A 57,158-nucleotide genomic window follows, 5' to 3' on the forward strand; every position below is an offset into this window, starting at 1 on the left:
CCGACGAGCCCGCTCTGCCGACGGCAGCGGGCGCCGGATGCGCCTCAGCGGCTCGGGCGGGGAGGACGCGCGCGCCCCCGTCACGAACCTGCCCGGCGCGCGCGAGGCGGAGAGCCTCGCGCGCGCGGAGGCTGAGGCGCAAGACCTCGCCGAGGGTGACGCAGATTCCGAGTATGCGGCGCAGGAGCGTCGGGCCGAGAACATCACGATGCACGCGCTCACCCGTCGCGGGCAGTCGCGCGCCGAGATCGGCGACCTCCTGTTGCGGCGCGAGATCGACGTGTGCGTGGCCGAGTCCGAGCTCGACCGGCTCGAACGTGTCGGCCTCATCGACGACCGCGCACTCGCGGCCGACCTCGTCGAGCGTCTCCGTACCCGCAAGAAGCTGGGGCCCTCGGCGCTGCGCCAAGAGCTCATGCGTCGCAAGATCGATCGCGACGCGATCGAGGAGGCGCTGAGTGAGGCCGAGGAGGAGGACGGCGACGACCTCGTCCTCGAGCTCGCACGTGATCGCGCTCGGCGCCTGGGCGGCCTCGACCGCACGACCGCCGAGCGCCGCCTCGTCGACTTCCTGGCCCGCAAGGGTCACGGCGGCAGCCCCGCGCGCGAGGCCGCGCGTCAGGCGCTCGACGAGCGCGACAGCGGCTACGGCGGCGACACTGCTCACCGCGTCCAGTTCCGCTAGGGGTTTCGCGGGTCGATCTACCGCCACGGCATTCAGCGATCAGCGCGGCGGTGGATTGACACCACGACCCAGTTGGCCTCAGGCTGAGCATGCATCACGTCGCGCGGTTCGTCGGGTGCTCGTCGCGCGCACAGCGCGATCAGGGTTTCCCGAGATGAGGTTCCTGTGATGTCTCTGCCGTCGATGCTGTTGCGTACTGGCGCCGTGCTTGCTGCTGCGTCGATCTGCCTGACAGGGTGCATCGCTCTGCCTGCTGCGGAGCCGGTATTTGACGAGCGGGCGCTCGAACTGCCCGAGGTCACTCCCAGGCTGAGTGCCGAGTTTGTCAGCGAGGCCACCGCGGGCGCGGGGCCCGTTCCGGCTGGCCAGGCCCTCGACGAGGAGCTCGACCTGCTGGGATCGGATATCGATCCCGAGGAGTGCGAGAACCTGCTCCTACTTCGGCCGATTCTCCTGACCGACGGTTCCAGTGACGATCCGGTGTCCGCAATCGACGTGTGGCGAAGCGACGTGGGGTCCACGCTCGAGGGCTATGGTCGGCTCTTCGACTCGCCGACGCAGGCGGCAGAGCTTCTGCGTGCTCGGGACGGTCTGGTCGAGGCCTGCGCAGCCGGCTACGTGGGTGAGGGCTTCCAAGCCACCAGCATTGAACGCATCGCGAGCGAGCGTGTTCAAGCCCCCGAATTTGCCGCTGAAGGTGCGGACGTGCGGATCGTGGCCTGGCGAGAGGTGGGGTTCTCCGGCACCGATGGCGACACGGAGGATTACACCTTCCTGGGCGTTGATCTCCGACGAGGCAACCTGGTGGTTCGAGGCAACTGTCTGCTGCTCTCCGTCGACACTGAGTTCGAGGAGAGCTGCCTCGAGTACTTTGGCTCGCTCGTGCGACGACTGGAGCTGCTCGAGCCAGGAGCCTAGACATGTCCTCCACGCGCGATGCGACCAACCGCATCGTGGCCTGCGCGACGGCCGGCATCACGGGTGCGGGGGCGAACGCGGGCCTGAACGGCAACCGCACCTCCTACACCGACAAGCACACCGTGTATGTGGAGGGTGTCCCGACGATGACGGAGACGTCGACGTCGTACTGCTACGACCAGGCTGACCGTCTGCTGGCCTCCACGGTCACCGGTGATGCGATCCCTGCGGCGAACCCGGTCGCCGACGGCCTCGCTCCGGCTGAGTTGGCGTATGACGCGCACGGCAACACGACGACTCTGGCCGATCAGTCGCTGGAGTTCGATCTGGCGAACCGTCACCTGTCGACCACGGTCACTGATGCTGGCGTGGCCACGAAGGTGTCCTACACCCGCGATGTGACCAACCGCATCGTGGCCCGCACGGTCACGGTCGATGGCATTGAGCAGTCGGCCACCCGGTACGCGCATGCGGCGGCTGCTGACGTGTCGGGCCTGGTTCTGGATGCTCAAGACCAGGTCTCCGAATACACCGTCTCCCTTCCCGGAGGTGCAGCAGTGCGCTTCGTGCTGGGGTCTGAGGCGCGTGAGCAGTGGTCGTGTCCGAACCTGCAGGGCTCGATCGTCCTGGAGGCCGACGGCGACGGAGTGCGCTCAGCTGCCGTGGTGCGGTTCGATCCGTTCGGGCAGCCCATCGACCCGCTCACCGGCCGAATCGGCACCACGGGTGCGGATGATGCGGTGATCGACAACGCCGACGGCGACGCGGACTACGCGTTCGTCGGTGCGCACCGGAAGCTCTACGAACACCAGGGGTCGGTCGCGATCGTCCAGATGGGCGCGCGCGTGTATGTGTCGGCGTTGGGCAGGTTCCTGAGCGTGGACCCGGTCGAGGGCGGCGTCGACAACAGCTACGTCTATCCGACGGATCCGATCAACAAGCTTGACCTCTCTGGGATGAAGGGTCAGGCGCTTCATGACGGCGGGGGTGGAAACTACTCCTGCGCTCACAAGCACGTTGGCTGCTATATCCAGGAGATAAACAATGCGAACAACCTCCTGAATAAGCCGAAGCCCGCCGCGCCAGCACAGCCGGGCGGTGGAGGCGGCGGCGGCGGTATCGGCGGCTCGCCCCAAGCGGCGCCGGGCAACTCCCCCGCGGGCGCCGATATCGGGCTCAAGGGTTGCTATGTGGCATGCGTGGAGGTGACTCGAGTGGGCAACGACAACGACCACCTAAACGCAATCGGGGTCTCCGCCGGGCCCGAGGTTGGCCTATACGCAAACGCCGGAGGGTCAGTGAACAAGACTTCCGGGCTCTCTGTAGGGCTACAGTGCACCGGCTCAGTTGGGCCTTTCGGTGGCTATGCCGGAGGCGGCATCGGGATCGTAGACCAAACTTGGAACTGGTCTCCGTCGCTTTACGCTGAGGGCGGGTGGGCCCCCGGAGGAGGTGCAGGATGTTCCGTGGGTTTGGCGTGGGCATGGACCGACTAGTGGCAAACTCATCAGCTGCGATTCCCGCAACCTGGGATCAGGCTCTGATCTACCTCGGCGTCTTGTTGCTAATCGCTGCTGCGATTGTCTGGGCGCGACGCCACGCGTTCGCCCCGCGAGCAAGAGACGATCTCAATCGAGTGGGAGCGAAGAAGGCGGCAGCGCGAATGGACGACGAGCTCGGTTACAAGTTGTCAGTGCGATTCGCACTCGCGTGGTGTGCTTTAGGAATCGTTTTGATTGCAGTAGGTGTGGTCCTACTACTCGTGAGACTTTGACATCGAAGGGTCTGCTGCACGACTAAGTGACATATAGTGCGCGGCTGCACGGCCGCTGTGCGAGGCGTAGCACGCACGTAAGCTGGCAGCATGTCCATCCCCGTCCTCGAGCGCACGCGCACCTACCAGGTGCGCACGTTCGGCTGCCAGATGAACGTGCACGACTCCGAGCGGCTGAGCGGCTCGCTGGAGGCCGCGGGCTACGTCCGGGCTGAGGAGGGCGATGCCGACGTCGTCGTTATCAACACGTGCGCCGTGCGCGAGAACGCCGACAACAAGCTCTACGGCAACCTCGGCATGCTCGCGAGCGTCAAGCGCGAGCGCGGCGGCGACATGCAGATCGCCGTCGGCGGCTGCCTCGCCCAGAAGGACAAAAACGTCATCCTCGAGAAGGCGCCCTACGTCGACGTCGTCTTCGGCACCCACAACATGGGGTCCCTTCCCGCCCTGCTCGAGCGCGCGCGGCACAACGGCGAGGCCCAGCTCGAGATCCTCGAATCCCTCGAGACCTTCCCCTCCACCCTGCCCACGCGCCGCGAGTCGACGCACAGCGGCTGGGTGAGCATCTCCGTCGGCTGCAACAACACGTGCACCTTCTGCATCGTCCCCGCTCTGCGCGGCAAGGAGAAGGATCGTCGGCCAGGCGACATCCTCGCCGAACTGCAGGCGCTCGTCGATGACGGCGCGATCGAGGTCACGCTTCTCGGCCAGAACGTCAACTCCTACGGGGTCGAGTTCGGCGACCGCCTCGCCTTCGGCAAGCTCCTGCGTGCCGCCGGCGAGATCGACGGCCTCGAGCGCGTGCGTTTCACGAGCCCCCACCCCGCCGCCTTCACCGACGACGTCATCGACGCCATGGCCGAGACAACGGCCGTCATGCCCCAGCTGCACATGCCCCTCCAGTCGGGCTCCGACCGCATCCTCAAAGCGATGCGGCGCTCGTACCGCAGCGAGCGCTTCCTGGGCATCCTCGAGAGGGTGCGCACGCGCATCCCGCACGCCGCGATCACGACCGACATCATCGTCGGCTTCCCCGGCGAGACCGAAGAGGACTTCGCCGAGACCCTGCGTGTCGTCGAGCAGTCCCGCTTCGCGAGCGCCTTCACCTTCCAGTACTCCATTCGTCCTGGCACACCCGCCGCCACGATGGACGACCAGGTGCACAAAGAGGTCGTGCAGGAGCGCTACGAGCGCCTCGTCGCCCTGCAGGAGCGCATCAGCCTCGAGGAGAACCAGAACCAGGTGGGCCGCGAGGTGCACGTTCTCGTCTCGAGCGCCGAAGGCCGCAAGGACGCCGAGAGCGAGCGCCTGACCGGGCGCGCCGAGGACGGCCGACTCGCGCACGTCGCCCTGCCCCACGAGGGCGAGCGCCCCCGCCCCGGCGACATCGTGACCGCGGTCATCACGCGCGCCGCGCCCTTCCACCTGCTCGCCGACGAGCCCGGCCCGCTGCGCATCCGCCGCACCCGCTCGGGCGACGCGTGGGACCGCGCCCAGGCCGAGTCGTGCGCGGTGCCCGCGCCCGGCGCACCGGCCGCGGGCGCACGGGTCTCCCTCGGGCTGCCGGGGCTGCGCGCGCGGTCGTGATCCTCGCCGTCGTCGGCGCCACGGGCACCGGCAAGAGCGACCTGGCCCTCGCGCTCGCGCGACGCTGGACCGACGCCGGCCGCCCGGTCGAGATCGTCAACGCCGACGCCATGCAGCTCTACCGCGGCATGAACATCGGCACCGCGAAACTGCCCCCGAGCGATCGCGAGGGCATCCCGCACCACCTCCTCGACGTCCTCGACGTCACCGAGGAGGCATCCGTCGCGCGCTATCAAGAGGATGCCCGGCGCACGATCGACGCGATCACCGAGCGCGGCGCCACACCGCTGCTCGTCGGCGGCTCGGGCCTCTACGTCGCCGCCGTGCTCACCGACTTCCAGTTTCCGGGCACCGACCCCGAGCGTCGCGCGCACTGGGAGGGCGTGCTCGCCGAGCGCGGGCTCGCCGCACTGCACGAGGAGCTGCAGCGGCGCGACCCCGCCGCCGCCGAGGCGATCGGGCCGCACAACGGGCGGCGGATCGTGCGCGCCCTCGAGGTCGGCGACCTCACCGGCGAGCCCTTCAGCGCCGGGCTCGCCGCGCGCGAGCGGCCCTGGCGCCCCTACCGGCAGGTGGGCCTGCGCCTCGAGCGCTCGGCGCTCGTGCCGCGCCTCGACGCCCGTGTCGAAGGAATGTGGCGTACCGGCCTGCTCGATGAGGTGCGCGGCCTTCTACCGCTCGGTCTTGAGCGCGGCGTGACGGCGAGCCGGGCCATCGGCTACGCGCAGGCGATTGGTCAGCTCGCCGGGCGGGTGAGTGAGGCGGAGGCGGTGAGCGAGACGCAGTCCCTCACGCGCCGCTACGCGCGCCGCCAGGTGAGCTGGTTTCGCCGCGACGGGACGGTCCACTGGGTCGACGCGGCCGCCGAGGATCGGCTCGAGCACGCTGCACGGATTCTCCTCCCCGACGGCGTCGATAGCATGGCCCGATGAGCTCCCTGCTGCGCTTCACGAAGGGCCACGGCACCGGCAACGACTTCGTGCTGTACTCCGATCCGGCCGGCGACCGACCGCTGACCGTCGCCGCGCGCGCGGCCCTCGCCGACCGGCACCGCGGCGTCGGCGGCGACGGCGTCATCCGCGCCGTGCGGTCGGCGAACCTGCCCGAGGGCGCCGCCGCCCTCGCGGAGGACCCGGACGCGGAGTGGTTCATGGACTACACGAACGCCGACGGCAGCGCCTCCGAGATGTGCGGCAACGGCATCCGCGTCTTCGTGCGCTACCTGCTCGAGAACGGCCTCGCGACGCTCGAGGACGGCCAGTCGCTGCCCGTCGGCACGCGCGCGGGAGTGCGCGACGTGCACCGCATCGCCGACGGCTTCGCCGTCGACCTCGGTCGCTGGTCGCTGCAGGGCGGCGAACCCACCGTGACCGCGCGCGCCCTGCCCGTGCCCCGCCCCGGCCTCGGCATCTCCGTCGGCAACCCGCACGTCGTCGTCGCGCTCGCGAGCGAGGCCGAGCTCGAGTCGGTCGACCTGAGCGAGGCGCCCGTGCTCGACCCCGTGCCCGAGGCCGGCGCGAACGTCGAGTTCGTCGTGCCCGCCGACCCGCTCGTGGTCGACGGCGTGGGGCGCATCCGCATGCGCGTGCACGAGCGCGGCAGCGGCGAGACCCTCTCCTGCGGCACGGGCGCCGTCGCGGCCGCCCTCGCGGTGCGGCATTGGGCGGGCGAGTCCGCTCCCACAGAATGGCGCGTCGAGGTACCCGGTGGCGTTCTCGGGGTGCGCATCTTCGCGGCGGAGGACGGCGAGCACGCGGCCCTCAGCGGGCCCGCCGAGCTCGTCTTCGACGGCACGCTGCTCGTCTAGAGGGCGTTCGCCTCGCCGGCGGTGCGCCGCACCCGCAGCACGCGATAGCCCTTGTCGGCAGTCGCTCGTGCGACGCTCGCCCATCCCGCGAACGACTCCTCGAGCCAGCGGTGCAGGGAATCCGAGCCGAGGTTGCGCGCGACGACGAGCCAGGCCGAGGCGTCGAGCTCGAGGCGCGGCAACCAGAGTTCGAGCATCCCGTGCAATTCATGCTTGCCGACGCGGATGGGCGGGTTCGACCAGATCGTCGAGAACCGCACGTCGTCGGGCACCTGCTCAGGCCGCACGGCCGTCACGTTCGAGAGCCCCAGCCGCGCGGCGTTGCGCCGGGTGAGGTCGAGCGAGCGCTCGTTGACGTCGACCGCCCACACGGTCGCGTCGGGGGAGCGCAGGGCGAGGCTCAGGGCGATCGGCCCCCAGCCGCAGCCGAGGTCGAGCACGTGGCCCGTCGTCGGCGGGGGAGGCGCCGAGGTCAGCAGCACGCGCGTGCCGGCGTCGAGCGCCCGCGGGCTGAAGACGCCGCCGGCCGTGACGACCTCGATCTCCCGATCGGCGAGCGTCACCGTGAGGGGAGAGAGCACGAGCTCTCCCTGCGGCTGATCGCTGAAGTAGTGATCGGCCGCCATGACACCAGAATCTACCGAAGTAACGCGAGTACAGTGAGCGACGATGACCGAGACACCCTCGCACGACCCTGCCGCCGAGGCGGGCGAGACATCCGCGCCGCGCGATGCGGGGGCGGATGCTGTGGCGCGCGTCCTGGCGAACGCCGACTCGCACGCCCGCTCGGTGACGCTGCACGGCGGCAGGGCTGCCGCACTGCAGGTCGACAACGACTACGCCCACGACCGCGACGGCGACCAGTTCGACCGCGAGGACCGTGCGGCCCTGCGTCGCGTCGGCGGTCTCTCGACCGAGCTCGACGACGTCACCGAGGTCGAGTACCGGCAGCTGCGGCTCGAGAACGTCATCCTCATCGGCATCTACGCGCAGGGCGCCCTCGATGAGGCGGAGAACTCGTTGCGCGAGCTCGCGGCCCTCGCCGAGACCGCCGGTGCCGTGGTGCTCGACGGCCTGCTGCAGCGCCGCCCGAACCCCGACCCGAGCACCTACCTGGGCAAGGGCAAGGCCGCCGAGCTCGGCCTCATCGTGGGGGAGCTCGGCGCCGACACGGTCATCGCCGACACCGAGCTCGCCCCCAGTCAGCGGCGCGCCCTGGAAGACGTCGTGAAGGTCAAGGTCATCGACCGCACGGCCGTCATCCTCGACATCTTCAGCCAGCACGCCAAGAGCCGCGAGGGCAAGGCGCAGGTCGAGCTCGCGCAGCTCGAATACCTGCTGCCGCGCCTGCGCGGCTGGGGCGAGTCGATGTCGCGCCAGGCCGGTGGCCAGGTCGGCGGCGCAGGGGCCGGCATGGGCAGCCGTGGTCCGGGTGAGACGAAGATCGAGCTCGACCGCCGCCGCATCCACACCCGCATGTCGAAGCTGCGCCGCCAGATCAAGGGCTTCGCGCCGGCTCGAGCGGCGAAGCGCGCCAACCGCGACCGCTTCGCGGTGCCAAGCGTCGCGATCGCCGGGTACACGAACGCCGGCAAGTCGAGCCTGCTCAACCGCCTCACGCGCGCGGGCGTGCTCGTCGAGAACGCCCTCTTCGCGACCCTCGACCCGACCGTGCGCAAGACGACGACCCCCGAGGGGCGCCCGTACACCCTCGCCGACACGGTCGGCTTCGTGCGCAACCTGCCGCACCAGCTCGTCGAAGCCTTCCGCTCGACACTCGAGGAGGTCGCCGACAGCGACGTCATCGTGCACGTCATCGACGGCGCCCACCCCGACCCCGCGGCGCAGCTCGCGACCGTGCGAGACGTCATCGGCGAGGTGGATGCGCGCCACCTCCCCGAGATCGTCGCCATCAACAAGAGCGACCTCCTCGACGATGATGCGCGCCTCCTGCTGCGCGGCCTCGTGCCTGGTGCGGTCTTCGTGTCGGCGAAGACGGGCGAGGGAGTCGACGAGCTGCGCGCGCGCATTGCCGAGACGCTGCCCGACCCGGAGGTCGAGGTCACCGTGGTGATCCCCTACGACCGCGGAGAGCTCGTCTCGCTCGTCCACGAGCGCGGCCGCGTGCTCGGCACGGACTACGAAGAGGCGGGAACGCGCGTTCACGCGCTCGTGAATGGCGCGATTGCGGCGCAGCTCGAACCCTTCGCGATCGAGACGGCGACGCCGGCCGCCCCGACTGCCGGAGTGCGCTAGACCTTCCGCATGACGCTGACGACCTTGCCGAGGATCGTCGCGTGGTCGCCGAGGATCGGCTCGAAGGCCGAGTTGCGCGGCAGCAGCCAGGTGTGGCCGTCGCGCTGCTTGAACACCTTGACGGTCGCCTCGTTGTCGAGCATCGCGGCGACGATCTCGCCGTTCTCGGCCGTGGCCTGCTGGCGCACAACGACCCAGTCGCCGTCGCAGATGGCCGCGTCGATCATCGAGTCGCCGACGACGGTGAGCATGAACAGCTCGCCCTTGCCGACGAGCTGGCGGGGGAGCGGCACGACCTCCTCCACCATCTGGTCGGCGGTGATCGGGATGCCCGCGGCGATGCGCCCGACGAGCGGCACCATGGCGGCGTCGCCGACGGAGGGGCTCGTCGACACTGGGGTGTCGATCGTGATGGTCGTATCGGGCTCGAGGTCGATGAGCACTTCGAGCGCGCGGGGCCGGTTGGGGTCGCGGCGCAGGTAGCCGCTCAGCTCGAGCTGCCCGAGCTGGTGGGCGACGCTCGAGAGCGAGGAGAGCCCGACGGCCTCGCCGATCTCGCGCATGCTCGGCGGGTAGCCCCGGCTCGCGACGGAGGACTGGATGAACCCGAGGATGGCGCGCTGCTTGTCGCTCAGCGTCGTGCGGCGGCGCGTGCCGGGTGCCGCGGCGCTCGGTGCCGTGCTGATGTCGACGGTCTCGTCGGCCATGGGGTTCTCCCTCGTGTCGTGTCGAGTGCCAGCCGTCAGTGCCGGTGTGACCAATGTCGGTGGTCTGCCGTTGACTGCACTCGAACCCTCGAAACTCTATCCACGAAAGGGTGGCAACTCAAACATCTGTTCGAGTGTGTCGCATGATTCGTGAGAGAAAAGGGCCGGGGGCTTGAAAGTGTGTTCGATCGAAGGTATGTTCGGAACACAGGTTCGCACCCTCATCTCCCGGCCGAGATCGGGTGCCTGCCCCGGCAGCTCCCCCGCTGCCGGGGCACCTGGTTCCCCCGACAGAAGGAGGCCCGTGATGAGCAGCATCACCTACAGCACCGGGTTCGCGCTCCCCGCCGCGCCCCGCACGCGACTGCGCCTCACCCGTCGCGGGCGCGCGGTCATCACTGCTCTCGTGTCGCTTCCCCTCGTCATCGCGCTCATCATGCTCGCGCTCAACGGCGGGGGAGCGACCGCCACCTCCGGTGCCGAGGCGCCCACGACCGTCACCGTCCAGGCCGGTCAGTCGCTGTGGTCCCTCGCCGGCACGCTCGCCCCCGAGGCGAACCCCGCCGATGTAGTGGCCGACATGCTCGCGGTCAACAGCCTCGACAGCGCGAGTGTCCAGCCCGGCCAGGTGCTCATCGTTCCCGAGCGTTACGCGGGCTGAGTCTCTCCGCGTGGGCCTACGCCCGCGCGGTCGTCGGCCCACGCGCCTCTACGATGGGCGAGTGACGAGCCTCGACGACCTCCCCATCCGTGACGATCTGCGCGGGCAGCACCCTTACGGGGCCCCGCAGAAGCCGGTGCGCATCGCGCTCAACGTCAACGAGAACACCCACCCCATTCCCGAGGTCGTCGTCGCCCACGTGACCGCCGCGGTCGAGCATGCCCTGCGCTCCGTCAACCGGTACCCCGACCGAGAGTTCACCGCCCTGCGCGAGCACCTCGCCGCCTACCTCGGTGAAGGCATCGCGCCCGAGCAGGTGTGGGCCGCCAACGGCTCCAACGAGGTCATCCAGCAGCTGCTGCAGGCCTTCGGCGGCCCGGGGCGCAGCGTTCTGGGCTTTCCGCCCACCTACTCGATGCACTCCATCATCGCCTCGAGCACGGGCACCGAGTGGGTGACCGCCGAGCGCGACGCCGAGTTCCGGCTGAGCCCCGCCACCGCCGTCGCGGCGGTCGAGCGTCTCGACCCCGACCTGGTGTTCCTGTGCACGCCCAACAACCCCACCGGCACGCCCATCGGCCTCGACACGATCGAGGCGGTCTGCGCGGTCGCGCGCGGCATCGTCATCGTCGACGAGGCCTACGCCGAGTTCCTGCCCGAAGGCGAGCCGAGCGCGCTCAGCCTGCTGCCCGGCCGCTCGCGCCTCGTCGTCTCACGCACCATGAGCAAGGCCTTCGCCTTCGCCGGCGCGCGCCTCGGCTACCTCGCGGCCGATCCCGCCGTCGTGGATGCCCTGCGCCTCGTCCGGCTGCCGTACCACCTCTCCGCCCTCACCCAGGCGGCCGCCGTCGCCGCCCTGCAGCACGCCCCGCTCATGCTCGAGACGGTCGACGCGATCCGCGCCCAGCGCGACCGCCTCGTCGTCGAGCTCGCCGCACTCGGCTACACGCCCCACGAGAGCGGGGCCAACTTCGTGCTGTTCGGGGGAGTGGACGACCCGCAGGCGACCTTCCAGTACCTGCTCGAGAACGACATCCTCATTCGCGATATCGGGCTTCCCGGGCACCTGCGGGTGACGGCGGGCACGCCCGACGAGACGACCGAGTTCCTCGAGGTGCTCGGTAGGATGAACCGGTGAGCACCCCCGAGAGCACCTCTCCCCGCGTCGCCGAGCTGCGTCGCGAGACGAGCGAGTCGAGCATCGAGCTGCGCGTCGACCTCGACGGCACCGGCCGCTCGTCCATCTCGACGACCGTGCCGTTCTTCGACCACATGCTCACCGCCTTCGCCAAGCACTCGCTCATCGATCTCGACGTGACCGCCCACGGCGATACCGACATCGACGTGCACCACACGGTGGAAGACACCGGCATCGTGCTCGGCACGGCGATCGGTCAGGCTCTCCGCGACAAGGTCGGCATCGCGCGCTTCGGCGACGCTCTGGTGCCGCTCGACGAGGCGCTCGCCCAGGCGGTCGTCGACGTGAGCGGCCGCCCCTACCTCGTGCACGCCGGCGAGCCGGCCGGCTTCGAGCACCACCTCATCGGCGGCCACTTCACCGGCTCGATGGTGCGCCACGTCTTCGAGGCGATCACGATGCACGCGGGCCTCACGGTGCACCTCACGGTGCTCGCCGGCCGCGACCCGCACCACATCGCCGAGGCCGAGTTCAAGGCCTTCGCGCGGGCTCTGCGCCAGGCGGTGCAGTTCGATGACCGCGTGAGCGGCGTGCCCTCCACCAAGGGAGCGCTCTAGTCGTGACCTCCCCTCTCGTGGTCGTGCTCGACTACGGCTCGGGCAACGTGCACTCGGCGGTCAAGGCCGTCGAGGCGGCGGGAGCGCGCGTCGAGCTCACGGCCGACCGAGCGCGCGTCATGGCCGCCGACGGCCTTCTGGTTCCCGGCGTGGGCGCCTTCCGCGCGGTCATGGATGCTCTGCGCGCGGTGCGCGGCGACGAGCTCGTCGACCGCCGCCTCGCGGGGGGCCGCGCGGTCCTGGGCATCTGCGTCGGCCAGCAGATCATGTTCGAGCGCGGCGAAGAGCACGGCGACGTGTGCGAGGGCCTCGGCGAATGGCCGGGTGCCGTGACGGCCCTGCAGGCCCCGACCGTGCCCCACATGGGCTGGAACACCGTCGACGCGCCCGCAGACTCGACGCTCTTCGACGGCCTGCACGACGAGCGCTTCTACTTCGTGCACTCCTACGCGGCCCACGACTGGAGCCTCGAGGTGACGAACCCGAAGATCCGTGCACCGCGCGTCACGTGGAGCGAGCACGGTGAGCGCTTCGTCGCCGCGGTGGAGAACGGCCCGCTCACCTCCACGCAGTTCCACCCCGAGAAGTCGGGCAGCGCGGGCCTCGCACTGCTCGGCAACTGGTTGCGCACGCTGTAGCCCGCACCGGTGTCCTCCCGGGCACGTCGTGCGGAGTACGATGTGGTGTTTGTGTCTGCGCCTTCGGGCGCCCCGTGAGCCGATTCGACCCGAGAGTGATCCATGAGCGAGTTCTCCACCGTCCCCGCCCTGACGCTGCTGCCCGCGGTGGACGTCGCCGGAGGCAAGGCGGTGCGGCTCACGCAGGGTGAGGCCGGCACCGAGACGAACTACGGTGACCCGGTCGACGCCGCCCACGAGTGGGCCGACCAGGGTGCCGAGTGGATCCACCTCGTCGACCTCGATGCGGCCTTCGGGCGCGGCAACAACCGCGCCATCATCAAGAAGGTCGTCAAGACGACCCCGAAGCGCGTCAACATCGAGCTCTCCGGCGGCATCCGCGACGATGCGAGCCTCGAGGCGGCGCTCGCGACGGGCGCGAAGCGCATCAACCTCGGCACCGCGGCTCTCGAGAACCCCGAGTGGGCGGCGCACGTCATCGCCGAGTACGGCGAGGCGATCGCGGTCGGCCTCGACGTGCGCGGCACGACGCTCGCGGCGCGCGGCTGGACGGAGGAGGGCGGCGACCTGTGGGCGGTGCTCGAGCGCCTCGAGCTCGCCGGCTGCGCCCGCTACGTCGTCACCGACGTGACCAAGGACGGCACCCTCAAGGGCCCGAACCTCGAGCTGCTGCGCTCCGTCATGGAGCACACCCACCGGCCCGTCATCGCCTCGGGCGGCGTCTCGAGCCTCGACGACATCGCGGCGCTGCGCGAGCTCGTGCCGCTCGGCCTCGAGGGCACTATCGTGGGCAAGGCGCTGTACGCGGGCGCCTTCACCCTTCCCGAGGCGCTCGACGTCGCCGGTCGCTAGCGCCGGGCATCCCGTGTCGCCCGCGCAGCACGATTCGGCCGGCCAGCCCTGGGCGGGGCGGCACTTCGAGCCGAACCCGAGCGCGCAGGACGACGGCAGCGCACCGACTGAGTTCCTCGCGATCGTCGCCGCGCTGCGCGACGGCCGCGCCAGCCTGCGCGAGGTCGTCGACGTCGTGCGCGCGTGCCGGTTCCTCATCCCGCTCGTCGCCGTCGCGGGGGAGACGGGGGTCGCCGAGAGCGGCGCTCTCGTGGACAAGTCCCAAGAGCTCTCCATCATCACGGTGAGCGGCCCCGACGGCCGGGCGATCCTGCCCGTGTTCTCCTCGGTCGCCGCGATGGCCCACTGGCGAGAGGATGCCCGGCCGGTGCCGGCCGACGCGGTGCGCGTCGCCCTCGCCGCCGCCTCCGAGAGCACCGACCGCATCGTCATCGACGCCCGCGGCGAGACCGAGCTGGTGCTGCCGCGCCCCGCCGTGTGGGCGATCGCCCAGCAGGTGCCGTGGGTGCCCGCCGTCGAGGACGACGCGGTGCTCGAGGCGATCGCCCGCCCGGCGGAGGCGCACCCGGAGGTGTGGGCGGCGAGCCTCATCGCCGGCGACCCCCTCGGCCGAGGTGCCGACCCCGAGGTCATCGTGCGTCTCGCGATCGAGCCGGGGCTCGCCCCCGAGCGGCTGCGCGACATCGTCGGGGCGCTCAGCGCGGCTTGGGCGGCGGATGCGACCGTCGCCTTGTCGCTCGACTCGCTCTCGGTGCAGCCGATCGCCGCACCCCGCTGATGAGTCGTCGCCCGCTGAGGCGACCGTGCTCTAGCTGACGGCTCCCGTGTACTTCTCGCCCGGCCCCTGCCCGGGGGCGTCGGGGAACGGCGAGGCCTCGCGGAAGGCGAGCTGCACCGAGCGCAGGCCGTCGCGCAGCACGCGAGCGTGGTGGTCCCCGAGCTCGGGGGCGGCGGCCGTGATGAGCCCCGCGAGGGCGGTGATGAGCTTGCGGGCCTCGGCGAGATCGCGCTCCGCCTCCCCGTTCTCGGAGAGACCGCACTTGACGGCGGCGGCGCTCAGCAGGTGCACGCTCACGGTGTTGATGATCTCGACGGCGGGCACGTCGGCGATGTCGCGCGACGGGTCGGCAGCCAGGGTGGGGTCGCCGGGCAGGGGTGATGAGTCGCTCATGGAACCTCTCGAAACGACCCCGCGCAGCCGGACGGTGACGAACTGGGCGGGGTGCTGGTAGTCTGATGCGGGCTCCGGGGCCTGAACCCCGGTACGAAAGTGGAGAATCTCCCACCCGCGCTTGACCGCTTCACTAGGTTACCGGGTTGCATCACCCCGCTCGACGGCAGCAGCAAGGCCGCTCGAGGGCCGCGGGTGGTAGTGGCTGTGCGCCACGGAAGCTCTCCTCTCTCGGAACGGCCGGGCTCGATGCCCGTCGTTCGCCCCCCACTGTCACGAAGAGGAGAATCGCATCAGCGAACCGAGAACGAATGACCGCATCCGCGTCCCCGAGGTCCGCCTCGTCGGGCCGGGAGGCGAGCAGGTCGGCGTCGTCAAGATGGAGGTGGCCTTGCGCTTGGCGCAGGAGGCCGACCTCGACCTCGTCGAGGTCGCGCCCAACTCCAAGCCGCCCGTCGTCAAGATCATGGACTACGGCAAGTACAAGTACGAAGCCGCCCAGAAGGCGAAGGAAGCGCGTCGCAACCAGGCGAACACCATCCTCAAGGAGGTGCGCTTCCGCCTGAAGATCGACTCGCACGACTACGAGACGAAGCGCAAGCGCGCGGAAGGCTTCCTCAAGGCCGGCGACAAGGTCAAGGCGATGATTCTGTTCCGCGGCCGCGAGCAGTCCCGCCCCGAGCAGGGCGTGCGCCTGCTGCAGCGCTTCGCCGAGGATGTCGCCGAGTACGGCGTCGTGGAGAACACGCCCACGATCGACGGTCGCAACATGGTCATGATCATCGGACCACTCAAGAACAAGTCAGACGCGAAGGCCGAGGCCAACGCCACGCGCGCGGCCCGCAAGGCCGAGGCGACGGCCGCCAAGGCCCCGGCCAAGGCCGCGGCGCAGCAGAAGTCCGCCGCCGACTCCACGACCACCACCGAAGACTGAGCGCAGCAGAGCGCTGCGCGACACGGAAGAAGAGGAAACACCATGCCCAAGCAGAAGACGCACTCCGGTGCCAAGAAGCGCTTCAAGCTGACCGGCTCCGGCAAGGTCATGAAGCAGGGCGCCGGCATGCGCCACAACCTGGAGAAGAAGTCGAGCGAGGTGACGCGTCGCCTCAACCGCGAGGTCGTCCTCGCCCCGGCCGACGCCAAGGTCATCAAGAAGCTCATCGGCAAGAAGTAACGCCGAGTACACGACGAACTGAAGGACACCGAACATGGCAAGAGTGAAGCGGGCCGTCAACGCCCACAAGAAGCGTCGCGTCATCCTCGAGCGCGCCGAGGGCTACCGCGGTCAGCGGTCGCGCCTGTACCGCAAGGCGAAGGAGCAGGTCACCCACTCCCTCGTCTACGCATACCGCGACCGTCGCGCCAAGAAGGGCGAGTTCCGCCGCCTCTGGATCCAGCGCATCAACGCCGCTGCCCGCCAGAACGGCATGACCTACAACCGCCTCATCCAGGGCCTCGGCCTGGCCGGGGTCGAGGTCGACCGCCGCATGCTCGCCGAGCTCGCGGTCAACGAGCCCACCGCGTTCGCCTCGCTCGTCGAGACCGCGCGCCAGGCTCTGCCTGCCGACACCTCGGCGCCGAAGAGCCCCGCGGCCTGAGCGTCAGGAACGTGTGCCCCGCGGCCTGAGTCAGGCCCGCACGCAGCACCGCACCGACGGCGCGCCCCCGCACGGGGGCGCGCCGTAGTCGTGTGCACGGCCTGCTTCACCGGCCGTTCACTCGCGCGTGGCTAGCATGGCGCTCATGATCGACAACCCGCGCTCTCCGCGCGTGCGCGCCGCGGCCAAGCTGGCCAAGAGGAACCAGCGCGCCGAGACCGGGCTGTTCCTGCTCGAGGGCCCGCAGGCGGTCGCCGAAGCGCTGCGCTTTCGGCCCGAGCTCGTGCGCGAGCTGTTCATGACGACCGCGGCGATCGACCGGCACACCGCGCTCGCGCGCGCGGCCGCCGCCGCCGGCGTGACCGTTGACCCGGTCAGCGAGGCCGTGCTGGGCGCGGTCGCCGACACGGTCACCCCGCAAGGGGTCGTCGCCGTCTGCCGGCAGTTCCCCCTCGCGCTCGACGAGCTGCTCGAGCGCGAGCTGCGTCTCGTGGCCGTGCTCGACGAAGTGCGCGACCCGGGCAACGCGGGAACGATCATCCGCGTCGCCGATGCCGCCGGCGCCGACGCCGTCATCCTCACCGGCACGAGCGTCGACGTCTTCAACCCGAAGGCCGTGCGCGCCACCACGGGGTCGCTCTTCCACCTCCCCGTCGTCGTGGGCGTGCCGCTCGAGACGACCCTCGGGCGGCTGCGCGAGCGGGGCGTGCGCGTGCTCGCCGCCGACGTCTCCGGCGACGACCTGCTCGCCGCGCGCTCCGACGGCGACCTCAGCGGCCCCACGGCGTGGCTGTTCGGCAACGAGGCGCGCGGTCTCACCCCCGAGCAGCTCGACCTCGCCGACCGGGCGGTGATCGTGCCCATCTACGGGCACGCCGAATCACTCAACCTCGCGACCGCGGCCGCCGTCTGCCTGTACGAGAGCGCCTTCGCCCTGCGCGCGGAGGCCGCTGCCTCGGCTGACTAGACTGGTGCATCGTGCCTGACAGCTCTGCGCACCCCCCCTCCGACGCCAACACCGCCCCCGCGGTCGACGCCGCCGTCGAGGCGGCGCTCGCCGCCGTAGCCGCCGCCGCCGACACCGCCGCGCTCAAGTCGGCCAAATCGGCTCACGCGGGGGAAGCCTCGCCGCTCGCGCAGCTCAATGCGCGGCTGCGCGAGGTGCCCGCCGAGCAGAAGGCCGAGCTCGGCAAGCTCGTCGGGCAGGCGCGCGGACGCGTCGCGCAGGCGATCAGCGCGCGGGAGGGCGAGCTCGCCGTCGCGGAGGAGCAGGCACGACTGACGGCCGAGACCCTCGACGTCACGGCCGTTCCGGCGCTGCGGGCGCTCGGCGCCCGCCATCCCCTCACCGCGCTCATGGAGCAGATGAGCGACATCTTCATCGGCATGGGCTGGGAGGTCGCGGAGGGCCCGGAGCTCGAGAACGAGTGGTTCAACTTCGACGCCCTCAACTTCGACCCCGACCACCCGGCGCGCGCGATGCAAGACACCTTCTTCATCGACCCCGTCGAGCGCCACCTCGTGCTGCGCACCCACACGAGCCCCGTGCAGGTGCGCTCGCTGCTGGACCGCGGCGTGCCGCTGTACGTCGTCGCCCCCGGCCGGGTGTTCCGCACCGACGAGCTCGACGCGACCCACACGCCCGTCTTCCACCAGATGGAGGGCATCGCCATCGACAAGGGCCTGACCATGGCCCACCTGCGCGGCACGCTCGAGCACCTCGCCCGCGCGCTGTTCGGCGAGGGTGCGCGCATCCGCCTGCGCCCCAGCTACTTCCCCTTCACCGAGCCGAGCGCCGAGCTCGACGTCTGGCACCCGACCTTCAAAGACGGCGCGCGCTGGATCGAGTGGGGCGGGTGCGGCATGGTCAACCCCAACGTGCTGCGCGCCGCCGGCGTCGACCCCGACCAGTACCAGGGCTTCGCCTTCGGCATGGGCATCGAGCGCACGCTCATGTTCCGCAACGACGTGAAAGACATGCGCGACATGGTCGAAGGCGATACCCGCTTCTCGCAGCAGTTCGGGATGGTGGTCTGATGCGCGCCCCGCTCAGCTGGCTGCGCGAGTTCGTCGAGGTTCCCGCGTCCGGCGACCCGCTCGAGGATGCCGCGCACGTGCACGCCGCCCTCGTCCGCGTCGGGCTCGAGGAGGAGGACGTGCACGGCGTGCCGCTCACCGGCCCGATCGTCGTCGGCGAGGTGCTCGAGTACGTCGACGAGCCGCAGTCGAACGGCAAGACCATCCGCTGGTGCCAGGTGCGCACCGGCACCCTCGCCGACGGGGAGCCGGACGTGCACGGCATCGTGTGCGGCGCCCCCAACTTCCACGTCGGCGACAAGGTCGTCGTCTCGCTGCCCGGCTCGGTGCTGCCCGGCCCGTTCCCGATCTCGGCGCGCAAGACCTACGGCCACGTCTCCGACGGCATGATCGCCTCGGCCCGCGAGCTGGGCCTCGGGGAGGAGCACGACGGCATTCTGCGGCTCGCCGAGCTCGGCCTCGACCCGGAGGTCGGCACCGACGCGATCGCCCTGCTCGGGCTCGACGATGTGGCCGTGGAGGTCAACGTCACACCCGATCGGGGCTACACGCTCTCGCTGCGGGGCATCGCCCGCGAGTACGCCAACTCCACCGGCGCAGCCTTCCGCGACCCGGCCTCGAGCCTCGAGATCGGCGTCGGCGAGGGCTTCCCCGTCACGATCGACGACCGGGCGCCCGTACGCGGTCGCCGTGGCTGCGACGTGTTCGTCACCCGCGTCGTGCGCGGTATCGACCCGACGCGGCCGAGCCCCCCGTGGATGGTCGCGCGGCTGACGCTCGCCGGCATCCGCTCGATCTCGCTCACGGTCGACATCACCAACTACGTCATGCTCGAGCTCGGCCAGCCGATCCACGCCTACGACCTCGCGCGACTGCAGGGCGGCATCGTGGTGCGGCGCGCCGCGGCCGGCGAGACCCTCACGACGCTCGACGACCAGTCGCGCGCACTCGACCCCGAAGACCTGCTCATCACCGACGACTCCGGACCGATCGGCATCGCGGGCGTCATGGGCGGTGCGAGCACCGAGGTGAGCGACGGCACGACCGACGTGCTCATCGAGGCGGCGAACTTCGAGCCCGTCACGATCGCGCGCTCCGCGCGGCGCCACAAGCTGCCCAGCGAAGCCTCCAAGCGCTTCGCCCGCGGCGTCGACCCGCTCGTGGCCGAAGCGGCAGCGCAGCGCGTCGTCGACCTGCTCGTGCAGCTCGCCGGGGGCACGGCCGTCGACCTCGGCTCTGCGTGGGTCGAGTCGACCCGACCCGCCACGATCGACCTCGCCGAGGGCTACGTCGACAACCTCGTCGGCGTGGACTTCTCGCTCGACGAGATCACCGACTCCCTCGTCGCCGTCGGATGCTCCGTCTCGCCGGGCGACGACGGCTGGCGCGTGACCCCGCCGAGCTGGCGCCCCGACCTCGTCGACGCCCCCTCGCTCGCGGAGGAGGTCGCCCGCATCGTCGGCTACGACCGCATTCCCGCTCGACTGCCGGTCGCGCCCCCCGGGCGCGGTCTCACGCGCGGCCAGCGCGCGCGCCGCGCGATCGCCGACGCGCTCGCCGCCGCCGGGCTCACCGAGGTGCTCGCGTACCCCTTCGTGAGCGCTGCCGACAACGCCCTCATGGTGGGCGACGACCACGCGCAGGTGCGGCTCGCCAACGCGCTCGACGCGGAGGCGGCGCGCCTGCGGGTGAGCCTGCTGCCCGGCCTCGCCGCGATCGCGCACCGCAACGTCTCCCGCGGACTCACCGACCTCGCGCTCTTCGAGATCGGCACGGTGTTCCTGCCCGCCACGGGCCGAGAGTACGGCGTCACCGATGTGCCCCTCGGCACGCAGCGGCCCGAACCGGGCACCCTCGAGCAGCTCGAGTCGAGCATCCCGCACCAGCCCTGGCACGTCAGCGCGCTCGTGCTGGGGGGCCGCCGGCCCCGCGGAGTCGGCCAAGCCGCCGAGACCGCCGGGCTCGCCGACGCGCTCGACGCCGCCCATCGCATCGCCGCCGTACTCGGGGTGCGTCTCGCCGTCGAGACCGGCAACCATGCCGCGCTGCACCCCGGCCGCACGGCTGCGCTCCTCGTCGACGGCGAGCAGGTCGGCGTCGCCGGCGAGCTGCTGCCCGCTGTCGCGATCGAGCGCGACCTGCCGCGGCAGGTGGCCGTGCTCGAGCTCGACCTCGACCGCCTGCTCTCGCTGAGCACCGGCCACGTGGCCGCCGGAGTCATCGCCGGCTACCCCGCCGCGACGCAGGATCTCTCGGTCGTCGTGCCGATCGACACGCCCGCGGGAGCCGTGCGCGCCGCGATCATCGAGGGTGCCGGCGCGCTGCTGGAGGAGGCCGCGCTCGTCGACGACTACCGCGGTGACGGGCTCGAGGCGGGCACCAAGTCGATCACCTTCGCCCTGCGCTTCCGCGCGACCGACCGCACCCTCACGGCGGCCGAGGCGACCGACGCGAAGACCGCGGGCCTCGCCGTCGCGACCGAGCGATTCGGCGCGCAGCTGCGAGCCTGACCGCCGCCGCGGCGCGTCGCCGACGCCCCGCACCGCGCCCTCCCGCACCCCGGCGGGCGCAAAACCTGGAAAGCTGGAGGACATGACTGTCTCGATCGCCGTCGCCGGAGCCAGCGGATACGCGGGCGGCGAAGTGCTGCGCCTGCTCGCCGACCACCCCGGTGTCGACGTGACGACCGTCACCGCGCACAGCAACGCGGGCCAGCGCCTCATCGACGTTCAGCCCCACCTGCGCTCGCTCGACCACCTGACGTTCGCCGAGACCACGCCCGAGGTGCTCGCCGGCCACGACGCCGTCGTGCTGGCACTGCCGCACGGTGCCTCCGGCGCCCTCGCCGCGACGCTGCCCGACGACGTGCTCGTGCTCGACTGCGGAGCCGACCACCGCCTCACGAGCGAGGCCGACTGGGAGCGCTACTACGGCGGCGAGTACCACGGCGCCTGGACGTACGGCCTGCCCGAGCTGCTGCACGCCGACGGCTCCCGCCACCGCGAGCACCTCAGCGGCGCGCGGCGCATCGCCGTGCCCGGGTGCAACGTGACCGCCGTCTCGCTCGGCCTGGCCCCGGGCATCCGCAGCGAGGTCATCGAGCCGGCCGACCTCACCGCGGCGCTCGCCGTCGGCCCCTCCGGCGCCGGCCGCGCTCTCAAGACCATGCTGCTCGGCAGCGAGCTCATGGGCTCGGCCTCCCCGTACGCCGTCGGCGGCACGCACCGCCACATCCCGGAGATCCTGCAGAACCTCCGGGTTGCCGGCGCCGCACACCCGAGCATCTCCTTCACCCCCGTGCTCGTGCCGATGAGCCGCGGCATCCTCGCCACCATCACCGCCCGTCTCGAGCCCGGCGCCGACGCGGCCAGCGTGCGCTCGGCGTGGGAGTCGGCGTACGCCTCCGAGCCGTTCGTGCACGTGCTGCCCGACGGCCACTTCCCGAAGACCGCCGACGTCGTGGGAGCCAACACGGCCCTCATTGGCCTCGCCGTCGATGAGGACGCCGGCCGCGTGGTCGTCGTCGTCGCACTCGACAACCTCGTCAAGGGCACTGCCGGCGCCGCCGTGCAGTCCCTCAACCTCGCACTGGGCCTGCCCGAAGACCTCGGCCTGCCCCGGAACGGAGTCGCCCCATGACCGTCACCGCCGCAGCAGGATTCGAGGCGGCGAGCGTCGCCGCCGGGCTCAAGTCGACGGGGGCCCTCGACCTCGCCCTCGTCGTCAACCGGGGCCCGCGCTCGGCCGCCGCCGCCGTGTTCACGAGCAACCGCGCCCAGGCGAACCCCATCATCTGGTCGCGCCAGGTCATCGCCGACGGCGACGTGCGCGCCATCGTGCTCAACTCGGGCGGCGCGAACTGCTTCACGGGCTCCCAGGGCTTCCAGACCACCCACGCGACGGCCGAGGCGGTCGCCGAGCACCTCGGGGTCGATGCCGGCGACGTGCTCGTGTGCTCGACGGGCCTCATCGGCGAGCAGCTCGACCGCGACGCGCTCCTGGCCGGCGTCGCGACGGCGGCCGGCTCCCTCGCGACCGACGGGGGAGAGGATGCCGCGCGCGCCATCATGACGACCGACTCGGTTTCCAAGACGGTCACCGTGACGGGCCCCGGCTACACGATCGGCGGCATGGCGAAGGGGGCGGGGATGCTCGCGCCCGGGCTCGCGACGATGCTGTCGGTCATCACGACCGACGCCGACCTGCCGGCCGCCGAGCTGGATCGCGCCCTGCGCGAGGCCACGCGCCTGACCTTCGACCGGCTCGACTCGGACGGCTGCATGTCGACCAACGATCAGGTGACGCTGCTCGCCAGCGGGGCATCCGGTGTGGCCCCCTCGGTCGACGAGTTCACGGCGCTGCTCGTCGAGGCGTGCCGCTCGCTCGTGCTGCAGCTGCAGGCCGACGCCGAGGGCGCGAGCCACGACATCCGCATCGACGTGCAGGGCGCGGCGAGCGAGGACGACGCGGTCGAGGTGGGCCGCTCCGTCGCCCGCAACAACCTGTTCAAGGCCGCCATCTTCGGCAACGACCCGAACTGGGGCCGCGTGCTCGCCGCGATCGGCACGACGAGCGCCGAGTTCGACCCCTACGCCGTCGACGTCAGCATGAACGGCGTGCGCGTCTGCCACGCAGGCGGGCCCGACCGGCCGCGCGAGGAGGTCGACCTGAGCGAGCGCATCGTGAACGTGCTCATCGAGCTCGGCGTCGGGGACGCCTCCGCCATGATCCTCACCAACGACCTCACCCACGACTACGTTCACGAGAACAGCGCCTACTCGAGCTGATGACGACGACACACGAACCCGACGACTTCGCCCTCGCCGCCGAGAAGGCGGCCACCCTCATCGACGCGCTCCCGTGGTTGCAGACCTACCGCGACCGCATCGTCGTCATCAAGTTCGGCGGCAACGCCATGGTGACTCCCGAGCTGCAGCGCACCTTCGCCGAGGACATGGTCTTCATGCGCACCGCCGGCGTGAGACCGGTGATCGTGCACGGCGGCGGCCCGCAGATCTCCTCCATGCTCGACCGCTTCAAGATCGAGAGCGAGTTCCGGGGCGGCTACCGGTACACGAGCCCCGAGGCGATGGATGTCGTGCGCATGGTGCTTACCGGCCAGGTCAGCCCCGCCATCGTCAACCACATCAACGAGCACGGCCCGCTCGCGGCCGCGATCTCGGGGGAGGACGCCGGGCTGTTCCGCGGTCGCAAGCGCGGTGCGATGGTCGACGGCGTCGAGGTCGACCTCGGCCTCGTCGGCGACGTCGTGGGCGTCAATCCCGAACCGGTGATCGCCCAGCTCGACGCCGACCGCATCCCCGTCGTCTCCTCGATCGCCCCCGATGTCGACACGCCCGGCCAGTCGCTCAACGTCAACGCCGACTCGGCCGCTTCCGCGCTCGCCGTGGCGCTGGGGGCCGAGAAGCTCGTGATCCTCACCGACGTCGCCGGCCTCTACCGCGACTGGCCCGACCGCGACACGCTCGTCTCGACTATCGCGGTCGCCGAGCTGCGCGAGCTGCTGCCGACGCTGCAGGCCGGCATGATCCCCAAGATGGCGGCGTGCCTCGAAGCGGTCGAGGGCGGGGTCGCGAAGTCGGCGATCATCGACGGCCGCATCCCGCATTCGATCCTGCTCGAGATGTTCACCCAGAAAGGCATCGGCACGGAGGTGGTGCCGTGAGTGCCGCTGGCGGCGCGAACAATAGGCACAGCGCGCCTGACCCGGTGACCGGCCCGAAGACCGAGGCGATGCGCGCAAGGTTCGCACGCGTGGCGATGTCGTCCTCCCCCACCCCCTCCGCCGTGCTCGACCACGGTCGCGGCGCCCTCGTGTGGGATGTCGACGGGGCCGAGTACCTCGACTTCCTCGCCGGCATCGCCGTGAACGCCCTCGGCCACGCGCACCCCGCCGTGGTCGAGGCGGTGAGCGCCCAGGCCGCGCGCGCGGTGCACGTCAGCAACTACTTCACGACACCGCAGGCGATCGCGTTCGCGGAGCGCCTCGTGCGCCTCACCGGGGCGGGCGAGAGCGGTCGCGTGTACGTCGCCAACTCGGGTGCGGAGGCCAACGAGGCCGCGATCAAGCTCGCGCGGCGCACGGGCCGGCCGCGCATCCTCGCCTTCGAGGCGGGCTTCCACGGGCGCACGATGGGGTCGCTCGCGCTCACCGGCAAGGCCGCTCTGCGTGAGCCCTTCGAGCCGCTCGTACCGGGGGTGGAGCACCTGCCGACCGAGCTCGACGCCCTCGAGGCGGCGATGGGCGACGACGTCGCCGCCGTCCTCCTCGAACCCATCAAGGGCGAGGCCGGCGTCGTGCCGCTGCCGGCCGGCTTCCTTGCCGCAGCGCGCGAGCTGACGACCGCGCACGGCGCTCTCCTCATCGTCGACGAGATTCAGACCGGGGCGGGGCGCACCGGCGACTGGTTCGCATTCCAGCACGCCGGCGAGCTGCCGGAAGGCGCGATGCCCGACGCGATCGCGCTCGCCAAGGGCATCGGCGGGGGCGTGCCGATCGGGGCGCTCGTCACGACCGGTGCGGCGAGCGAGCTCTTCACGCTCGGTCAGCACGGCTCCACCTTCGGCGGCAATCCGCTTGCGACGGGTGCCGCCGACGCCGTGCTCGCCGAGATCGAGCGCGCCGACCTGGTGGCGAACGCCGCTCGGCGGGGCGAGCAGCTGCGGCAGGGCATCCTTGCTCTCGGCAGCGACCTGGTGGTCGAGGTGCGCGGGCGCGGCCTGCTGCTCGGTATCGAGGTGGCCGAGCCCATCGCGCCGGCGATCGTCGGCCACGCCCTGCAGCGCGGCCTCATCATCAACGCCACGGGCCCCACCACGGTGCGCCTCGCACCGCCGCTCATCATCGGCGATGCCGAGATCGACCGATTCCTCACCGTCTTCGCCGCGAGCCTGGAGGCCGCCCGCCCATGACCGACCCCGCACCGTCGCCGACCACGCGGCACTTCCTGCGCGACGACGACCTGACGCCCGCCGAGCAGGCCGAGATCCTCGACCTCGCCGTCGAGCTCAAGCGCGACCGCTGGGCGACCCGCCCCCTCGAGGGCCCGCAGACCGTCGCCGTCATCTTCGACAAGTCGTCGACCCGCACGCGCGTCTCCTTCGCCGTCGGCATCGCCGACCTCGGCGGGCAGCCGCTCATCATCTCCACCGCGAACAGCCAACTGGGCGGCAAGGAGACCCCGAGCGATACCGCCCGCGTGCTCGAGCGCATGGTCGCGGCGATCGCGTGGCGCACCTACGGCCAGGCCGGGCTCGAAGAGATGGCGAAAGGCACGACGGTGCCGGTCATCAACGCTCTCAGCGACGATTTCCACCCCTGCCAGCTGCTCGCCGACCTGCTGACGATCCGCGAGCACAAGGGCCGCCTGGCCGGGCTCACGGTCGCCTTCCTCGGCGACGGCGCCGACAACATGGTGCACTCCTACCTGCTCGCCGGCGCCACCGCCGGCATGCACGTGCGCGTCGGCTGCCCCGCCGACTACCTGCCGAACCCGCAGGTCGTCGCCGACGCCACCGAGATCGCGCGCGCCACGGGCGGCTCGATCGCGATCCTCACCGACCAGGTGGAGGCCGTCACGGGGGCCGATGTCGTCGTCACCGACACCTGGGTGTCGATGGGCAAGGAGGAGGAGAAGGTCGCGCGCGTCGCCGCCCTCAGCCCCTACAAGGTCGACGGCGAGCTCATGGCCCTCGCGCAGCCGGACGCGATCTTCCTGCACTGCCTGCCGGCCGACCGTGGCTACGAGGTGACGGCCGACGTCATCGACGGGCCGCAGAGCGTCATCTGGGACGAGAGCGAGAATCGCCTGCACGCCCAGAAGGCCCTGCTCGTCTGGCTGCTGGAGCGCGCACAGGGTCGGGCGGCCTGACATGGCGCGCGCGACGAACGACGGCTCGCTGTGGGGCGGCCGCTTCAGCGACGGCCCCTCGCCCGAGCTCGTGCGCCTCAGTCGCTCGACGCACTTCGACTGGCAGCTCGCGCCCTACGACCTCGCGGGCTCGCGCGCCCACGCCCGGGCGCTCGCGGCCGCCGGCTACCTGACCGAGGACGCGCTCGCCCGCATGCTCGCGGGCCTCGACCGCCTCGAGGAGCGCTGGGCCGACGGCAGCCTGCAGCCCCGCCCGGAGGATGAGGACGTGCACGGGGCGCTCGAGACGGCGCTCGTCGAGGAGGTCGGGCCCGAGCTCGGCGGCTCGCTGCGCGCCGGGCGCAGCCGCAACGATCAGATCGCCACGCTCATCCGCCTGTTCCTGCGCGACCACGGCTCGGTCATCGCACGCGACGTGCGCGCGCTCATTGAGGCGCTCGCCGCGCAGGCGGACGCGCATCCCGATGCGGTCATGCCCGGCCGCACTCACCTGCAGCACGCCCAGCCGATCCTGCTCGCGCACCACCTGCTCGCTCACGCCTGGCCGCTCGTGCGCGATCTCGAGCGCCTGCGCGACTGGTGGGTGCGAGCGAACCGCTCACCCTACGGTGCCGGCGCCCTCGCCGGCTCCTCGCTCGGGCTCGACCCCGCACTCGTCGCCGCCGACCTCGGCTTCTCCGGCCCCGCCGAGAACTCGATCGACGCCACGGCGGCACGCGACCTCGTCGCCGAGTTCCTCTACGTGGCGGCGCAGATCGGTGTCGACCTCTCGCGACTGTCAGAGGAGATCATCTTCTGGAACACGCACGAGGTGGGCTTCGTGACGCTGCACGACGGCTACTCGACGGGGTCGTCGATCATGCCGCAGAAGAAGAATCCCGACATCGCCGAGCTCGCCCGCGGCAAGTCGGGCCGGCTCATCGGCGATCTCACGGGCCTGCTCACGACCCTCAAAGGGCTGCCGCTGGCCTACAACCGCGACCTGCAGGAGGACAAGGAGCCCGTCTTCGACGCCGTCGAGACGCTCGAGGTGCTGCTGCCGGCCTTCACGGGCATGGTCGCGACCCTGACCTTCGATACCGAGCGGATGGCGGCGCTCGCGCCGCAGGGCTTCTCGCTGGCCACCGATGTGGCCGACTGGCTCGTGCGGCAGGGCGTGCCCTTCCGGGAGGCGCACGAGGTCTCCGGTGCCCTCGTGGCGCACTGCGAGCGGCACGGCCTCGAGCTGCACGAGCCGAGCGACGACGAGTACGCCGCGATCGACCCGCGCCTGACGCCGGAGGTGCGGGCGGTGCTCACCGTGTCGGGCTCGATCTCCTCCCGAGCGGGCGTCGGCGGCACGGCGCCGAGCGCCGTCGCCGCGCAGCGCGCGCACCTCGACGAGCGCCTCGCCGCCCTGCCCGACTGATCCGCGTGCTCGCGCTGCTGCAGGGCGACCCGCTCAAGGTGGCGCCGCGCGTGCTCGGGTCGCTCGTGCACTGCCGCGGTGTGACCGTGCGCCTCACGGAGGTGGAGGCGTACCGGGGCGAGGACGACCCGGGATCGCACGCGTTCCGCGGCGAGACCCCGCGCACACGCCCCATGTTCGCGGGGGCGGGGCGGGTGTACGCGTACTTCACGTACGGCATGCACACGTGCGTCAACCTCGTGTGCGGGCCCGGGGGTCGAGCTGCGGCGCTGCTGCTGCGCGCGGGCGAGGTGGTGGCGGGCGCCGACACAGCGCTCGAGCGTCGTCGCGGCGGGCGACCCGAGCGCAGCATCCCGCCCCGCGATCTGGCGCGGGGGCCAGCGCGGCTCGCGCAGGCGCTCGGCGTCACGCTCGCCGACTCGGGAACCCTGCTGGCGCCCGTCGACGATGCCGCGGCAGACGGTCTGCGGCTGGAGGTGCGGCCGCCGCTCGCCCCCGACCGCATCGCCCGCGGTCCCCGCGTGGGGGTGGCCGGTCCGGGCGGTGGCGCCGAGTTCCCGTGGCGATTCTGGATCGACGGCGATCCGACGGTGTCGGCGTACCGAGCCGCGGTCAGGCGCGGCGGTTCCCGGCCTCGCTGAGCAGCTCGGCGAGGGCGGTGCGGGCTTCCGCGTCGACGCGCAGGCCGGCGGCGCGAGCGCGCTTGCTCACCGCCTGCGGCGTGATGCCCAGCGTCGCGGCGGCGGCGGCCTGCGTGGCTCCGGCGTCGAGGAGGTCGTGCAGCTGCCAGCTGTGCGCGCTCCAGCGAGCCCGATGCGCCAGTAGGAGGTCGAGCAGCGGTTCGAGTCGCTCGACGGCCGCGTCGTCGACGCCGCGCACCGCGCACGCACTCGCACGCCGCGCGGCGGCAGACGCGGCGTCGTGGGCGGCCACGATGCCGGGTCCGGCGACCTCGTGCACGCCGACCGGAAGCGGCGTGCGCACGCTGCCGAGGCCCAGGCCGACCGTCCAGCAGCGGTCGCGGCTGAGGTGCAGCACGGTCTCGAGCGCCGCGCGCGCACTCGGGGTGAGCGCGTGCAGTGCACCGTCGACGAGCTCGGGCGCGAGCGGGTAGTCGCCGTCGAAGCGCGCGCGCAGGGCGAACAGTGCGCGATCGGACGCGTTCGGTGCAGCAGTAGCGGTGCGCGGTGCGGCGACGACGACGTACATCGACCCTCCTCGCGGTCAACCCTAGGGGGTGGATCTCCTCGCGCGACCGGGCGCGCCGACCGGGCCCGCAGCACCCCGCCGCGTGCTTCCCGCTGCCTCCCGCAGCGCCCCTCCGCCTCCTCACCGCTGCCTCCCGCAGCGCCCTTCCGCCTCCTCACGCGTGCGGCTCGCCGACGATGCGCCGCTGATACTCTGACGCGGTGACCGCCGCACCCGTGACACTCGCGCCCCCGCAGAACGATTCGAGCTTCGAGACGGTGTGGGACGAGATCGTGTGGCGCGGCCTCGTGCACGTCTCGACTGACGCGGATGCTCTGCGCGAGCTTCTCGCCGGCCCGCCGATCACCTACTACTGCGGGTTCGACCCGACCGCCCCGAGCCTGCACCTCGGCAATCTGGTACAGCTGCTGCTCATGCGCCGCCTGCAGCTGGCGGGGCATCGGCCTCTGGCTCTGGTGGGCGGGTCGACCGGTCTCATCGGCGACCCCCGTCCCACGGCCGAGCGGCAGCTGAACACGCGCGAGACCGTCGCGGAGTGGGTGGGCTACTTGCAGCGGCAGGTGGGGCGCTTCCTGCCGGCCGAGGGTGACGCGGGCGTGCGACTGGTCAACAACCTGGATTGGACGGCGGGCCTGAGCGCGATCGACTTCCTCCGCGATGTCGGCAAGTACTACCGCGTCGGCACGATGCTCAAGAAGGATGCTGTTGCGGCACGCCTGAACTCCGACGCGGGTATCAGCTACACCGAGTTCAGCTATCAGATCTTGCAGGGCTTCGACTTCCTCGAGCTGCATCGCCAGTACGGCTGCGTGCTGCAGACGGGCGGCAGCGATCAGTGGGGCAATCTGACGAGCGGCACCGATCTCATCCACCGCGCTGAGGGGCGCAGCGTGCACGCGATCGGCACCCCGCTCATCACGAACAGCGACGGGACGAAGTTCGGCAAGAGCGAGGGCAACGCGATCTGGCTGGATCCCGCGATGTGCAGCCCCTATGCGATGTACCAGTTCTGGCTCAATACCGACGACGCCGACGTGGTCGACCGTCTCAAGGTGTTCACCTTCCTGCCTCGCGTCGAGATCGAGGAGTACGAGCAGAAGGTGGCGCAGGAGCCGTTTCGGCGGGAGGCCCAGCGCCGGCTCGCTCTCGAGGTGACGGCACTCGTGCACGGAGAGGATGCCGCGGCCGCGGCCATCGCCGCGTCGGCAGCGCTGTTCGGCCAGGGCGACCTGGCCGAGCTGGATGCCGCGACGCTGGCGGCCGCGGTCGCCGAGCTGCCCTCGGCGCGCGTGGCGGAGTCTGACACCGTCGTGCAGGCACTGGTGGCGACCGGCCTGTGCGCGAGCGCGGGGGAGGCCAGACGGGCGATCGCGCAGGGCGGGGTCTCGCTCAACAACGAGAAGGTGACGGCCGAGGAGCGCACGCTGGAGGGGGCCGCGCTCGCGGGCGGCGTCGCGGTGCTGCGGCGGGGAAAGAAGACCCTCGCTGGCCTGCTTCTCGCGGGCGAATGAGACGTCGCGAGGCGCCTCCGGAGGCCGCCCACCCACCGAGCGAGTGAGGCCGAGCAGGCGCGACACGCCCGGGATGCACCGAGATTTGTCGCGGGGGTGATCGGGCCGTAGTGTTTCCTCTCGTCACCCCAAAGGTGCGGCCAGCGGAACCGCCGGTCGGCCTCAAGCGGGACACATCCTCCAAGACAGAGCAGCCACTTGCTGGTGCGCTCATCGCCAAGTAGGATGGCAAGTCCGCCCACCGGATCGATCCACATGATCGGGATGCGTCGGCCGAGTCACTCGGTCGCCGAGATCTCCGATTTGCATCGGATCTCCCGGGCGGATAGATTAGGGAAGTTGCCCAGTTGCGACGGCTGAGAAGCCGGAGGTCTGGAGCGCCCGATCCTTGAGAACTCAACAGCGTGCACTAAGTCAATGCCAAATAACCTCGTCGGCTGACCTCGGTCAGTCGAATGAGATTCCTTTGGATTGAAACAAGAATGTCAGTAGATATTCGAACTTCAGTCAGACAAACTCGCGCCGGTTCACCACCTCGGTGGCGATCGGAGCACTAGATGTGCCAGCGGCTCTCGAGCTGCTCGGCAATCAAACATTTACGGAGAGTTTGATCCTGGCTCAGGACGAACGCTGGCGGCGTGCTTAACACATGCAAGTCGAACGATGAAGCCGGAGCTTGCTCTGGTGGATTAGTGGCGAACGGGTGAGTAACACGTGAGTAACCTGCCCCAGACTCTGGGATAAGCGTTGGAAACGACGTCTAATACCGGATACGAGCTGCGATCGCATGATCAGCAGCTGGAAAGAATTTCGGTCTGGGATGGACTCGCGGCCTATCAGCTAGTTGGTGAGGTAACGGCCCACCAAGGCGACGACGGGTTGCCGGCCTGTGAGGGTGACCGGCCACACTGGGACTGAGACACGGCCCAGACTCCTACGGGAGGCAGCAGTGGGGAATATACACAATGGGCGCAAGCCTGATGCAGCAACGCCGCGTGAGGGACGACGGCCTTCGGGTTGTAAACCTCTTTTAGCAGGGAAGAAGCGAAAGTGACGGTACCTGCAGAAAAAGCACCGGCTAACTACGTGCCAGCAGCCGCGGTAATACGTAGGGTGCAAGCGTTGTCCGGAATTATTGGGCGTAAAGAGCTCGTAGGCGGTTTGTCGCGTCTGCTGTGAAAACGCGAGGCTCAACCTCGCGCCTGCAGTGGGTACGGGCAAACTAGAGTGCGGTAGGGGAGATTGGAATTCCTGGTGTAGCGGTGGAATGCGCAGATATCAGGAGGAACACCGATGGCGAAGGCAGATCTCTGGGCCGTAACTGACGCTGAGGAGCGAAAGCATGGGGAGCGAACAGGATTAGATACCCTGGTAGTCCATGCCGTAAACGTTGGGAACTAGATGTAGGGACCATTCCACGGTTTCTGTGTCGCAGCTAACGCATTAAGTTCCCCGCCTGGGGAGTACGGTCGCAAGACTAAAACTCAAAGGAATTGACGGGGGCCCGCACAAGCGGCGGAGCATGCGGATTAATTCGATGCAACGCGAAGAACCTTACCAAGGCTTGACATATACGAGAACGGGCTAGAAATAGTCAACTCTTTGGACACTCGTAAACAGGTGGTGCATGGTTGTCGTCAGCTCGTGTCGTGAGATGTTGGGTTAAGTCCCGCAACGAGCGCAACCCTCGTCCTATGTTGCCAGCACGTCATGGTGGGAACTCATGGGAGACTGCCGGGGTCAACTCGGAGGAAGGTGGGGATGACGTCAAATCATCATGCCCCTTATGTCTTGGGCTTCACGCATGCTACAATGGCCGGTACAAAGGGCTGCAATACCGCAAGGTGGAGCGAATCCCAAAAAGCCGGTCTCAGTTCGGATTGAGGTCTGCAACTCGACCTCATGAAGTTGGAGTCGCTAGTAATCGTGGATCAGCAACGCCAAGGTGAATACGTTCCCGGGCCTTGTACACACCGCCCGTCAAGTCATGAAAGTCGGTAACACCCGAAGCCAGTGGCCCAACCGCAAGGAGGGAGCTGTCGAAGGTGGGATCGGTGATTAGGACTAAGTCGTAACAAGGTAGCCGTACCGGAAGGTGCGGCTGGATCACCTCCTTTCTAAGGAGCATCTGCTGCCTCGCTCCGGCGAGTGCAGCCAGAAGCCAGATCTGAGACGTTCGTTCTCAGCTGGTAGCTCATGGGTGGAACATTGACTTTGGTGGTCGGCGAGTGCCGGCAGCTCAGTACGCATCCTTCGGGGTGCTGGAACGGCAGCTGGCAGGAGCGGATCACATGCACGCTGTTGGGTCCTGAGGGACCGGGCCTCGAGGGCGACCTCGAGACTCGATTCCTCGGACCGCGGTCTGACCGACTAGAAAGCACCCCGCTCTGGAAGCAGCGCGGGGTCGTCGGCAGGAGCGGTACCGACCGTATGTTGAGAACTACACAGTGGACGCGAGCATCTTAGAACTGAGGTCGCAAGACCTCGGATCTACGATCAAACATCTCGAAAGAGATATAGATCATTGGTCTGCGTCGAGCGCCCTCGGGTGTGAGACGCACGATCGATTCAAACTCATGTAGTCAAGTTTCTAAGAGCAAACGGTGGATGCCTTGGCATCTGGAGCCGAAGAAGGACGTAGCAATCTGCGATAAGCCTCGGGGAGCTGATAAGCGAGCTTTGAGCCGAGGATTTCCGAATGGGGAAACCCCGCTGGGCGTACTTGTGCGACCTAGTGACTCCCGCCTGAATATATAGGGCGGGTAGAGGGAACGTGGGGAAGTGAAACATCTCAGTACCCACAGGAAGAGAAAACAACAGTGATTCCGTCAGTAGTGGCGAGCGAACGCGGATCAGGCTAAACCGATCATGTGTGATAGCCGGCAGGCGTTGCATGGTCGGGGTTGCGGGACTTTCCTGCTGCTCTGCCGAGCAGTAAGGGTTACAGCGCGATATAGACGAATGGTCTTGAAAGGCCAGCCACAGAGGGTGCCAGCCCCGTAGTCGAAATGTCGTAATGGCCCGGAGAGTATCCCAAGTAGCACGGGGCCCGAGAAATCCCGTGTGAATCTGTCAGGACCACCTGATAAGCCTAAATACTCCCAGATGACCGATAGCGGACAAGTACCGTGAGGGAAAGGTGAAAAGTACCCCGGGAGGGGAGTGAAATAGTACCTGAAACCGTTTGCTTACAAACCGTCGGAGCAGCCCTAGTAGCTGTGACGGCGTGCCTTTTGAAGAATGAGCCTGCGAGTTAGCGATATGTGGCGAGGTTAACCCGAGAGGGGTAGCCGTAGCGAAAGCGAGTCTGAATAGGGCGATTCAGTCGCATGTCCTAGACCCGAAGCGAAGTGATCTATCCATGGCCAGGTTGAAGCGACGGTAAGACGTCGTGGAGGACCGAACCCACTTAGGTTGAAAACTGAGGGGATGAGCTGTGGATAGGGGTGAAAGGCCAATCAAACTTCGTGATAGCTGGTTCTCTCCGAAATGCATTTAGGTGCAGCGTTGCGTGTTTCTTGCCGGAGGTAGAGCTACTGGATGGCCGATGGGCCCCAAAAGGTTACTGACGTCAGCCAAACTCCGAATGCCGGTAAGTGAGAGCGCAGCAGTGAGACAGTGGGGGATAAGCTTCATTGTCGAGAGGGAAACAACCCAGACTACCGACTAAGGTCCCTAAGCGTGTGCTAAGTGGGAAAGGATGTGGAGTTGCATAGACAACCAGGAGGTTGGCTTAGAAGCAGCCACCCTTGAAAGAGTGCGTAATAGCTCACTGGTCAAGTGATTCCGCGCCGACAATGTAACGGGGCTCAAGCACACCACCGAAGTCGTAGGATTCGCATATTAGGTAGGCCTTCGTGGTCCAGCCGTGCGGATCGGTAGGAGAGCGTCGTGTGGCCAGAGAAGCGGCGGTGTGAACCAGCCGTGGAGGCCACACGAGTGAGAATGCAGGCATGAGTAGCGAAAGACGGGTGAGAAACCCGTCCTCCGAAAGACCAAGGGTTCCAGGGCCAGGTTAATCCGCCCTGGGTAAGTCGGGACCTAAGGCGAGGCCGACAGGCGTAGTCGATGGACAACGGGTTGATATTCCCGTACTGACGAAGAACCGCCCAAGCTAATCCAGTAATGCTAAGAGTCCGAATACCGGTGACCGATCCCTTCGGGGAGGAGCGCCGGGGCTAGCACTCGACCCTACGCTGGTGCGGCTAGCGTATTAACAGGTGTGACGCAGGAAGGTAGCTGAGCCGGGCGATGGTTGTCCCGGTGTAAGGATGTAGGGCGAACGATAGGCAAATCCGTCGTTCACATAGCCTGAGATCCGATGCGTACCCCTCACGGGGGAAATCAGTGATCCTATGCTGCCGAGAAAAGCATCGACGCGAGGTTCTAGTCACCCGTACCCCAAACCGACTCAGGTGGTCAGGTAGAGAATACCAAGGAGATCGAGAGAATCGTGGTTAAGGAACTCGGCAAAATGCCCCCGTAACTTCGGGAGAAGGGGGGCCGGATTCGTGAAGGGATTTACTCCTGGAGCGTTGAAGGCCGCAGAGACCAGTGGGAAGCGACTGTTTACTAAAAACACAGGTCCGTGCTAAGTCGCAAGACGATGTATACGGACTGACGCCTGCCCGGTGCTGGAAGGTTAAGAGGAAGGGTTAGCGCAAGCGAAGCTCTGAATTTAAGCCCCAGTAAACGGCGGTGGTAACTATAACCATCCTAAGGTAGCGAAATTCCTTGTCGGGTAAGTTCCGACCTGCACGAATGGCGTAACGACTTCCCAGCTGTCTCAACCGCGAACTCGGCGAAATTGCACTACGAGTAAAGATGCTCGTTACGCGCAGCAGGACGGAAAGACCCCGTGACCTTTACTACAGCTTGGTATTGGTGTTCGGTGTGGCTTGTGTAGGATAGGTGGGAGACTGTGAAGCGGGCACGCTAGTGTTCGTGGAGTCATTGTTGAAATACCACTCTGGTCACTCTGGATATCTAACTTCGAACCGTAATCCGGTTCAGGGACAGTGCCTGGTGGGTAGTTTAACTGGGGCGGTTGCCTCCCAAAAAGTAACGGAGGCGCCCAAAGGTTCCCTCAACCTGGTTGGCAATCAGGTGTCGAGTGTAAGTGCACAAGGGAGCTTGACTGTGAGACTGACAGGTCGAGCAGGGACGAAAGTCGGGACTAGTGATCCGGCAGTGGCTTGTGGAAGCGCTGTCGCTCAACGGATAAAAGGTACCTCGGGGATAACAGGCTGATCTTGCCCAAGAGTCCATATCGACGGCATGGTTTGGCACCTCGATGTCGGCTCGTCGCATCCTGGGGCTGGAGTAGGTCCCAAGGGTTGGGCTGTTCGCCCATTAAAGCGGTACGCGAGCTGGGTTTAGAACGTCGTGAGACAGTTCGGTCCCTATCCGCTGCGCGCGCAGGAAGTTTGAGAGGATCTGACCCTAGTACGAGAGGACCGGGTTGGACGAACCTCTGGTGTGTCAGTTGTTCCGCCAGGAGCACCGCTGATTAGCTACGTTCGGGATGGATAACCGCTGAAAGCATCTAAGCGGGAAGCCGGCCTCAAGATGAGACTTCCATACCATTTATGGTGAGAGGCTCCCAGCCAGACGACTGGGTTGATAGGCGGGATGTGGAAGAGGGGACTAAAGACCCTCGCAGCTGACCCGTACTAATAAGCCGATAACTTGACAACAACCTCCCTCCTCGTGAGGGGAATGAGTTTGCTGCTCGCGTCCACTTTGTGGTTCTCGATTTACGGTCGAGAACTGCGCACAGACAGCATCACTGTGAGAACAGTGCCGAGCATGTCTGTCCGTAAACGATTGATAAATCAATAGTGTTTCGGCGGCCATAGCGAAGGGGAAACGCCCGGTTACATTCCGAACCCGGAAGCTAAGACCTTCTGCGCCGATGGTACTGCGAGGGGGACCTCGTGGGAGAGTAGGACACCGCCGGACTTCTTTGTGAGATGGCCACCCAGTGATGGGTGGCCATTTCGCGTTAACGCACCAGCACGCCGGTCGGCCTCGACGCGAGGCGGGCCGGTCTCGACCCCAGGAGCCGACCATGGCTGAACGCCCCGACCGTCCACGGCGCAACGACCGTCCTCGCGAGGACCGGCCCGCGCGGGACGGTGCCTCGAAGCGGGACGGTGCCCCGAGGCGGGACGGTGCCCCGAGGCGGGATGGTGCCGCGAAGCGGGACGGCGCTCCGAGGCGGGACGGTGCCGCCCGGCGGGAGGGAGCGCCTCGGCGCGACGGCGCGGGCTACCGGGGGCCGAGGCCGGCGGGCGCATCCCGACCGGATCGCCCGCACCGGCCCGAGGGCGACAACGACCGGCCGCGGCACGATGACCCGCCGATCCCCGACCACATCACCGGCAAAGAGCTCGACCGGCACGCGCGCAACGAGCTGCGCACGCTTGCGAAAGAGAACGCCGACCGGGTCGCGCAGCACCTCGTGATGGCGGCGCAGCTCATCGACGACGACCCCGCGCTCGCGCACCGGCACGCGGCGGCGGCCGCCCGCCGCGCGGGACGCATCGCCGTCGCCCGAGAGACCTACGCGATCACGGCGTACGCGAACGGAGACTTCGCGCTCGCCCTGCGCGAGCTGCGCACCTATCGCCGCATCTCCGGATCGAACGAGCAGGTGCCGCTCATGGTCGACTGCGAGCGCGGTCTCGGTCGCCCCGAGAAGGCGCTCGAGCTGGCCCGATCGATCGACCGCTCGACGCTGAGCGAGTCCGCGCGCGTGGAGCTCGCGATCGCCATGTCGGGCGCGCGACTCGACCTCGGTCAGCTCGACGCAGCGCTGCTGGAACTGGAGATTCCGCAGCTGGACCCGACGACGGCCTACCGCTACAGCCCGGCGCTCTTCGACTCCTATGCAGTCGTGCTCGCCGAGCTCGGGCGCGAGACGGAGGCCGATGACTGGGCTCGGCGCGCCGATATCGCTGCCGCGGCGATCGCCGATGCAGACGGCGAGACGCCCGCCGACGATACCGTGGAGATCGTGGAGGTCGACGGTGACGATGCGCCGTAACGCCACGCAGCCCACCCCGCTGAGCGATCGGGATGCCCTGCTTCTCGACCTCGACGGCGTCGTGTACACCGGCCCGGGGGCGATCCCGCACGCGGTGGAGAGCATCTCCCGCGCCGGCGAGACGATGCGGGTCGGCTACATCACCAACAACGCCTCCCGCACCGACGCTTCCGTCGCCGAGCACTTGCGCGAGCTGGGGCTCTCCGTCGACCCGAGCGACGTGGTGACCAGCCCGCAGGCCGCGGTGCGCGTGCTCGCAGGCCTCGTGGAACCCGCGTCGCGCATCCTCGTCGTCGGCGGTGACGGTCTCGTCACCGAGGTCGAGAACGCCGGATTCACGGTGACGCGCTCCGCGGAGGACGACCCCGCGGCCGTCATCCAAGGCTTCGCCCCGCACGTGGGCTGGGAGCACCTGGCGGAGGCGTCCTTCGCGCTGCACACCGGCATTCCGTGGGTGGCGACCAACACCGACTGGACCATCCCCGTCGCGCGCGGCATCGCGCCGGGCAACGGCACACTCGTCTCAGCCGTGCACCTCGCCGTCGGGCGCCTGCCCGTCTTCGCCGGCAAGCCGGAGAAGCCGATCTTCGACGTCGCCGCAGAGCGCTTCGGCGCCCGCAACGCCCTCGTCGTGGGTGACCGCCTCGACACCGACATCCTCGGCGGCAACCGGGCCGGCATGGCGACGGCACTCGTGCTGACCGGCATTGATCGCGCCAAGCAGGTGCTCGCCGCGCCCGCCGACCAGCGCCCCCACTACATCCTCCGCGATCTGCGGCAGCTCTTCGAGCCGTATCCGGAGGTGCGCGAGAGCGTCGAGGACGGCGTGCGCACGGTCGAGGTGGGCGCCGCCGTCGTCCGCATGAAGCAGCACGTGGTGCGCGTCGCCCGGGCCGGTGATCCACTCGATCTGCTGCGGGCGGGCGCGGCGGTCATCCACGCCTCCGGCCTGCAGATCTTCGGCCTCGACGTCGATGAGCAACTGCGCGAGCTGGCGGTACGCTCGTGACCATGGACGGTGACGGCGACGGCGAGGCGGCGGCCTCAGCGGTGGCCGACGAGCGCTCGGCGGGCGGCCCCACGGCGGGCGGCTCACGGTCGGACGAGTCGAGTCAGGTTGCGGAGGCGGATGACGCCCTGCTGTCGCGACTCGCCCTGATCGGGGAGCGACCGCTCGCCGACCGCGCGGCGGCGTTCCGCCAGTTGCACGACGAGCTGAGATCAGAGCTCGACGCGACCGACACCCCGAGCACCGAGCCGACGCGCCCGGCGTGACGACCGGCACTCGACTCGATGTCGCACTCGTCGAGCGCGGGCTCGCACGCTCGCGCACGGCCGCCCGCGCGGCGATCGAGGAGGGTCGCGTGCGGGTCGACGGGCACACGGTGGTCAAGCCCGCGCATCCCGTCTCGGCGGATGCCGCTCTCACGATCGACGCCGCCGACGGGTACGTCAGCCGCGCCGCGCACAAGCTTCTCGCCGCTCTCGACGCGGCGGGCCGCAGCGGTGCACCGGTGCAGGTCGACGGCGCCCTGGCGCTCGACCTCGGCGCCTCCACGGGCGGCTTCACGCAGGTGCTGCTCGAGCGCGGCGCGCGGCAGGTGATCGCGCTCGACGTCGGCCATGGCCAGCTCGATCCGCTGCTGCGCACCGATGCGCGGGTCGTCGTCGTCGAAGGGGAGAACGCTCGCGCTCTGAGCGCCGGGCGGCTCGCCGCGGTCAGCGGCGTCGACGAGCGGCCCGACCTCGTCGTGGGCGACCTGAGCTTCATCTCCCTCACGCTCGTGCTGCCGGCGATCGTGGACACGGTGGGCACTGCGGTGCCCCTCGTGCTGCTGATCAAGCCGCAGTTCGAGGTGGGTCGGCAGGGCATCCGCGAAGGGGTCGTGCGCGATGCCGGCGCTCGCGCCGAGGCGATCATGGGCGTGCTGTGGGCGGCCTTCGACCTCGGGCTCGCGGCCGACACGATCGTGCCCTCCCCACTGCCCGGAGTGCACGGCAATCTGGAGTTTCTCGCGATCTTCCGGCCGACTGTCGGTCGGAGTCCGACACAATGGAGGGGCTACGTGGATGCTCTCGCGCACGGCCGCGCGCCCACGGAGTTCGACAGCAGCACCCCGGACACCAGCACGACCGACCGCAGCACACCTGATCGCTCGACCCAGGAGTCTTCGTGACCACCGACCGCCACATCCTCGTCGTCGCCCATACGGGTCGCGCCGAGTCGCTCGCGGCCGCCGTGCGGGCTGTGCACCACATCCGCGACGCCGGGCTCGTGCCCGTCGACGCGGAGGACTCGGAGGACGAGCTGCGGGAGGCCGCCGCGGTCGACCAGGTGAGCGTGCTCGGGCGCGACGTCGCCGTCGGCGATCTCGAGCTCGTCATCGTGCTCGGCGGCGACGGCACGATCCTGCGCGCCGCCGAACTGGCGCGGGGCGGTTCGGCGCCGCTCCTGGGCGTCAACCTCGGTCACGTCGGCTTCCTCGCCGAGAGCGAGCGCGACGACCTCACGGAGGCCCTCGATCGCGCGCTGGACCGCGACTATCACGTCGAAGAGCGCATGACCCTCGCCGTGCGCGTCAAGATCGGCGGCGAGGTCATCTACGAGACGTGGGCGCTCAACGAGGCGACCGTCGAGAAGGCCAGCCGCGAGCGCATGCTCGAGGTCGTCATCGAGGTCGACGGGAGGCCGCTGTCGAGCTTCGGCTGCGACGGCGTCGTCATGTCGACCCCCACCGGATCGACCGCGTACGCCTTCTCGGCCGGTGGCCCCGTCGTCTGGCCGAGTCTCGACGCCATGCTCCTCGTGCCGCTCAGCGCGCACGCCCTGTTCGCTCGGCCCATCGTCGTGGGGCCCGACTCCTCCCTCGCGGTCGAGGTGCTCGATCGCACGCAGGGCACGGGGGTGCTGTGGTGCGACGGCCGGCGGGCCTTCGAGTTGCCGACCGGCGCGCGCGTGATCTCGCGCCGCTCGCCCACCCCGGTGCGGCTCGCCCGCCTGCACACCGGCCCGTTCACCGACCGGCTCGTCAACAAGTTCGCCCTGCCGACCACCGGATGGCGGGGCCCCATCGATGAGGAGGCCCGCGACTCGTGATCGAAGAGATCTCCATCCGCCACCTCGGCGTCATCGGCGAGGCACGGCTCCCGCTCGGCCCCGGCTTCACCGCCCTCACGGGCGAGACCGGGGCCGGCAAGACGATGGTCGTGACCGCCCTCGGGCTGCTGCTCGGCGATCGCGCCGACACGGGAGCGATCCGCTCGGGCAGCGGTCAGGCGCTCGTCGAAGGGCATTGGAGCATCGACGAGCGCGGAGCAGTCGCCGACCGCGTGCGAGATGCGGGGGGAGACCTCGACGAGGGCGCCCTCATCCTGAGCCGCTCCATCTCCCAGGAGGGCCGCTCGCGCGCTGTCGTCGGGGGGCGGTCGACGCCGGTGGGCGTGCTGAACGAAATCGGGCAGCAGCTCGTCGTCGTGCACGGCCAGAGCGACCAGGTGCGCCTCAAGTCGGCGACCGCCCAGCGCGAGGCCCTCGACCGCTTTGCTGGGCCGGAGCTCGCGCACGTGCTGGGCGACTACCAGGAGGTGTTCCGGCGGTGGATGGACGCGCAGTCGGAGCTCGACGTGCTCGTCGCCGACCGCGACCGCCGCGCCCGCGAGGCGGAAGACCTGCGCGCCGCGATGACCGAGATCGAGGAAGCCGCGCCGCGCCGGGGCGAGGATGACGAGCTCGCGGCCCGTGCCGAGCGCCTCACGAACGTGGAGGATCTGCGCCTCGCCGCCGCGCAAGCGCACGAGCTGATCTCCTCGGAGAGCCTCGACGAGGCGCGCGACGCCGTGGCCCTGCTCGAGACGGCGCGCCGCACGATCGACCGTGTCTCCGGCCACGACCCGGCGCTCGAGCCCATCGCCGAGTCCATCGCCAACGCCGGCTTCGTCGTCGGCGAGCTCGCCACGCAGCTTGCCAGCTACCTCGCCTCCCTCGACACCGACGGTGGGCGCGAGCTCGACACCGTGCAGGAGCGCCGGGCCGAGCTCGCCGCCCTCATGCGCAAGTACGGGCCGAGCCTCGACGAGGTCATCGACTACCTCGACTCCGGCAGCAGCCGTCTGCTCGAACTCGACCAGGACAGCGACCGCATCGACGCCCTGCGCCTCGAGGTCGATGCCGACCGCGCCCGCGTCATGGAGCTCGCCGACCGCCTGAGCGAGCTGCGCCGCACCGCCGGCATCCGGCTCTCCGAGCGCGTCACGAGCGAGCTCGCGGCGCTCGCCATGGGAGGGGCGCGCATCACGGTCGACGTCACGAGTCGTGAGGAGTACACGCTGAGCGGGCGCGACCGCGTTGCGATTCTGCTGCAGCCGCATCCCGGAGCCGACCCGCGCCCGCTCGGCCGCGGCGCCTCCGGCGGCGAGCTGTCGCGCGTCATGCTCGCGCTCGAAGTGGTCATCGCCGCGACCGACCCCGTGCCGACCTTCATCTTCGACGAGGTCGACGCGGGGGTCGGAGGGGCGAGCGCCATCGAGATCGGCCGACGGCTGGCCCGCCTCGCGCAGAACTCGCAGGTGATCGTCGTCACCCACCTCGCCCAGGTCGCCGCTTTCGCGACCAACCACCTACGCGTCGTCAAGGACAGCGCAGGCACCGTCACCGCCTCGAGCGTGCAGCAGCTCGGCGGCGAGGAGCGCGTCGCCGAAATGGCGCGCCTGCTCAGCGGCCTGCCCGACAGCGAGACCGGTCTCACCCACGCCCGCGAGCTGCTAGAGACGGCTCGCGAGCTCGTCGCCTAGGTCTGCGAGCGCCGCCCGCGGCGCCTCAGGCCCGCGGTGCGCGGCCGCCGCGCTGGATCGTGAAGACGGGGTCTCCGCTCGTCGCGCACGTGCCCGTCTGCACGGGCGCGGCGTCGGTGACGTAGAACGACGTCGCGGAATCCGAGACGACCTCGATGCAGAATCTCTCCTGCCGCACCACGATGAAGGGCGCAGCAGTCGTCGAGTTCGCGAAGCCGTACCCTTCGAGGTCGCTGGTGCTGGTCGTGAAGGTTCCGTCGTTCTCGAGTGAGTAGGCCACCATCGCCGTGCGGATGTGCACGAGGTCGCTCTTCGCGGCCGCATTGTGCGCCTGACTCTGCTGACCGAGGAAGATCGGCACCGCCACCGCCGCGAGAATGCCCATGATGATCACGACGACGAGCAGCTCGATGAGCGTGAAGCCCTGATCGTCGCGTTGATGTGAGCGCGCGCGCTGCGCCACCGCTCGGCTGTCCGACACGCGCACGTCTCCTCAGCTCTTCTGCGGAGAACGCGCCAGGTCTCGGGCGCGCCCCCGTGCAGCCAATGCCGCAGGTCGAGCATCCCGCAGCGACCGTGAGTGCGAAATCCCCAGTCCGGGGGAGTGCACGACGGGTCAGGTGCGCCGTCACCAGCTCGCCCCGCACGCCGCTCAGTCGCGCACCGGCACCTCGACCCGCACCGTATCGCCCGACCTCTGCTCGATCGTGATCGACGCCGTCACGGCGCCTTCCAGCGCGACGCCCTCGGGAGTCGGGAGCACGTGCGACGTGGGGGCGAAGTCGGCGGAGCAGAAGTCGGCCGGGTAGGGCACGAAGGCCACACTCACGACCGCAGGAGCGGCTGCCTCGAGCGCGACGGGTACCGGCGGGCAGCCTGATCTGCCCCACGTGACGACGAGAAGCCGCGCCCGGCCATCGGCCCAGAACGCCAGCGGCTCGCCCCGCTCGAGCGCATCCGGCGGAAGCGCGATGCTCTCCGGCGTGCCGCCGCTGATCGTCTCCAGCGCGATCGACTCGGCATCACCGGCGGAACTGCCGCGCACCGGCCACAGCTGCACGCGCACGATCTGCGGCTCCACCTCGCCGAAGGCGCTCGCACTCAGCGTGAGCTCCGCCTCGAGCGCGCCGTCGCCGACGCCCTCCGGAGTCTCGAACACGTGCGTGCGCGCCGCGAGATCGTCGGTGCACGCCTCGGCCGGCGCCTGGGTGAACGAGATCGCCAGGAGAGACGGGTCGACGGTCTCGAGGCTGGTCGCGATGGAAGGGCAGGAGGAGCTGCCGAACGTGACAATCGTGAACGTCTCGCGGTCGTCGGCGAGCCAGCCCACGGGGCCGAACGCGAAGCCCTCGTCCTCCGGCCCGGGAACGGGGGCGTCGGCGGGCCAGCCCTGCTGCTCGGAGAGCGCCACGCTGCGCGGGGACGGATCGACGGCGGCGCACGCGGTCATGGCCAGGGCAGCGGCTGCTGCGAGAGCTGCCGTGCGGCGCCCGCGGGCGGTGATCGAGCGAAGACGACGAACCATGCGCCACAGGGTACGCCCGCTGCGTGCACGCGCAACCAGCGTTGGCGCAGGGTCGATCTGAGCGCGTCGAGGCTCGGAAGCGCTCACGTCGGATACGATGGAACCCCGTGGCGGACACTTCTGAGACAGGTTCTGACGGGCGAGGCTCTGACGGGCGAGACATCGACCACGTCACCAAGCACATCTTCGTGACCGGAGGCGTGGTCTCCTCCCTCGGCAAGGGGCTCACCGCCGCGAGTCTCGGCAACCTGCTCACCGCGCGAGGCTTGCGCGTCGTCATGCAGAAGCTCGACCCGTACCTCAACGTCGACCCTGGCACCATGAACCCGTTCCAGCACGGTGAGGTCTTCGTGACCGACGACGGTGCAGAGACCGACCTCGACATCGGCCACTACGAGCGATTCCTCGACCTCAACCTGAGCCAGGCGGCGAATGTCACGACCGGCCAGATCTACTCCGAGGTGATCGCGAAGGAGCGCCGCGGCGAGTACCTCGGCGACACCGTGCAGGTGATTCCCCACATCACCGACGAGATCAAGCGCCGCATGCGCCTGCAAGCCCACGCTCACCCGAAGCCCGACGTCATCATCACCGAGATCGGCGGCACCGTCGGCGACATCGAATCGCAGCCGTTCATCGAGTCGGCCCGGCAGGTGCGGCACGAGCTGGGCCGCAAGAACGTCTTCTTCGTGCACGTCTCGCTCGTGCCGTTCATGAACGCGAGCGGCGAGCAGAAGACGAAGCCCACGCAGCACTCCGTCGCGATGCTGCGCTCCATCGGTATTCAGCCCGACGCGCTCGTGCTGCGCAGCGACCGGCCTGTCTCCAGCGGCAACCGCCGCAAGATCGCGCTCATGTGCGATGTGGAGGAGGCGGCGGTCGTCAACGCCGTCGACGTGCCCTCCATCTACGACATCCCGTCGATGCTGCACAGTCAAGGCCTCGACGCCTACCTCATCGACCAGCTCGACCTGCGCGCAGGCGACGTGGTGTGGGACGGCTGGAAAGACCTGCTCACCGCTGTGCACGAGCCCAAGCGCGAGGTGACGATCGGCCTCGTCGGCAAGTACATCGACCTGCCCGACGCCTACCTCTCCGTCACCGAGGCGCTCCGCGCCGGCGGGTTCGCCCACCAGGCGAAGGTCGCGATCCGCTGGATCGCCTCCGACGAGTGCGAATCGCCCGAGGGCGCGGCGCGCCAGCTCTCCGAACTCGACGGCATCTGCGTGCCGGGCGGCTTCGGCGTGCGCGGCATCGAGGGCAAGCTGGGGGCGCTGCGGTTCGCGCGGGAGAACGAGATACCGGTGCTGGGTCTGTGCCTGGGCCTGCAGTGCATGGTCGTCGAGTACGCACGCAACGTCGCGGGCCTGCCGGGGGCCTCCAGCAGCGAGTTCGACCCCGACACCGAGTACCCGGTGATCGCGACGATGGCCGAGCAGGTCGCTCATCTCGCCGCCGGCGACCTGGGCGGCACGATGCGTCTCGGCCTGTACGAGGCGGCGCTGATGCCGGGCTCGATCGTCGCTGAGCTGTACGGCTCGGAGATGTCGCACGAGCGCCACCGCCACCGCTACGAGGTCAACAACGCCTACCGCGAGCAGATCGCGGCGGCGGGCCTGCGCTTCTCGGGCACGAGCCCTGACGGCTCGCTCGTCGAGTACGTGGAGCTGCCGCGCGAGGTGCACCCGTTCTACGTGGCGACGCAGGCGCACCCGGAGCTGCGATCGCGGCCGACGGCGGCGCACCCGCTGTTCCGCGGGCTCATCGATGCGGCGATCGCGCGTCAGAAGGCGTCGCGCCTGTTCGACGACGAGGCGGGCTCGGCCGCGTGAGCGCGGGCGAAGCGGGCGACGGTGCGGCGGCGGATGCTCAGAGCCGGGCGGCCGACGAGCTACGGGACGAGGCGCGCAGCGTCGAAGTGCTGCGCAGCGATCTGGCCTTCGAGGGCGTCGTGTGGGACATCCGTCGGGAGGAGTTCGCGTACGGGGAGGCGACCCTCACGCGGGAGTTCATGGAGCATCCCGGAGCCGTCGCGGTTCTCGTGATCGACGCGGAGGATCGCGTGCTCACGATCCAGCAGTACCGGCACCCGATCCAGACGCGCAACTGGGAGCTGCCGGCGGGGCTGCTCGACGTCGACGGCGAGCCGCCCCTCGAGGCCGCGCAGCGCGAGCTTGCCGAGGAGGCCGACCTCGTGGCCGCGGCGTGGGAGCCGCTGTTGACCATGCACACCTCGCCGGGCGGGTCGGACGAGATCATCCACGTGTTCCGCGCATCCGAGCTGACGGCGACCGAGGAGGTGTTCGCCCGCGAGGCGGAGGAGGCCGACATCGTGCCGCGCTGGGTGCCGCTCGCCGAGGCGGTCGAGGCGGTGCTCGCCGGGCGCGTGCACAACGGCATTTTCCTCGCGGCGATCCTCGCCGAGCACGCGCGCCGCACGCGGGCGTAGGCGTGGCCGAGCCCGCGGAGCCCGCCGAGCCGCGCGCTGCGTCGGCTGTCGAGCGCGCGGTCGAGCGGTACGTGCGCCATGTCGCCCTGGAGCGGGGGCGCTCGCCCCACACGGTGTCGGCGTACCGGCGCGATCTGACGCGCTACGCGGAGCACCTGCGCTCTCGCGGCATCGAGCAGCCGGGCGACATCGGCGGCGCCGACGTCTCGGCATTCGTCGCCGCGGTGCGCGCTCCCGCCGACGGCTCGCCGGGGGTGGCGCCGTCGACGGCGGCGCGCATGCTGTCGAGCGTGCGCGGCTGGCACCGCTTCCTCGTCGAGGAGGGGCTCGCCGACCGCGATGTCTCCACCGAGCAGCGCCCGCCGACGCAGCCGCGGCGCCTGCCGAAAGCCATCAGCATCGACGAGGTGGAGCGACTTCTGGAGGCATGCGCGGGCGACGACCCGGTGCGGTTGCGCGACCGGGCCCTGCTCGAGCTGCTGTACGCGACCGGCGCGCGGGTGAGCGAGGCCGTCGACCTCGCGGTGGACGATGTGCTCGGCGACGACGGCGCGGTCGCGGAGGCGGTTCGGCTGTTCGGGAAGGGCCGCAAGCAGCGCCTCGTGCCTCTGGGCCGCTACGCGCGGGAGGCGCTCGACGCCTACCTCGTGCGGTCGAGGCCGCTGCTGGCGCGGCGGGGTGCGTCGACGCCTGCGCTATTCCTGGGGGCACGGGGAGCGCGGCTCTCGCGGCAGAGCGTGTGGTTAGTGATGCGGGATGCTGCGGCACGGGCATCCCTGACGGCGGAGCTGTCGCCGCACACGCTGCGGCACTCCTTCGCCACGCACCTGCTGGAAGGCGGTGCCGACGTGCGCGTCGTGCAGGAGCTTCTCGGGCACGCCTCCGTCGCCACGACGCAGCTGTACACGCTCGTGACGGCGGACGCCGTGCGCGAGGCGTGGGCGACGGCGCACCCGCGGGCGCTCTAGCCGGGTGCCGATCCGCTAGAAGCGGTCGAAGCGGATCGAGCCGTCCGTGCCGAGCTCCACGAGCCAATTCTCGCCGGGAGTGCTGGAGCGCACGCTCAGCCCCTGCCGCTCGACGATCGGCAGGGCCGCGCATGCGGTGGAGGTCTGCGCCTCGTCGGTGGAGACGAGCAGGCAGTACTGCGGTTCGAGGCCGCGCACGCCGTCGACCGCACTCTCGATGAGGTAGGCGCTGACCGTGAGGGTCGCGCCACCGACACCGCTCGAGGAGGCGATCTGCGCGGGGCCCATCACGAGGCGCTCCGCGCCGTCGACCTCGGGCGCGGTTGCCGGCTGGAGTCCGCCGTAGGCGAGGGCATCGGTCACGCTTCCGCGCCACTGCTGCGGGTCGAGCTCGAGGTCTCGCACGATTCGCGGACTCCACTCGGGCCCCCAGACGACGGCGTCCACCAGCGAGGCGTTCCCCTGGGAGGCGTCCCCCTGGGCAACGGACCGTCGTGCGGCGGTGATGCCCTCCGCCTCGAAACGCTCCGGCGTGACGCACTGGCCCGCAAACTGCCAGGCGCTGTCCTGCTGCTCGGGTTCGACCTCGGGGTCGTTCGCGGTGAAGAGGCAGTAGGCGTCCCAGACGGTGCTACGGCCGTCCGGCACGGTGGAGGCGCGGAAGGCGATCGCGACGATGCCGTCGTCCAGACGGGCGAGTTGCGGCCCGACGGTGATGGCCGATGCGGCCTCCGGCCCGAGCAGCTCGGTCACGAACGCGGCGGTGGCGGGGTCGCCTGGCTGCCCGAAGGCCGCGAGAGGGTCGGGGTCGGGCAGGCTGAGCGCCCAGCTGACGCCGGGGAGGGCGAGCGCCGCGGCGAGAACGCCGGCGAGGCCGACGGCGCGCATCCGTCGGCGCTGGGGGTGCTCCTGCGGGAGGTCAGGATGCTCCGCCACGGCATCCCGACCCGCACCGTCCGGCACCGCGCCGTCCGGCACCGCACCGTCCGGCACCGCACCGTCCGGCACAGCATCGCCCTGCGCAGCACCGTCGCGCGCTGCAGCGCTCGCCGTGCGCCGTGCGAGTTCCGCGCCCGCGGCGGCGGCCCGCTCCCGCTCCTCGGTGGTGGACGCGCGCGCGTACGCGAGCCGCTTGAGCTCGCTGTCGCTCACCCCGGCGAGCTCCCCGTCCATGTCTCTCAGTCAATCACGCGGGGGACGGCCGGCTCGGGGTGTCGCAGGACTCTCGTGAGTACGAGCGAACGCGCGCTGATACCGCCGCACTGGTGCCGACGCGTCGTCCATGAACACCGTTCCGTCGGGCCGCCACTCGAGCCTCACGCCCGAGTCGGCAGCACGAGCCTGCGCCACGACACCGTCCCGCTCGAACGACGACAGTCCGGCGCACGTCACGCTCGCCCCCAGCTGCGCTCGGCGCTCCTCGGCCCGCTCGAACAGGTGCACGCAGTACGACCACCGCTCGGTATCCGCCGAGGCGACGAGCGCCCCCACGGCCTCCCACCTCTCCGTCGTGCCGAGCACGCGCACGAGCAGCCGATCCTCAGGATGCAGAGTGCGCAGCAGACCCGCGTACGCGGTCTCATCCTGCCGGGGCGGCTCGCCGAGGAAGAGCTCGGCTGCCGGCGACTGCGGAAACTCGGGGGCCGCGCCGACGATCGGCAGCACCGACACCGTGGGCGGCCCGACCGGCCCCCACTGCACAAAGTAGCGCGCCGACCCGGCGGCGAGAGTCGTCCTCAGCCCCGAGCGCTCCACCTCGGCGCGGTCCGCGCACGACGGCCAGCCGAACCCCCGCTCGTCGGCCAGCAGCACGCAGATTTCGCTGCGGGAGCGCTCCGTGGTGGAGGTGACGATCACCCGGTAGGCGATGACCTGCGCGTCCGCCTCCTCGGCGATAATGCGGGGAGAGAAGCTGACCCGCAGCCCGTCCCTCAGCAGCCGAGAGCGCAGCTCGCGCTCGTCGGCGCTCGCCGCACGATCGAACACATCGAGGGAGGACTCCGCGACCGGAGCGGTCGGCAGCAGCGGCCCGATGCTGGTCACCCCGACGAGAATGAGGATGCCCGCCACGACGATCGCGGGCGCCCGCATCCACCACGGCCGCGCGCCGGGCACCCTCACGGCGAGGGGCCGAGCCGCCGCCGAGCCCGGTGCTGACGGGTGCGACAGCGGGTGCGTCGTCGGCCCCGTCGCCCCCGTCGGCTCCACCGGTGTCGGTTCGCCCGAGCGGGCGGCGTGCTCGGCCGCCCGGCGCGCGAGCTCGCGCGTCGCCGCCGCGGCCCGCCGCTGCCCGGCCTCATCACTCGGCCGCCCGAAGGCGAGCGCCTGAAGCTCGCCGTCGAAGAGGTTCCTCACCACGTGGTCGAGCGCGTCATCGTCGTGCTGCGCGTCCCTGCGCTGCAGGTCGTCCGGCGAATGCGGCACAGCCCCAGTCAAGCACGCGCGAGCCGCCCGGCACAGGGCGACGCGGTCACTAGACTGGGGCGCTATGAGCGGGGAGAGGTCAGACGAGTCGGCACTGCCGGGCTTCGACGACATGATGCAGGGGCCGACCGGTCGGCCGTTGCGCGAGTGGCCCGAGCCGGCGCCGCTCGACGGGCACGGCCCGGCGCGCATCATCGCGCTGTGCAACCAGAAGGGCGGGGTCGGCAAGACGACGACCACGATCAGCCTCGGGGCGGCGCTCGCCGACTACGGCCGCCGCACCCTCGTGATCGACTTCGACCCGCAGGGCGCTCTCTCCGCCGGGCTCGGCATGCCCAGCCACGACGTCGTCACCATCTACGACCTGCTCCTCGGCAAGGAGAAGGACGCGCGCAAAGCCGTCCAGGCGACCAAGACCAAGGGCCTCGACCTGATCCCGGCCAACATCGACCTCAGCGCCGCCGAAGTGCACCTGGTCAACGAGGTCGCGCGCGAGCAGATCCTCGCCCGCGTGCTCGCGCCTGTCGTCGACGACTACGACGTCATCCTCATCGACTGCCAGCCGAGCCTCGGCCTGCTCACCGTCAACGCCCTCACCGCCGCGCACGGTGTGCTCATCCCGCTCGAGTGCGAGTACTTCGCCCTGCGCGGCGTCGCCCTGCTCGTGGAGACGATCGAGAAGGTGCGCGACCGGCTCAACCCTGCCGTGCAGCTCGACGGCATCCTCGCGACTATGTACGACGCGCGCACCCTGCACAGCCGGGAGGTGCTCGAGCGCGTCGTCGAAGTGTTCGGCGACAAGGTGCTCGAGACGGTCATCGGCCGCACCGTGAAGTTCCCCGACGCGACCGTCGCCGGCGCCCCGATCACGAGCTTCGCCCCCGACCATCCGGCCGCCGCCGCCTACCGCCAGCTGGCTCGAGAGCTGATCGCCCGTGGCCAGGTCGCCTGAGCCGCTCGTCGCGGAGGGCGCTGAGCCGACAGTCGTCGACGACGCGGTCGAGAGCGGGGCGGCCATCGAGGATGCTCCGCGCGGGTTCCGCGTCACGCTCGACGACTTCGACGGCCCGTTCGACCTGCTGCTGAGCCTCATCACGCAGCGGGAGCGCGACATCACCGAGCTCAGCCTCAGCGCCGTGACCGACGAGTTCCTCGCCTACCTGCGCGCCCTCGAGGCGAAGGATCACCTGGACGAGGCGAGCGAGTTCCTCGTCATCGCGGTGACGCTGCTCGACCTCAAGATCGCGAGCCTCCTCCCGCAGGGGGAGCTCGTCGACGCGGAGGATGTGGCCCTGCTGGAGGCGCGCGACCTGCTCTTCGCGCGACTGCTGCAGTACCGCGCCTTCAAGGAGGCCAGCGCGTGGTTCGCCGAGCGGCTCGAGGCCGAGGGTCGGCGGCACGCGCGCTCCGTGCGGCTCGAAGACCAGTACCGCCAGCGCACGCCGGAGCTGCAGTGGACCCTCAGCCTCGACGACTTCGCGGCGCTCGCCCTGCTGGCCCTCACCCCTCGTGAGATCCCCGTTGTCGGCCTCGACCACCTGCACGCGCCCCTCATCTCGGTGCGCGAGCAGGCCGCGCACGTCGTCGCCCTGCTGCGGCGCGGCGACCCGGTGACGTTCCGCCAGCTCATCGCCGGCGCCGACGGCAGAGGCGTCATCGTCGCCCGGTTCCTCGCGCTGCTCGAGCTGTACCGCCACGCCGCCGTCGGCTTCGAGCAGCTCGAACCGCTCGGCGAGCTCACCGTGCGCTGGACGGCCGAGAACTGGAGCGACGAGAACCTCGTGAACCTGGGGGCCGACTATGGCCAGTGAGACCGCCGCGACGACGACCGGGCCGGGCGCGCCGGACGGCGCTGAGCAGACCCCGGCCCCGGGCATCCCCGACCACATCGAGGTGGAGCGCGCCCTCGAGGCGATCCTCATGATCGTCGACGAGCCGCAGAGCCTCGTGAGCCTCGCGAGCGCGCTCGGCCGACCCGTCGCGGTCGTGCGCGACGCGATCGCCGCCCTCGTCGCCGACTACGACGGCGAGGCGAGCGACGACGGCACGCCGGGCACTCGGCGCGGGTTCGAGCTGCGCGAGGTCGGCGGCGGCTGGCGCATCTACGTGCGCGGGGAGTACGACGACGTCGTACGCGACTACGTGCAGACCCAGAACCCGTCGAAGCTCTCGCAGGCGGCCCTCGAGACGCTCGCCGTCATCGCCTACAAGCAGCCCATCAGCCGCGGCGCGATCGCGTCGATCCGCGCCGTCAACGTCGACTCGGTGGTGCGCACCCTCCTCGGTCGCGGGCTCATCACCGAAGGCTTCACCGACAGCGAGACGGGCGCGATCCACTACGTCACCACCGACCTGCTGCTCACGCAGCTCGGCATCAACACGCTCGACGAGCTGCCGAAGATCTCACCGCTGCTCGACGACGGCAGCGCCGGATTCGACGATGTCCGCTGACGCGCGCAGCACCGCGAGCACCGACGGGCCTGCGGGCGAGCGCCTGCAGAAGGTCATGGCGGCCGCCGGCGTCGCCTCACGCCGGGTGTGCGAGGAGTACATCGCGCACGGCCGGGTGACCGTCAACGGCGAGCCCGTCGTCGAACCGGGGCGCCGCGTCGACCCCGCAGTGGACGAGGTCGCGCTCGACGGCGTCGCCATCCAGCTCGACACCACCAAGCGCTACGTCATGCTCAACAAGCCGACCGGCATCGTCAGCACGATGAGCGACGAGAACGGGCGCCCCGACCTGCGCCGCTACACGAAGCGCTACGACGAGCGCCTCTACAACGTGGGTCGGCTCGATGCCGAGACCAGCGGACTGCTGCTGCTCACCAACGACGGCGAGCTCGCGAACGTGCTCGCCCACCCGCGTTTCGGCGTGGAGAAGACCTACATCGCGAAAGTGCGGGGCAGCGTGACTGCGCCCGTGCTGCGCCGCCTCAAGGAGGGCGTCGAGCTCGACGACGGTCCCATCGCCGCCGACGCCGCCCGGCTGCTCGGCGCGCCCGTCGGCGGGCACAGCATGGTCGAGGTGACCCTGCACTCCGGTCGCAACCGCATCGTGCGCCGCATGCTCGCCGCCGTCGGCCACCCCGTCGTCGAGCTCGTGCGCCGCTCCTTCGGGCCCCTGCACCGCGGCACGCTCGCCGCCGGCGTGGGGCGCGACCACACTACGGGGGCGCGGGGCGCCCTGCGGACCCGCGCGCGCGCCGCCCGCGGCGGCACCGACACCGGCGACGCCGCCGCTGCCGAAGCGCGCTCGACGGTCGCGCAGCCCGACACCCTCGACACCAACCCCGGAGCACCCTCATGACCGAGCTCAGCCCGCCGGGCTCCGCTGCGCACGAACGCCGGCTGCAGGGCGAGGTGCGCATCGTCGGGGCCGGGCTGCTGGGCACGAGCATCGGGCTCGCACTCACCGCCAACGGCGTCGACGTGGCCCTCGCCGACCTCTCGCCGACCGCCGTGCGCCTCGCCGTCGACTACGGCGCCGGCCGCCCCGCGGCCTCCGGTGACCGCCCCGCCCTGGTCGTCGTCGCCGTGCCGCCCGACGTCACCGCGTCGACGGTGGCCGTCGAGCTGCAGGCGCATCCTCAGGCCCTCGTCACCGACGTCGCGAGCGTCAAGGGCAGCGTGCTCGCCGAGCTGCGTGCGCTCGGCGCCGACGTGAGCCGCTACCTCGGAACCCACCCCATGGCGGGCCGCGAGCGCGGCGGGCCCATCTCGGCGCGTGCCGACCTGTTCGTCGGCCGGCCCTGGGTGCTCGCCGGCCACGACGGCATCAGCTACCGCGCCGCGGGCGCCATCGAAGACCTCATCCTCGACGTGGGCGCCGTGCCCATCGAGCTCAGCGTGGCGGAGCACGATCAGGCCGTCGCTCTGATCAGCCACGTGCCGCAGCTCGTCGCGAGCGCCATGGCCGCACGCCTGCGCACCGCCAGCAACGCCGCCGTCGACCTCGCCGGGCAGGGCGTGCGCGACGTCACCCGCATCGCCTCGAGCGACCCCGGGCTGTGGGTGCAGATACTCGGGGCCAACGCGGCGCCCGTCGCGGGCATCCTGCGGTCGTTGCGCGACGACCTCGACGAGGCGATCAGCGCGCTCGAGCACCCGAATGCCAGCGGCTCGCGTCGCGCGCTCGCCGACCTGCTCGGCGCCGGTAACGCGGGCGTGGCGCGCATCCCCGGCAAGCACGGCGACGACCGCCGGTACGCCCAGCTCGTCGTCATGGTCGACGACACTCCCGGCCAGCTGGCGCGACTGCTGACCGAGATCGGCGAGCTCGGCGTCAACATGGAAGACCTGCGGCTCGAGCACTCCCCGGGGGCGCCCATCGGCTTCGCCGAGATCTCCGTCGTGCCGGAAGCCGAAGAGCGCCTCATCGCCGAGCTCGAGGCGCGCGGATGGCGCATCGCCGGCGCCAGCTGAACGGTGCCCGCCGCACCGAGCACCCCGAGCATCCCGACCCGAGAGGAACCCCGTGAGCGACATCATCGTGGCCGTCGACGGCCCCGCCGGCAGCGGCAAATCGAGTGTGAGCCGCGAGGCCGCGCTACGGCTCGGGTGGGCCTACCTCGACACGGGCGCCGCCTACCGTGCGCTCGCCTGGCACTGCCTCGATGAGGGCGTGGACACCGAGGATGCCGATGCCGTCGTCGCCCGCCTCGACGACTTCGACGTGAGCCTGGGCATGGACCCGCAGCACTACTTCGTGCGCGTCGGTGGCGAGGAGATCACGCGCGACATCCGCGAGCCGCGTGTGAGCTCCGTCGTCAGCCACGTCGCGCGCGTGCCGCAGGTGCGCGCGGGACTCAACGAGCTGTTCCGCCGGCTCATGGCCGAGAACCCGAAAGACGGTGTCATCGTCGAGGGCCGCGACATCACGACCGTCGTCGCGCCCGATGCGCCCGTGCGCGTGCTGCTCACCGCCACCCCAGAGGCTAGAATGGCGAGAAGGTCGGCGGAGCTGAGCGCCGTGTCGGCCGAGGCGACCGCGCAGCAGCTGGCCTCGCGGGACGCCCAGGATTCCCGCGTGGTGGATTTCATGAACGCTGCTGAGGGCGTCACCACTCTCGACTCCACCGATCTCGACTTCGAGCAGACGGTGCTGGCGCTCCTCGACATCGTGCAGGCAAGGACCCCATGACCGACACCACCCCCGGCGGCTCGCCCGACGAGACCCGCGACACGGCCGACACGGGCGACTACCCCGAGCTCGCGCCCGACGAGGCCGGAGAGGTCGCCGCGCGCCTCGCCGACCTCGACGAAGACCTGGCGGCGAAGCGCGCCGACGCCCTGCGCGCCGGCCTCGCCGACTACGATCTCGACGACGACGACCTCGACCTGCTGGAGGGCGCGACCGTCGGCGAGGACGGCATCATCACGATGCCCGCCCTGCCGGTGCTCGCGATCGTCGGCCGGCCCAACGTGGGCAAGAGCGCGCTCGTCAACCGCATCCTCGGCCGCCGCGAGGCCGTCGTGGAAGACACGCCGGGTGTCACGCGCGACCGCGTCACCTACAAGGCGGAGTGGAACACGCGCCGCTTCACCCTGGTCGACACGGGCGGGTGGGAGCCGGACGCCTCCGGCATCAACGCCTCCGTAGCCGCGCAGGCGGAGGTCGCCGTCGACCTCGCGGATGCTGTGCTCTTCGTCGTCGACGCCATCACCGGTGCCACCGCGACTGACGAGTTCGTCGTCAAGATGCTGCGCCGCTCGAACAAGCCGGTCATCCTCGCCGCCAACAAGGTCGACGACGCCCGCCAGGAGCCGGAGGCCGCAGCGCTGTGGAATCTCGGGCTGGGGGAGCCGTGGCCGGTGTCGGCCCTGCACGGTCGCGGAGTCGCCGACCTGCTTGATCACATCCTCACCGTGCTGCCGAGCGTCTCGGCGGTCGCGAAGGAGGAGTACGGCGGGCCGCGGCGGGTGGCCCTGCTGGGCCGGCCCAACGTCGGCAAGTCGAGCCTGCTCAACAAGGCCGCCCGTGAGGAGCGCGTCGTCGTCAACGAGCTCGCGGGCACGACGCGCGACCCCATCGACGAGCAGGTGGAGCTCGGTGGGCGCATCTGGCGCTTCGTCGACACGGCGGGCATCCGGCGCCGCGTCCACCTGCAGCAGGGTGCCGACTTCTACGCGTCTTTGCGGACCGCCGCCGCACTCGAGAAGGCGGAGGTCGCGGTGGTGCTGCTGGACGTGACGGAGCCGCTGAGCGAGCAGGATGTGCGCATCATCGACCTCGTGCTCGAGTCGGGCCGCGCCCTCGTGCTGGCGTTCAACAAGTGGGACCTGCTCGACGACGAGCGCCGCCGCTACCTGGAGCGTGAGATCGAGCAGGATCTCGCGCACGTGTCGTGGGCGCCGCGCATCAACATGTCGGCGCGCACGGGTCGCCACCTGGAGAAGCTCGTGCCAGGGCTGGAGCTCGCGCTCGAGTCGTGGGATATGCGCATTCCGACCGGCAAGCTCAACGCGTTCATCAGCGAGCTCACGGCGGAGCATCCTCACCCGGTGCGCGGGGGCAAGCAGCCGCGCATCCTGTTCGCGACGCAGGCGTCGACCCGGCCGCCGACGTTCGTGCTGTTCACGACCGGATTCCTCGACCCGCAGTACCGCCGCTTCATCACACGGCGCCTGCGCGAGGTGTGGGGCTTCGAGGGCACCCCCATCCAGGTCAATATGCGTGTCAGGGAAAAAAGGAAGCGCTAAAGCGCTTCCAGCGAGGGCCATTTCTGGCCCTCGCCCCTGACACGCGGCGGCCCGTCCCGGGCCGTCGGCAGCGAAAAGAGGAAGCGCTAAAGCGCTTCCAGCGAAGGCCATTTCTGGCCTCTGCCTCGCACACGCGGCGGCCCGTCCCGGTCCGTCGGCCGCGAAAAGAGGAAGCGCTAAAGCGCTTCCAGCGAAGGCCATTTCTGGCCTTCGCCGCGAACACGCCGCGATCCGTCCCGGATCGCGGATGCGAGAGAAGCGTCAGCCCGCGTAGCGCGCCGCTCTATGCTGGCCGCATGCCCCCTGCGTCGCCAGTAGTACCTGTCGTCTCCGCCGTGTGCGTCGTGCACCAGTTGGTCCCCGACGTCGGTGGCCCTGACGGGGTGACGGCGATCGACAAGCGGGCGACGCTCGCGCCTGTGAAGGTGGGCGAGTTCGGCTTGCGCGGCGATGTGCAGGTCGACCGCAAGCATCACGGCGGCCATGACAAGGCCGTGTATCTCTACAGCCAGTCTGACGCCGACTTCTGGGCTGCCGAGCTGGGCCGCGAGCTGCACCCGGGTTGGTTCGGCGAGAATCTGCGCGTCGATGGCGTCGACGTGAATGCGGCGCGGGTGGGGGAGCGCTGGAGGATCGGCTCCGGCGACGACGCGGTGGAGCTCGAGCTCACGATGCCGCGCACGCCGTGCCAGACGTTCGCCCGCTGGGTGGGCGGTGCGGATGCTCGGGGCTGGGTGAAGCGCTTTGCCGACTCACGGCGGCTCGGGGCGTACGCGCGTGTCGTGCGC

Annotated in this window: 52 protein-coding genes and 3 rRNA genes (1 of these 55 running past the window's edge); 47 read left to right on the forward strand and 8 right to left on the reverse strand. The window is 70.1% G+C overall.

All coding sequences use genetic code 11. From position 1 onward, the window contains the following. The 6 genes from RJQ01_RS00450 to dapF form a co-directional block, all read left to right on the forward strand. Positions 1–685 (forward strand): regulatory protein RecX (locus RJQ01_RS00450; protein WP_350474728.1); only part of this gene is annotated, 685 nt, incomplete at its 5' end. Positions 686–853: 168 nt separating this feature from the next. Beyond that, entirely contained in the window at positions 854–1,603 is a 750-nt protein-coding gene (locus RJQ01_RS00455; RefSeq protein ID WP_350474729.1) for a hypothetical protein, read from the forward strand. Between the two features lie 2 nt (positions 1,604–1,605). Then, positions 1,606–3,099, forward strand: a complete 1,494-nt coding sequence (locus RJQ01_RS00460; protein WP_350474730.1) for an RHS repeat-associated core domain-containing protein — start codon at positions 1,606–1,608, stop codon at positions 3,097–3,099. A gap of 368 nt (positions 3,100–3,467) precedes the next feature. Then, a complete protein-coding gene (gene miaB / locus RJQ01_RS00465) occupies positions 3,468–4,964 on the forward strand; it encodes a tRNA (N6-isopentenyl adenosine(37)-C2)-methylthiotransferase MiaB (protein ID WP_350474731.1) in 1,497 nt (498 codons plus the stop codon). Beyond that, the gene (miaA, locus tag RJQ01_RS00470) at positions 4,961–5,896 is read left to right on the forward strand and encodes a tRNA (adenosine(37)-N6)-dimethylallyltransferase MiaA (protein WP_350474732.1); all 936 of its coding nucleotides are present in this window, start codon (positions 4,961–4,963) and stop codon (positions 5,894–5,896) included. Before miaB ends, miaA begins: the two co-directional genes overlap by 4 nt. Then, positions 5,893–6,771 carry a diaminopimelate epimerase gene (gene dapF, locus RJQ01_RS00475; RefSeq protein ID WP_350474733.1) on the forward strand — a complete coding sequence of 293 codons (879 nt, stop codon included), beginning with the start codon at positions 5,893–5,895 and terminating at the stop codon, positions 6,769–6,771. Before miaA ends, dapF begins: the two co-directional genes overlap by 4 nt. Here the strand turns inward: dapF and RJQ01_RS00480 are convergent. Further along, positions 6,768–7,397 carry a class I SAM-dependent methyltransferase gene (locus RJQ01_RS00480; RefSeq protein ID WP_350474734.1) on the reverse strand — a complete coding sequence of 210 codons (630 nt, stop codon included), beginning with the start codon at positions 7,395–7,397 and terminating at the stop codon, positions 6,768–6,770. The genes dapF and RJQ01_RS00480 overlap by 4 nt on opposite strands. A 43-nt stretch (positions 7,398–7,440) precedes the next feature. Between RJQ01_RS00480 and hflX the strand changes: the two genes are divergently transcribed. Then, on the forward strand, positions 7,441–9,027 hold the full coding sequence (gene hflX, locus RJQ01_RS00485) for a GTPase HflX (RefSeq protein ID WP_350474735.1): 1,587 nt from the start codon (positions 7,441–7,443) through the stop codon (positions 9,025–9,027). On the opposite strand, the gene lexA is transcribed toward hflX, so the two are convergent. After that, positions 9,024–9,734 (reverse strand): transcriptional repressor LexA, encoded by a 711-nt coding sequence (gene lexA, locus RJQ01_RS00490; RefSeq protein ID WP_350474736.1) that lies wholly within the window; start codon positions 9,732–9,734, stop codon positions 9,024–9,026. The two genes, hflX and lexA, sit on opposite strands and share 4 nt — an antisense overlap. A 307-nt stretch (positions 9,735–10,041) precedes the next feature. Here lexA and RJQ01_RS00495 point away from each other — a divergent pair, with 307 nt between their 5' ends. From RJQ01_RS00495 to RJQ01_RS00520, 6 genes are all read left to right on the forward strand, one after another. After that, positions 10,042–10,395 carry a LysM peptidoglycan-binding domain-containing protein gene (locus RJQ01_RS00495; RefSeq protein ID WP_350474737.1) on the forward strand — a complete coding sequence of 118 codons (354 nt, stop codon included), beginning with the start codon at positions 10,042–10,044 and terminating at the stop codon, positions 10,393–10,395. A gap of 61 nt (positions 10,396–10,456) precedes the next feature. Continuing rightward, on the forward strand, positions 10,457–11,533 hold the full coding sequence (locus tag RJQ01_RS00500) for a histidinol-phosphate transaminase (RefSeq protein ID WP_350474738.1): 1,077 nt from the start codon (positions 10,457–10,459) through the stop codon (positions 11,531–11,533). Then, positions 11,530–12,150: an imidazoleglycerol-phosphate dehydratase HisB gene (gene hisB, locus RJQ01_RS00505; RefSeq protein WP_350474739.1), complete on the forward strand. Its 621-nt coding sequence runs from the start codon at positions 11,530–11,532 to the stop codon at positions 12,148–12,150. Before RJQ01_RS00500 ends, hisB begins: the two co-directional genes overlap by 4 nt. Before the next feature lie 2 nt (positions 12,151–12,152). Then, positions 12,153–12,788, forward strand: a complete 636-nt coding sequence (gene hisH, locus RJQ01_RS00510; protein ID WP_350474740.1) for an imidazole glycerol phosphate synthase subunit HisH — start codon at positions 12,153–12,155, stop codon at positions 12,786–12,788. A gap of 102 nt (positions 12,789–12,890) precedes the next feature. Beyond that, the gene (gene priA, locus RJQ01_RS00515) at positions 12,891–13,640 is read left to right on the forward strand and encodes a bifunctional 1-(5-phosphoribosyl)-5-((5-phosphoribosylamino)methylideneamino)imidazole-4-carboxamide isomerase/phosphoribosylanthranilate isomerase PriA (protein WP_350474741.1); all 750 of its coding nucleotides are present in this window, start codon (positions 12,891–12,893) and stop codon (positions 13,638–13,640) included. Between the two features lie 13 nt (positions 13,641–13,653). Continuing rightward, entirely contained in the window at positions 13,654–14,418 is a 765-nt protein-coding gene (locus RJQ01_RS00520; protein ID WP_350474742.1) for an SseB family protein, read from the forward strand. 30 nt (positions 14,419–14,448) lie between these two features. Here the strand turns inward: RJQ01_RS00520 and RJQ01_RS00525 are convergent, their stop codons facing one another. Continuing rightward, positions 14,449–14,811 carry a DUF1844 domain-containing protein gene (locus RJQ01_RS00525; RefSeq protein WP_350474743.1) on the reverse strand — a complete coding sequence of 121 codons (363 nt, stop codon included), beginning with the start codon at positions 14,809–14,811 and terminating at the stop codon, positions 14,449–14,451. A 292-nt stretch (positions 14,812–15,103) separates the two neighbouring features. Here RJQ01_RS00525 and infC point away from each other — a divergent pair, with 292 nt between their 5' ends. From infC to RJQ01_RS00590, 13 genes are all read left to right on the forward strand, one after another. Beyond that, positions 15,104–15,745: a translation initiation factor IF-3 gene (gene infC / locus RJQ01_RS00530; RefSeq protein ID WP_350474852.1), complete on the forward strand. Its 642-nt coding sequence runs from the start codon at positions 15,104–15,106 to the stop codon at positions 15,743–15,745. A 42-nt stretch (positions 15,746–15,787) separates the two neighbouring features. Next, complete coding sequence (gene rpmI, locus RJQ01_RS00535; protein WP_350474744.1) at positions 15,788–15,985, forward strand: 50S ribosomal protein L35; 198 nt, start codon at positions 15,788–15,790, stop codon at positions 15,983–15,985. Positions 15,986–16,019: 34 nt separating this feature from the next. Continuing rightward, positions 16,020–16,409, forward strand: coding sequence for a 50S ribosomal protein L20 (rplT, locus tag RJQ01_RS00540; protein ID WP_152582746.1), 390 nt, complete (start codon positions 16,020–16,022; stop codon positions 16,407–16,409). A 145-nt stretch (positions 16,410–16,554) separates the two neighbouring features. Continuing rightward, positions 16,555–17,376 carry a TrmH family RNA methyltransferase gene (locus RJQ01_RS00545; protein ID WP_350474745.1) on the forward strand — a complete coding sequence of 274 codons (822 nt, stop codon included), beginning with the start codon at positions 16,555–16,557 and terminating at the stop codon, positions 17,374–17,376. An 11-nt stretch (positions 17,377–17,387) separates the two neighbouring features. Next, positions 17,388–18,446 carry a phenylalanine--tRNA ligase subunit alpha gene (gene pheS, locus RJQ01_RS00550; RefSeq protein ID WP_350474746.1) on the forward strand — a complete coding sequence of 353 codons (1,059 nt, stop codon included), beginning with the start codon at positions 17,388–17,390 and terminating at the stop codon, positions 18,444–18,446. Further along, positions 18,446–20,956, forward strand: coding sequence for a phenylalanine--tRNA ligase subunit beta (gene pheT, locus RJQ01_RS00555; RefSeq protein ID WP_350474747.1), 2,511 nt, complete (start codon positions 18,446–18,448; stop codon positions 20,954–20,956). The genes pheS and pheT overlap by 1 nt, the downstream gene beginning before the upstream one ends. A gap of 82 nt (positions 20,957–21,038) precedes the next feature. Next, complete coding sequence (gene argC, locus RJQ01_RS00560) at positions 21,039–22,085, forward strand: N-acetyl-gamma-glutamyl-phosphate reductase (RefSeq protein WP_350474748.1); 1,047 nt, start codon at positions 21,039–21,041, stop codon at positions 22,083–22,085. Further along, positions 22,082–23,233: a bifunctional glutamate N-acetyltransferase/amino-acid acetyltransferase ArgJ gene (argJ, locus tag RJQ01_RS00565; protein WP_350474749.1), complete on the forward strand. Its 1,152-nt coding sequence runs from the start codon at positions 22,082–22,084 to the stop codon at positions 23,231–23,233. The genes argC and argJ overlap by 4 nt, the downstream gene beginning before the upstream one ends. After that, entirely contained in the window at positions 23,233–24,132 is a 900-nt protein-coding gene (argB, locus tag RJQ01_RS00570) for an acetylglutamate kinase (protein WP_350474750.1), read from the forward strand. The genes argJ and argB overlap by 1 nt, the downstream gene beginning before the upstream one ends. Before the next feature lie 68 nt (positions 24,133–24,200). Continuing rightward, a complete protein-coding gene (locus RJQ01_RS00575) occupies positions 24,201–25,379 on the forward strand; it encodes an acetylornithine transaminase (RefSeq protein WP_350474853.1) in 1,179 nt (392 codons plus the stop codon). Continuing rightward, positions 25,376–26,338 (forward strand): ornithine carbamoyltransferase, encoded by a 963-nt coding sequence (gene argF, locus RJQ01_RS00580; RefSeq protein ID WP_350474751.1) that lies wholly within the window; start codon positions 25,376–25,378, stop codon positions 26,336–26,338. The genes RJQ01_RS00575 and argF overlap by 4 nt, the downstream gene beginning before the upstream one ends. 1 nt (position 26,339) lies before the next feature. Continuing rightward, positions 26,340–27,746, forward strand: coding sequence for an argininosuccinate lyase (gene argH / locus RJQ01_RS00585; RefSeq protein WP_350474752.1), 1,407 nt, complete (start codon positions 26,340–26,342; stop codon positions 27,744–27,746). A 5-nt stretch (positions 27,747–27,751) separates the two neighbouring features. Then, a complete protein-coding gene (locus tag RJQ01_RS00590; protein WP_350474753.1) occupies positions 27,752–28,387 on the forward strand; it encodes a DNA-3-methyladenine glycosylase in 636 nt (211 codons plus the stop codon). Here the strand turns inward: RJQ01_RS00590 and RJQ01_RS00595 are convergent. After that, positions 28,359–28,955: a DNA-binding protein gene (locus RJQ01_RS00595; RefSeq protein ID WP_350474754.1), complete on the reverse strand. Its 597-nt coding sequence runs from the start codon at positions 28,953–28,955 to the stop codon at positions 28,359–28,361. The genes RJQ01_RS00590 and RJQ01_RS00595 overlap by 29 nt on opposite strands. Before the next feature lie 200 nt (positions 28,956–29,155). On the opposite strand from RJQ01_RS00595, the gene tyrS reads away from it, so the two are divergent. From tyrS to recN, 10 genes are all read left to right on the forward strand, one after another. Beyond that, positions 29,156–30,466: a tyrosine--tRNA ligase gene (tyrS, locus tag RJQ01_RS00600; protein WP_350474755.1), complete on the forward strand. Its 1,311-nt coding sequence runs from the start codon at positions 29,156–29,158 to the stop codon at positions 30,464–30,466. Positions 30,467–31,061: 595 nt separating this feature from the next. Next, positions 31,062–32,583, forward strand: a 16S ribosomal RNA gene (locus tag RJQ01_RS00605). Positions 32,584–33,046: 463 nt separating this feature from the next. Next, positions 33,047–36,162 (forward strand): 23S ribosomal RNA (locus RJQ01_RS00610). Positions 36,163–36,310: 148 nt separating this feature from the next. Then, positions 36,311–36,427: ribosomal RNA gene (gene rrf / locus RJQ01_RS00615) — 5S ribosomal RNA — on the forward strand. The 16S, 23S and 5S rRNA genes sit together here, the layout of an rRNA operon. A gap of 109 nt (positions 36,428–36,536) precedes the next feature. Beyond that, positions 36,537–37,514: a hypothetical protein gene (locus RJQ01_RS00620; RefSeq protein ID WP_350474756.1), complete on the forward strand. Its 978-nt coding sequence runs from the start codon at positions 36,537–36,539 to the stop codon at positions 37,512–37,514. Further along, positions 37,504–38,523, forward strand: a complete 1,020-nt coding sequence (locus RJQ01_RS00625) for an HAD-IIA family hydrolase (protein WP_350474854.1) — start codon at positions 37,504–37,506, stop codon at positions 38,521–38,523. The genes RJQ01_RS00620 and RJQ01_RS00625 overlap by 11 nt, the downstream gene beginning before the upstream one ends. 2 nt (positions 38,524–38,525) lie before the next feature. Further along, positions 38,526–38,789 (forward strand): hypothetical protein, encoded by a 264-nt coding sequence (locus tag RJQ01_RS00630; RefSeq protein WP_350474757.1) that lies wholly within the window; start codon positions 38,526–38,528, stop codon positions 38,787–38,789. Continuing rightward, positions 38,786–39,691, forward strand: a complete 906-nt coding sequence (locus tag RJQ01_RS00635) for a TlyA family RNA methyltransferase (protein ID WP_350474758.1) — start codon at positions 38,786–38,788, stop codon at positions 39,689–39,691. The genes RJQ01_RS00630 and RJQ01_RS00635 overlap by 4 nt, the downstream gene beginning before the upstream one ends. Further along, positions 39,688–40,611 carry an NAD kinase gene (locus RJQ01_RS00640; RefSeq protein ID WP_350474759.1) on the forward strand — a complete coding sequence of 308 codons (924 nt, stop codon included), beginning with the start codon at positions 39,688–39,690 and terminating at the stop codon, positions 40,609–40,611. The genes RJQ01_RS00635 and RJQ01_RS00640 overlap by 4 nt, the downstream gene beginning before the upstream one ends. After that, positions 40,608–42,305: a DNA repair protein RecN gene (gene recN / locus RJQ01_RS00645; protein ID WP_350474760.1), complete on the forward strand. Its 1,698-nt coding sequence runs from the start codon at positions 40,608–40,610 to the stop codon at positions 42,303–42,305. Before RJQ01_RS00640 ends, recN begins: the two co-directional genes overlap by 4 nt. A 25-nt stretch (positions 42,306–42,330) precedes the next feature. Here recN and RJQ01_RS00650 read toward each other — a convergent pair whose 3' ends face one another. Together RJQ01_RS00650 and RJQ01_RS00655 are read right to left on the reverse strand one after the other, a co-directional pair. Continuing rightward, positions 42,331–42,786, reverse strand: a complete 456-nt coding sequence (locus RJQ01_RS00650) for a type IV pilin protein (RefSeq protein WP_350474761.1) — start codon at positions 42,784–42,786, stop codon at positions 42,331–42,333. Positions 42,787–42,957: 171 nt separating this feature from the next. After that, positions 42,958–43,830 carry a hypothetical protein gene (locus RJQ01_RS00655; protein WP_350474762.1) on the reverse strand — a complete coding sequence of 291 codons (873 nt, stop codon included), beginning with the start codon at positions 43,828–43,830 and terminating at the stop codon, positions 42,958–42,960. 161 nt (positions 43,831–43,991) lie between these two features. Here RJQ01_RS00655 and pyrG point away from each other — a divergent pair, with 161 nt between their 5' ends. Genes pyrG through RJQ01_RS00670 form a run of 3 tightly spaced genes read left to right on the forward strand, consistent with a single transcriptional unit; the run spans position 43,992 to position 47,247 of the window. Further along, a complete protein-coding gene (gene pyrG / locus RJQ01_RS00660; protein ID WP_350474855.1) occupies positions 43,992–45,662 on the forward strand; it encodes a CTP synthase in 1,671 nt (556 codons plus the stop codon). After that, complete coding sequence (locus RJQ01_RS00665; protein WP_350474763.1) at positions 45,659–46,279, forward strand: NUDIX domain-containing protein; 621 nt, start codon at positions 45,659–45,661, stop codon at positions 46,277–46,279. Before pyrG ends, RJQ01_RS00665 begins: the two co-directional genes overlap by 4 nt. Before the next feature lie 2 nt (positions 46,280–46,281). Next, complete coding sequence (locus RJQ01_RS00670) at positions 46,282–47,247, forward strand: site-specific tyrosine recombinase XerD (RefSeq protein WP_350474764.1); 966 nt, start codon at positions 46,282–46,284, stop codon at positions 47,245–47,247. 15 nt (positions 47,248–47,262) lie between these two features. Here RJQ01_RS00670 and RJQ01_RS00675 read toward each other — a convergent pair whose 3' ends face one another. Further along, the gene (locus RJQ01_RS00675; RefSeq protein ID WP_350474765.1) at positions 47,263–48,420 is read right to left on the reverse strand and encodes a hypothetical protein; all 1,158 of its coding nucleotides are present in this window, start codon (positions 48,418–48,420) and stop codon (positions 47,263–47,265) included. A 9-nt stretch (positions 48,421–48,429) separates the two neighbouring features. Further along, positions 48,430–49,671: a hypothetical protein gene (locus RJQ01_RS00680; RefSeq protein ID WP_350474766.1), complete on the reverse strand. Its 1,242-nt coding sequence runs from the start codon at positions 49,669–49,671 to the stop codon at positions 48,430–48,432. Between the two features lie 64 nt (positions 49,672–49,735). Here RJQ01_RS00680 and RJQ01_RS00685 point away from each other — a divergent pair, with 64 nt between their 5' ends. The 8 genes from RJQ01_RS00685 to RJQ01_RS00720 form a co-directional block, all read left to right on the forward strand. Next, entirely contained in the window at positions 49,736–50,623 is an 888-nt protein-coding gene (locus RJQ01_RS00685) for a ParA family protein (RefSeq protein ID WP_350474767.1), read from the forward strand. A 64-nt stretch (positions 50,624–50,687) separates the two neighbouring features. Further along, entirely contained in the window at positions 50,688–51,482 is a 795-nt protein-coding gene (locus tag RJQ01_RS00690) for a segregation and condensation protein A (RefSeq protein ID WP_350474856.1), read from the forward strand. Next, complete coding sequence (scpB, locus tag RJQ01_RS00695; protein ID WP_350474768.1) at positions 51,472–52,122, forward strand: SMC-Scp complex subunit ScpB; 651 nt, start codon at positions 51,472–51,474, stop codon at positions 52,120–52,122. Before RJQ01_RS00690 ends, scpB begins: the two co-directional genes overlap by 11 nt. Continuing rightward, positions 52,112–52,978: a pseudouridine synthase gene (locus RJQ01_RS00700; protein ID WP_350474769.1), complete on the forward strand. Its 867-nt coding sequence runs from the start codon at positions 52,112–52,114 to the stop codon at positions 52,976–52,978. Before scpB ends, RJQ01_RS00700 begins: the two co-directional genes overlap by 11 nt. Next, positions 52,975–54,093, forward strand: coding sequence for a prephenate dehydrogenase (locus RJQ01_RS00705; protein WP_350474770.1), 1,119 nt, complete (start codon positions 52,975–52,977; stop codon positions 54,091–54,093). Before RJQ01_RS00700 ends, RJQ01_RS00705 begins: the two co-directional genes overlap by 4 nt. Positions 54,094–54,145: 52 nt before the next feature. Then, complete coding sequence (gene cmk, locus RJQ01_RS00710; RefSeq protein WP_350474771.1) at positions 54,146–54,811, forward strand: (d)CMP kinase; 666 nt, start codon at positions 54,146–54,148, stop codon at positions 54,809–54,811. Further along, on the forward strand, positions 54,808–56,370 hold the full coding sequence (gene der / locus RJQ01_RS00715; protein ID WP_350474772.1) for a ribosome biogenesis GTPase Der: 1,563 nt from the start codon (positions 54,808–54,810) through the stop codon (positions 56,368–56,370). The genes cmk and der overlap by 4 nt, the downstream gene beginning before the upstream one ends. Before the next feature lie 296 nt (positions 56,371–56,666). Further along, on the forward strand, positions 56,667–57,158 hold the 5' portion of the coding sequence (locus RJQ01_RS00720) for an MOSC domain-containing protein (protein WP_350474773.1). Its footprint extends 90 nt past the window's final position; the window shows 492 of its 582 coding nt (coding positions 1–492); the start codon lies at positions 56,667–56,669; its stop codon lies beyond the right edge, outside the window.

The organism is Microcella sp., assembly GCF_040286215.1.
GTDB lineage: Bacteria > Actinomycetota > Actinomycetes > Actinomycetales > Microbacteriaceae > Microcella.

Bases quoted from the DNA above. Each gene is read 5' to 3' on its own strand.
- RJQ01_RS00700 (WP_350474769.1), top strand. From the start codon at position 52,112: ATGTCCGCTGACGCGCGCAGCACCGCGAGCACCGACGGGCCTGCGGGC.
- RJQ01_RS00545 (WP_350474745.1), top strand. From the start codon at position 16,555: ATGATCGACAACCCGCGCTCTCCGCGCGTGCGCGCCGCGGCCAAGCTG.
- argC (WP_350474748.1), top strand. From the start codon at position 21,039: ATGACTGTCTCGATCGCCGTCGCCGGAGCCAGCGGATACGCGGGCGGC.
- RJQ01_RS00675 (WP_350474765.1), bottom strand. From the start codon at position 48,420: ATGGACGGGGAGCTCGCCGGGGTGAGCGACAGCGAGCTCAAGCGGCTC.
- RJQ01_RS00655 (WP_350474762.1), bottom strand. From the start codon at position 43,830: ATGGTTCGTCGTCTTCGCTCGATCACCGCCCGCGGGCGCCGCACGGCA.
- argF (WP_350474751.1), top strand. From the start codon at position 25,376: ATGACCGACCCCGCACCGTCGCCGACCACGCGGCACTTCCTGCGCGAC.
- argB (WP_350474750.1), top strand. From the start codon at position 23,233: ATGACGACGACACACGAACCCGACGACTTCGCCCTCGCCGCCGAGAAG.
- RJQ01_RS00495 (WP_350474737.1), top strand. From the start codon at position 10,042: ATGAGCAGCATCACCTACAGCACCGGGTTCGCGCTCCCCGCCGCGCCC.
- RJQ01_RS00685 (WP_350474767.1), top strand. From the start codon at position 49,736: ATGAGCGGGGAGAGGTCAGACGAGTCGGCACTGCCGGGCTTCGACGAC.
- RJQ01_RS00460 (WP_350474730.1), top strand. From the start codon at position 1,606: ATGTCCTCCACGCGCGATGCGACCAACCGCATCGTGGCCTGCGCGACG.
- der (WP_350474772.1), top strand. From the start codon at position 54,808: ATGACCGACACCACCCCCGGCGGCTCGCCCGACGAGACCCGCGACACG.
- RJQ01_RS00620 (WP_350474756.1), top strand. From the start codon at position 36,537: ATGGCTGAACGCCCCGACCGTCCACGGCGCAACGACCGTCCTCGCGAG.
- RJQ01_RS00630 (WP_350474757.1), top strand. From the start codon at position 38,526: ATGGACGGTGACGGCGACGGCGAGGCGGCGGCCTCAGCGGTGGCCGAC.
- dapF (WP_350474733.1), top strand. From the start codon at position 5,893: ATGAGCTCCCTGCTGCGCTTCACGAAGGGCCACGGCACCGGCAACGAC.
- RJQ01_RS00705 (WP_350474770.1), top strand. From the start codon at position 52,975: ATGACCGAGCTCAGCCCGCCGGGCTCCGCTGCGCACGAACGCCGGCTG.
- miaB (WP_350474731.1), top strand. From the start codon at position 3,468: ATGTCCATCCCCGTCCTCGAGCGCACGCGCACCTACCAGGTGCGCACG.
- rplT (WP_152582746.1), top strand. From the start codon at position 16,020: ATGGCAAGAGTGAAGCGGGCCGTCAACGCCCACAAGAAGCGTCGCGTC.
- RJQ01_RS00480 (WP_350474734.1), bottom strand. From the start codon at position 7,397: ATGGCGGCCGATCACTACTTCAGCGATCAGCCGCAGGGAGAGCTCGTG.
- scpB (WP_350474768.1), top strand. From the start codon at position 51,472: ATGGCCAGTGAGACCGCCGCGACGACGACCGGGCCGGGCGCGCCGGAC.
- argJ (WP_350474749.1), top strand. From the start codon at position 22,082: ATGACCGTCACCGCCGCAGCAGGATTCGAGGCGGCGAGCGTCGCCGCC.
- RJQ01_RS00625 (WP_350474854.1), top strand. From the start codon at position 37,504: ATGCGCCGTAACGCCACGCAGCCCACCCCGCTGAGCGATCGGGATGCC.
- RJQ01_RS00455 (WP_350474729.1), top strand. From the start codon at position 854: ATGTCTCTGCCGTCGATGCTGTTGCGTACTGGCGCCGTGCTTGCTGCT.
- rpmI (WP_350474744.1), top strand. From the start codon at position 15,788: ATGCCCAAGCAGAAGACGCACTCCGGTGCCAAGAAGCGCTTCAAGCTG.
- pheT (WP_350474747.1), top strand. From the start codon at position 18,446: ATGCGCGCCCCGCTCAGCTGGCTGCGCGAGTTCGTCGAGGTTCCCGCG.
- RJQ01_RS00575 (WP_350474853.1), top strand. From the start codon at position 24,201: ATGCGCGCAAGGTTCGCACGCGTGGCGATGTCGTCCTCCCCCACCCCC.
- argH (WP_350474752.1), top strand. From the start codon at position 26,340: ATGGCGCGCGCGACGAACGACGGCTCGCTGTGGGGCGGCCGCTTCAGC.
- hflX (WP_350474735.1), top strand. From the start codon at position 7,441: ATGACCGAGACACCCTCGCACGACCCTGCCGCCGAGGCGGGCGAGACA.
- RJQ01_RS00525 (WP_350474743.1), bottom strand. From the start codon at position 14,811: ATGAGCGACTCATCACCCCTGCCCGGCGACCCCACCCTGGCTGCCGAC.
- priA (WP_350474741.1), top strand. From the start codon at position 12,891: ATGAGCGAGTTCTCCACCGTCCCCGCCCTGACGCTGCTGCCCGCGGTG.
- RJQ01_RS00595 (WP_350474754.1), bottom strand. From the start codon at position 28,955: ATGTACGTCGTCGTCGCCGCACCGCGCACCGCTACTGCTGCACCGAAC.
- lexA (WP_350474736.1), bottom strand. From the start codon at position 9,734: ATGGCCGACGAGACCGTCGACATCAGCACGGCACCGAGCGCCGCGGCA.